Raw genomic sequence first — 57,671 nt, forward strand, 5'->3', positions numbered from 1 at the left:
CGCCCAGCAGGCGCAGCAGCCCGCGAGCGACACGGTGCAGGAGACCCCGAGCGACTGGGCCGGATCCCTGCTGTCCTCGATCGCGGCGGGGGAAGTGGAGCGGCCCCGGCGCCCGCACCGAGGTGCTGGGCTCCGGGGCCGCTCCGGCGTGCCGAGACTACGCGGAGAAGCGCGGGAAGGCGGAGCGACCCGCGTAGGTCGCCGCACCTCCCAGGATCTCCTCGATGCGCAGCAGCTGGTTGTACTTCGCGACGCGGTCCGAGCGGGCCGGGGCGCCGGTCTTGATCTGGCCGCCGTCCACCGCGACCGCGAGGTCGGCGATGGTGGTGTCCTCGGTCTCGCCGGAGCGGTGCGAGAGGATCGCGGTCATGCCGTTGCGCTGGGCCAGGGCCACGGCGTCGAGCGTCTCGGTGAGCGTGCCGATCTGGTTCACCTTGACCAGGATCGAGTTGCCGGCCTTCTCGGCGATGCCGCGGGCGAGGCGCACCGGGTTGGTGACGTACAGGTCGTCTCCGACGAGCTGCACCTTGTCGCCGATGGCCGCGGTCAGGTGGGTCCAGCCGGCCCAGTCGTCCTCGTCCAGCGGGTCCTCGATCGAGACCAGCGGGTAGTTGGCGACGAGGTCGGCGTAGTAGGAGGAGAGCTCCTCGGCCGAGAGCTTCTTGCCCTCGAACGTGTAGGCGCCGTCCTCGTAGAACTCCGAGGAGGCGACGTCGAGCGCGAGCCCGATGTCCTTGCCGGGGGTGAAGCCGGCGGCCTCGACGGCCTTGAGGATGAAGTCGAGCGCCTCGCGGTTGGTGGGCAGGTCGGGGGCGAAGCCGCCCTCGTCACCGAGGCCGGTGGCGAAGCCGGCCTTTTTCAGCTGCGCCTTGAGCGCGTGGTAGATCTCGACGCCCCAGCGCAGGCCCTCGGAGAAGGACTCGGCGCCCAGCGGGACGGCCATGAACTCCTGGATGTCGACGCCGGTGTCGGCGTGCGCGCCTCCGTTGATGATGTTCATCAGCGGCACGGGCAGGGTGTGCGCGTTCGGGCCGCCGACGTAGCGGAACAGGTCGAGGTCCGACGACTGCGCGGCGGCCTTGGCCACGGCGAGGCTGACGCCGAGGATCGCGTTCGCGCCCAGGCGGGACTTGTTCTCGGTGCCGTCGAGCTCGATCAGCTCGGCGTCGACGAGGCGCTGGTCGGTGGCGTCGAAGCCCTCGATGGCCGGGCCGATCTCGTCGATGACGGCGTCGACGGCCTTCTGCACGCCCTTGCCGAGGTAGCGGTCGGAGTCGCCGTCGCGGAGCTCGTACGCCTCGAACGCGCCGGTGGAGGCGCCGGACGGGACGGCCGCTCGCGAGGACGCGCCGTCCTCGAGCAGGACCTCGACCTCGACCGTGGGGTTGCCACGGGAGTCCAGAATTTCTCGGGCGACGACTGCCTCGATAAGGGCCACAACTATCTCCTCTTGACGGGTGGGCTCCCGGAGACGGGAGCGGTCGGGAAGGAGTCTACTGACCGCCTCCGAAGCGCAGGAGACCGCGGCCGGTCGTAGACTCCCAGGGCCCGATCGCCGGACGGCCCGGGCGCACCCGCCGACCCGGAGGTTCCCCGTGACCACGACCGCCGCCGACCACGTCGACCGTCTCACCGCCGTCGTCCCGGACTTCCCGAGCCCGGGCATCCTGTTCCGCGACCTCACGCCGGTCTTTGGCGACGGCGAGGCCCTGCGGGCGGTGGCCGACGCGCTGATCGAGCCCTACCGCGGACGGATCGACGCGATCGCGGGCGTGGAGGCGCGCGGCTTCCTGCTCGCCGCGGCGGCCGCCTACTCGGCCGGTCTCGGCGTCGTGACCATCCGCAAGCCCGGCAAGCTGCCGCGGGCCGTGCTGCGCGAGCAGGCGACCCTCGAGTACGGAGAGACGATGCTGGAGGTGCACGAGGACGCGGCGCCCCACGGCGCGCGCCTGCTGCTGGTCGACGACGTGCTGGCGACCGGGGGCACGCTCGACGCGAGCCGCCGCCTGATCGAGCGCGCCGGGTGGAGCCTCGAGGGGATCGCGGTGGTCATGGAGCTCGACGGGCTCGGCGGCCGCGAGGTGCTGGCCGGCCACCGCGTCGACGCGATCGTCACCGTCTGACCGGGCCCCGTCGCTCCGCTCCCCCTGCCCTCCCCCTTCCCGCGAGACGCCACCCGGGTATGCGACCCACCGGGCGAGCCGCACTCGAGTGGCGTCCCGCGGAAGGGGGAAAGCGACGGGGTCAGGTGAGGGAGAGGGACATCCGGGAGAGGACGAAGGTCTCGAGCACCTGCACGAGCATGTAGAGCACGAGCGAGACGCCGGTCACGAGCACGACCGCCGACCAGACGTCCGCGAACCGGGCCTGGGCGGACCAGGCGTTGATCGCCCCGCCGATGCCCGCGCCGGTGGAGAGCCACTCGGCGAGCAGCGCGCCCGTGATCGCTCCGGGCACCGAGATGCGGATCGCGGCGAAGAGCGAGGGCAGCGAGCCGGGGATGGCCACCTTGCGGATCGCGGTGAGAGTGCTGCCGCCGTAGACCGCGACCACGTCGAGCATCTGCGGGGAGGCGTTGTTGAGGCCGAAGGCGATCGTCACCAGCGCGGGGAACAGGACGACGATCCCGCCGATGACCGCGACCGAGGCGATCGAGCCGGTCCCGAAGACCAGGATGATCAGCGGTGCCATCGCGATCAGCGGCACCGAGCGCAGCAGCATCGCGAACGGCATCAGCGCGTGCTCGATGCCCTTCGACAGGCGGAACAGGATCGCGCCGAGGATCGCCACGACCAGGCCGGCCGCGAAGCCGATCAGCGCGTCGCCCATGGTCACGGCGAAGAGCCCGCCCAGCTCGGCGCGGTGCTCCGCGGCCTTCGCGTCGGTCACCAGGTGCTGCCAGACGTCCCACGGGCCCTTGACCACGTAGGGCGAGACCCCGCTGAAGAGGACGACGCCGATCCAGATCGCCAGCACGATCACGATCGTCGACAGGGCGACGAGCAGGCTCTTGCGCAGGCTCTTGAGGGTCGCGCCGAGGGCGGCCGTGCGCAGCTGGCGCCGCAGCTCGTCGACCGCGAGGATCGATGTGGCCGTGGACTGCTCCGTGCGGTCGGGAACGGTGGTCGTCATGGTCATGCCCGCTTTCCGGAGGACCAGGGCGCGATGAGGCGGCCGATCAGTCCGACGATGCCGTAGCCGAGGAGCGCGACGCCCGCGCAGAGGAGGAAGAGCGCCCAGACGCGGGGCGAGTTCAGGGAGACCTGCGCCGCGACCAGGATCGGGCCCACGCCCGTCTCGATCTTGCCGAAGTACTCGCCGAGGATCGCGCCGAGGAAGGCCGCGGGCACCGCGATCTGCAGCGCCGACAGGATGTTGGGCAGCGCCGCGATCAGACGCACCTTGCGCAGCTGGGTGAACCGCGAGCCCCCGTAGACCGTGACGACGTCGAGCGCCGCCTTGTCGGCCGCCTTCAGCCCGAGCAGGCTGCCGACGACCGTGGTGAAGAACACCGAGAGGCCGGCCAGGAAGATCGCCGTCGCGCTCGCCTTCCCGGGAGCGTCCGCACCGCCGAGGATCAGCAGCACGATCGCTCCGATGGCGACGATCGGCACGCAGTAGGTGATGACCGCGAGCTGCGAGACGACCCCCTCCAGCCAGGGCAGGACCAGCACGAGCGCCGAGAGCACGAGCGCGAGGAGGTTGCCCCAGAAGTAGCCGACGGCCGCCTCGCCGATCGTGACGGAGAAGTTGCGCCAGTAGAAGCCGGCGCCGTCCTCCATCGCGGTCTGCACGACCTGCACGGGAGTGGGGACGGGCGCGTAGGTCGCGGCGCCGGTGGGCGCGGTGACGAGCGCCACGATCCACCAGACGGCGACGATCGCGGCGACGCCGATCAGCCCGGTGAGCCACGGAGGCAGGGACAGGGCGCGGCGCGGGGCCGCGGGGAGCGTGGTGGCCACGGTGCCTCCTAGACGCGGTCGTCCGCGGCCGCGCCGCCGTCGCCGAACAGCAGCTCGGAGGCCTGGTCGACGTAGGCGTGGAACTCGGGGGTGCGCTGCATCTCGGGGGTGCGCGGGCGGGGGAGGTCGATGTCGATGATCTCCTTCACCCGTCCCGGGCGCGGGCTCATCACCGCGACGCGGTCCGAGAGGAAGATCGCCTCCGAGATGCCGTGCGTGACGAGGAGCGTCGTGGCGGGCTTCTCGGTCCAGATCCGCAGCAGCTCGAGGTTGAGCTTCTGCCGCGTCATGTCGTCGAGGGCGCCGAACGGCTCGTCGAGCAGCAGGACCTCGGGCTTGAGGATCAGGCACCGCGCGATCGACACGCGCTGGCGCATGCCGCCCGAGAGCTGGGCCGGCTTGGCCTTCTCGAAGCCGCGGAGGCCGACGAGGTCGATCAGCTCGTCGATGTAGGACTGGTCGACGCTCTTGCCCGCGATCTCGAACGGCAGGCGGATGTTCGCCATGACGCTGCGCCACGGCAGGAGCGCGTGGTCCTGGAAGGCGATGCCGAGCTTGTTGTCGCGGCGCAGCTCCTGGGGAGTGCGGCCGTCGACCCGGATGGAGCCGGACGTCGGCTCCTCCAGTCCCGCGAGGATGCGCAGGATGGTCGACTTGCCGCACCCCGACGGACCGAGCAGGGCGAGGAAGCTGCCCTGGTCGGTGTGGAGATCGGTGTCCTGCAGCGCCGCGACGCTGCGCGAGCCCATCCGGAACGTCTTCGACAGGCCGTGGATCTGGATGCCGGTGCCGCCGGCACCCTGGTCGCGCAGGGTGCCGGCGTCGGTCGTGTCGGTCACGAGTGGTGCCCTTCGTGGATCAGGATCAGGCCGCGTACTTCATCAGCTCGGGGTTCTCCTCGTAGACCTCGTCGAGGAGGGTCAGATCGAAGAGGTCCTCGGCCGTGACGTCGATCCCGGCGCCCGCGAGGGACGCGATGGTCTCGGACTGCAGCGTCTCGGAGATGGTGAAGAGGCCGTTCGAGACCGTCTCGTCCGAGACGACCAGTTCCTCGGCCTGGATGGTGGCGCCCTTCTTGGAGGACTCCTCGTTGAGGCCGAGGTCCTTGCCGTAGTTCTCGACGGCGAGCATCGCGCCCGCCTCCGGGTCGTTGACCGCGTCGGTCCAGCCCTTGATCTCGGCGACGAGGAACGCCTTCAGAGCGTCGCGCTTCTCGGCGATCGCCTGCTCCGACACTGAGAAGGTCTCGGCGACGAAGGGGAGGCCGTTGTCGGCGAAGGGCAGGTTGACGACCTCGTAGCCCTCGGCCGCGACCGTGATGGCCTCGTTCGTCAGGTAGGCGATGAAGCCGTCGACGGTGCCGTTGACGAGGACGGAGGGGTCGTACTCGACGGGGACGACCGTGAGGTCGGACTCGGAGAGGCCGTTCGCGGCGAGCAGCGCCTGGAACAGGGAGGTGTTCGAGGCCTGGACGCCGATCTTCTTCCCGGCGAGGTCGGCCGGAGTGGCGATGTTCCCGGCGGTCTTGATCGAGAGGACCGTGAAGGGGTTCTTCTGGTAGGTCGCGCCGATGATCTTGAGCGGGGCCTCCTGCTGGGCGATCGCGGTGCCGATCGAGACGGCGTCGCTGAGCGCGACGTCCGCGCTGCCCGAGAGGAGCTCGGCCACGCCCGTCGAGGGGCCGGGGGTGAGCGTCACTCCTGCCAGGCCGGCCTCGGTGAAGTAGCCCTTCGAGTCGGCGAAGAACTCGCCCGCGAACTCCTCGTTCTTGATCCAGGAGAGCTGGACCTTGAGGGTGCCGAGGTCGCCGCCGTCCGCGGCGGACGCGCCGGAGGAGTCGGAGGCGCAGGAGGCGAGGACGTAGACGCCGCCGATCGCGAGGCCGGCGACACCCGCCAGGCGGAGGAGGCTGCGGCGGTCGAAGGCCGGGAGGGAGCGGAGGGGCGACAGGGTCAAGGGGACTCCTCGGGTGGGGATCGTCAGGGCTGCTGCGGTGCGGTGCGCGGGGTCGCGACGGGGTGCCCGTGCAGGCGCGCCAAGCCGCGCCGATCGGGTGCCTCGACGCTATCCGGGGGAGATTTCTCGGGTGTGTCCGCAGATTTCGCGGGTATTAAGGCTCTCACGGATCCGACAAGGATCCGACCAGATCGACATGATCCCCTAACGGATCGGCTGAGACCCTGTTCAGCCCCGATGGGACGGCCCCGGCCCCTCCCGCGGGCGCGGCTCAGCGCAGGCAGCCGGCGACGCTCACCCGGCGCCGCCGGCGCGGCTCAGCCGAGGTCCTTGAAGGAGAGGTCGGCGGCGGAGGCGGCATCGCGCGGGACGAGAGCGAAGCGGGTGAAGCCCGCGGCGGCCGCGCGGTCCAGCAGCGGGGTGAGGTTCTTCGCCCGGCGCTCGAGGCGCACGCGCGAGCCCTGGGCGATCAGCTCCTGCTTGAGCGCGAGCAGCAGCTCGGGCGCCGCGTCGCGCTCGTGGACGAGGACGACGGCGTCGGGGCGCTCGACGACGGCACCGCCGATCAGCTCGACGATCCGCTCGAAGCCGATCGAGAAGCCGCAGGCCGGCACGTCCTGACCGAGGAAGCGGCCGATCATCCCGTCGTACCGCCCGCCTCCGCCGACCGAGGAGCCCGAGGACGGGTGCGCGATCTCGAAGATCGTGCCGGTGTAGTAGCCCATGCCCCGCACGAGCGTCGGGTCGAAGCGGAGCGAGACGCCGGCGGGCAGCGAGCGCAGCGACCGGGCCAGGGTCTCGAGCGCGAGCACCGCCTCCGGGTCGATGCCCTCGGGCAGCACGTCGAGGATCGCGGACTGCTCGAGCGCCACTCCCCCGGCGGCGACCGCCTGCTCGATCCGCGCGAGGTAGCCCCCGAGGACCGCGGCCGCGTCCGGCCCGTCGGCCTCGAGCTCGGCGACGACTCCGGTGGCGCCGATCTTGTCGAGCTTGTCGATCGAGATCAGCGCCGGGCCGAAGCGCTCGGGGGCGAAGCCGCAGTGCTCGAGGATGCCGGTGAGGATGCGGCGGTCGTTGATCCGGATGGTGCACTCCTCGAGGCCCAGCGCGTCGAGCGCCGCCGCGGTCGCCGTGATGAGCTCGACCTCGGCCAGCTGCCCGGGCTCGCCGATGATGTCGATGTCGCACTGCACGAACTGGCGGTACCGCCCCTTCTGCGGGCGCTCGGCGCGCCACACCGGCGCGATCTGCACCGACCGGAAGACGGCCGGCAGCTCGGCGCGGTGCGAGGCGTAGAAGCGGGCGAGCGGCACCGTGAGGTCGAAGCGCAGGCCGAGGTCGGCGAGGGCGGACGCGTCGTCGACCGCCGCCAGGTCGTCGCGGGTGAGCCCGCGGCGCAGGACGCTGAAGGCGAGCTTCTCGTTGTCGCCGCCGAGCCCGGAGTGGAGGCGGTCGAAGTCCTCGACCACGGGCGTCTCGATCTCGTCGAACCCGTGGGAGGCGTACACGCGGCGGATGACGCCGAGCGCGTGCTCGCGCTTCGCCTTGTCGGCGGGGAGGAAGTCGCGCATGCCGCGGGGCGGGGTGATCGGGGAGGCCATGACGGCGATTCTCCCAGATCGGCCGGGGCGGGCCGGCGGACGCCTCAGTCCGCGCGCCGCTCCTGCTCCACCGCGCGGATCTCGTCCTGCAGGTCGCGCGTCGCCGTGCGGAGCGCGCGCTCGGCGTCGAGCCCCTGGGCGCGGGCGGAGGCGACGATGGCCAGCAGCAGCGGGCCGAGGTCCTCCTCCGACTCGATGGGCAGAGGGCCCTGGCCGGCGTCCACGACGCCCAGCGAGGTCGCCTTGCCGATCACCTTGTCGGCGAGCGCGAGGGCGGGCATGCCCTGCGGGATCCCGTCGAGCACGCTGGTGCGGTGCGGCTTCTCGGTGCGCTTGAGCTCGTCCCACACCGCGATGACGTCGTCGGCCGTCTCGGCCGTGGCGTCGCCGAAGACGTGCGGGTGGCGGCCGATCATCTTGGCGTTCATGTGCGCCGCGACGTCCTCGATGGTGAAGGGCTCGGCGCTCTCGGCCGCCAGGTCGGCGTGGAAGAGCACCTGGTAGAGGACGTCGCCGAGCTCCTCGATCAGGTCGGCCCGGTCCCCCGCCTCGATGGCGTCGACGAGCTCGTGCGACTCCTCGATCAGGTAGCGCACGAGCGACTCGTGGGTCTGCTCGGCGTCCCACGGGCAGCCGCCCGGGGCGCGGAGGACGTGGACGGTGCGGATGAGCTCGTCGAGCCGGGGATGCGCGGTCACCCCGCCATCCTCGCATCCGGTCCGGCCGCCGCCGCGGACATCCGGGCGGCGCGGGCGCCCGGGAGCCTCAGGTCCGCGCGAGACGCCGCCGCGCGACGAGGAGGCAGCCGCCGGCGACGAGCGGCACCGCGGCGAGGAGCCCGGGTGACGCCGCGACGGACACCGCGGTCGAGGCGCTGACGAGTGCACCCGCCAGGTTCCAGAGGACCACCGCGACTCCCGCGCCGTCCCCGATCGGGAGCGGCACCGGGCTGAGCAGCTGCGGCGGCAGCGGACCCCGGGTCGCGTCCATCGCCCGCGCGGCGACGGCGGCGACGGCGGTCGCGGCGGCCACCGGCACCGCCGCGCCCGGGAGCAGCAGCGAGGCGGCGAGGGCGCCGAGCACCGCGACTCCGACCGCGAGCACCAGAGGGAGCACGGCGTGCAGGAGGAGCAGCTCGAACGGACCGGGGGCGAGGAGCGCCGGCTGCCCCGCTGTCGCGGCGGCGTGGCGGAAGCCGTCGCTCCAGACGCCGGCGCCGAGGTAGGCGAGCACGCCCGCCGCGGCGGCCGGGAGTGCGAGGAGGGAGGACGGCACGACCGCGGCGAGCACGGCGGCGGCACCGGCAACGGCCAGGGCGACGACCGCGACCGCTGAGCGGCCGGGAGTGCGCAGCGCGCCGATCGCGTCGCGCACCGGCACCGCGAGGGCGAACGGGGAGAGGCGGACCGCTCGGAGCCCCCGCCCGATCGCCGGGAGGGCGCGGTACCCGTCGAGCGACTCGGCGAGGTCGCCCGTCGCTCCGAGCCGGGTGGTCGCCGACCACTGCCGGGCCTGGGCGAGGAGGCGAGGCCCGCGCGCGGCGTCGAGCAGCCGGGGCGCCGCGGCCAGGAGGACCGCGGCCGACGCGAGCAGCACGGTCGCGGCGCGCACCTCCTCCGCTCCGCTCACGGCTGAGGCGAGGAGGCCGCCCGGCGTGGGCGCACCGGGCAGGAGGGCCCCGAGGACCGCGAGGGAGGCGAGGAGGCCCGCCGCGAGCGCGGGGAGGCGCGAGGGGAGGCACTGACCGGCGAGCCAGGCGACGGCGAGGAGGCCGGCGAACGCGGCGCCGCCGGCGACGGCCGCGAGGAGCGGCGCGGAGGCGGCGAGGGCGAGGAGCGACGCGACGGCGGAGCAGCACGCCACGAGACCGGCCGACGCCCGGACCACGGGTCGGCGGAGCACCGACCAGCGGCGCAGATCGGTCGCGAGCAGCACGGCCGTGGTGTGCGGCTCGCCCACCGCGGGTCCGCGCACCCGGCCCAGGAGCACGGCGGCGGGCAGGGCGAGACCCGCGGCGAGGGCGATCAGCGGCTCCGGCACGGCTCCCGCCTCGGCAGCGAGGAGCGCGAGGGCCCGGGCGACGGGGAGGACGACGACGAGGACGGTCATCGCGGCGAGGTAGCCCGCGTAGGTGCGCGGACTCGGCGGAGCCGCGGCGCGGTGCCGGTGCAGAGCCCGCACCTCGGCGACGCGAGCCCTCTCCGCGCGCGTCACGCCCGCTCCAGCTCGACGACCCGCGCGCCCAGACCCTGGATCAGCACAGGGCTGTGGGTCGCGACGACGAGTGCCCGGGACGCGGCTGCGCGCCGCAGGACTTCCGCCACCAGCGGCACCCGCTCGACGTCGAGCCGCTGCTCCGGCTCGTCGAGCAGCAGCACCGCGGAGGGACGGGCCAGCACGAGCGCGAGGGAGAACAGCTGCGTCTGCCCGGAGGAGAGCTCGTGCGGGAAGCGGCGGGCGAGCGGAGCGAGCGCGAGCGCGTCGAGACCAGCTGCGGCCTCGCGGCGGGCGTCGGCGACCGGCGCCCCCCACGAGACGGCCACCATCGCGAGGTGCTCCTCGAGGGTCAGATCCCGCTCGAAGGGCGGGGTGCCGATCAGGGCGGCGACGGCGCGGCGGTGGGCGGCGGAGCGCTCCTCCGGGGCGCGCCCGGCCACCGCCACGACTCCCTCGCTCGGAGCGGTGAGGCCGGCGATCACCCGCAGGAGCGTGGTCTTGCCGGTGCCGTTGCGGCCCGTCACCGCGACGCCCTCCCCCGCCTCCACCTCGAGCGAGCACGGGGCGAGCAGCTCGACCCCCGAGGCGCGCACCGCGACCCCGCGGACGGCGACCAGCGGGCCGGCGAGCGGCTCCGGCTCACGGGGACGTCGGGCGGCGAGGAGCGGCATGCCCTCCATCCTGCCAGCGGGCCCTCCCGCAGCGGCGACGGCCGCCGGAGCGGAGCGGCGCTCCACCGGGGAGCGCCGCCCCGAGGACCTCAGACGGTGACCGGCTCCGGGAACAGCGAGTCCAGGAGCGACGCCACCCACTGGATGAGCGCCCGGTCGCCGAGCGGGACGCCGTCGAGCACGGGCATCGGCACGACGACCGCGTCGGCCTGCTGCAGGTACTTCGCGGTCGGGTACATCCGGCGCAGGCGCACCTGGATCGAGTCGGGCAGGTGAGCGGGAGCCACGCGGACGTTCGAGCCCATCGCGACCACGTCGCTGAGGCCCGCTTTCTGCGCGCGCATCCGCAGCCTCGACACCAGGATGAGGTTCTCGACCGCCTCGGGCAGCTCACCGTAGCGGTCGGTCAGCTCCTCGACCACGAGGTCGATGCTCCCCTCCTTCGCCGTCGGCGACGACGCGGCCGACAGCTTCTGGTACGCCTCCAGGCGCAGCCGCTCGCTGTCGACGTACTCCTCCGGGATGCGCGCGTCGACGGGCAGCTCGAGCCGCAGCTCCGTCTGCCCCTCGGCGACCTCGCCGCGGAAGGTGTCGACGGCCTCGCCGATCATCCGCAGGTAGAGGTCGAATCCCACGCCCTGGATGTGCCCGGACTGCTCGCCGCCGAGGAGGTTGCCCGCACCGCGGATCTCGAGGTCCTTCAGCGCGATCTGCATGCCGCCGCCGAGGTCCGAGTTGGCGGCCAGGGTCTGCAGCCGGTCGTGCGCGGTCTCGCTCAGCGGCTTCGTCTCGTCGTAGAGGAGGTAGGCGTAGGCGCGCTCGCGGCCGCGGCCGACCCGCCCGCGCAGCTGGTGCAGCTGCGAGAGACCGTACTTGTCGGCGCGGTCGACGATCAGCGTGTTGGCGTTCGGGATGTCGAGGCCGGTCTCGACGATCGTCGTCGACACCAGGACGTCGAACTTGCGCTCCCAGAAGTCGACGATGATCCGCTCGAGCTGCGACTCGCTGAGCTTGCCGTGCGCGACCGCGATCCGCGCCTCGGGCACCAGCTCGGCGAGCTGCGAGGCGACGCGGTTGATCGTCGAGACGCGGTTGTGCACGAAGAACACCTGGCCCTCGCGCAGGAGCTCCCGGCGGATCGCGGCCGACACCTGCTTCTCGGAGTAAGGGCCGACGAAGGTGAGGATCGGGTGGCGCTCCTCCGGCGGGGTCGCGAGGGTCGACATCTCGCGGATGCCGGTCACCGCCATCTCGAGCGTCCGCGGGATGGGCGTGGCGCTCATCGAGAGGATGTCGACGTTCTTCTTCAGCGCCTTGAGCTTGTCCTTGTGCTCGACGCCGAAGCGCTGCTCCTCGTCGATCACGAGCAGGCCGAGGTCCTTGAAGACGATGTTGTCGCTGAGGAGCCGGTGGGTCGCGATGACCATGTCGACGGTGCCGTCGGCCAGGCCCTCGATCGTCTCCTTCGACTCCTTCGCGCTCTGGAACCGGCTGAGCGCCCGCAGGTGGACGGGGAAGCCGGCGAAGCGCTCCTGGAACGTCTCGAGGTGCTGGCGGACGAGCAGCGTGGTCGGCACGAGCATCGCGACCTGCTTCCCGTCCTGGATCGCCTTGAACGCGGCGCGCACGGCGACCTCGGTCTTGCCGAAGCCGACGTCGCCCGAGAGCAGGCGGTCCATCGGGATCGGCCGCTCCATGTCGGCCTTGACCTCGTCGATGACGGTGAGCTGGTCGGGGGTCTCGGCGAACGGGAACGCCTCCTCCAGCTCGCGCTGCCAGGGGGTGTCCGGCGGGAACGCGTGCCCGCGGGAGGCCATCCGGGCGGAGTAGAGCTTCACGAGCTCGACCGCGATGTCGCGGACCGCGCGGCGGGCCTTGCTCTTGGCCTGCGCCCAGTCGCTCCCGCCCATCTTGCTCAGCGCCGGAGCCTCGCCGCCGACGTAGCGGGAGAGCAGGTCGAGCTGGTCCGTGGGGACGAGCAGCTTGTCGCCCGGGAAGCCGCGCTTGCTGGGGGCGTACTCGAGCACCAGGTACTCGCGGCGGGTCTTGATCGCGTTGCGGCCCCCGCTGGAGACCTCGCGCTGAGAGAGCTCCACGAACCGGCCGATGCCGTGGGTGGCGTGCACCACGAAGTCGCCGGGCGTGAGCTGCAGCGGGTCGACGACGTTCTTGCGGCGCGAGGCGAGCTTCTTCACCGCTCGGGAGTCGTAGCCGACGGTGCGGCCGTAGAACTCCGTGTCGGTGAGCAGGGCGAGCTTCGCCTCCTCCACCTCGAAGCCGTGATCGACGGAGGCCTGCACCACGTAGGCGAGGCCCGTCTCGAGCCCGGCGGGGAGGTCGGCGACGATGCGGGCGGCGACCTCGTGCTCGGCGAGGACCTGGTCGGTGCGCTCGACCGTGCCGGTGCCGGGCGCGGTCAGGACCACGGTCCAGCCGTCGGCCAGGCGCGCGCGGACGTGGGCGAGGGCGCCCTCGACGCTCGCTCCGAAGCCGGGGACCGGCTCGCCCTCGACCCGGACGGCGAGGATCTCGTCGATCCCGAGCTCCTCCGGCAGCACCTCGGCCTCGCCCGCGGCGGGGCCCTGGCGGAACGTGCTCATCGTCCACCACGGGTGGTCGGGAGCGTCGGCGCCCGGGGCGCTGAGCTTCACGGAGTCGCGGAGCGCGCCGAGCGAGATGAACTCGCCCGAGGCGAGGTCGATGGGGGCCTCGGCGCCGGCGGTCGCCGCGCTCCAGGCCGCCTGCAGGAACTCGCGGTTCGTCTCGGCGAGGCTGATCGCCCGCGTCGCCACGCGCTCGGGGGCGAGGACCGCGACGGCCGCACCCTCGGGGAGGTAGTGCGAGATCGGGACCAGCCGCTCCAGCAGCGCGGGGGCGAGCGACTCCATCCCCTCGACCGGGATGCCCTCGGCGATCTTGGCGAGCATCGCCGACAGGCTCGGGAACTCGTGCAGCATCTCGCGGGCCCGCTGCCGCACCGCGGGCACCAGCAGCAGCTCGCGGCTCGGCGGGAGGACCACCGAGTCGGCCTCGCCCGGGAGCGAGCGCTGATCGGCCACGGAGAAGCCGCGGATGGAGTCGACCTCGTCGCCGAAGAAGTCCACTCGGCTCGGATGCTCGGCCACCGCCGGGAAGACGTCGAGGATGCCGCCGCGCACGGCGAACTCGCCGCGGCGCGTGACCATGTCGACCCGGGCGTAGGCCAGGTCGACCAGCTCGGAGGAGATGCGGCCGAGGTCGTAACCGCGGGCGCCCTTCACGAGTCGGATCGGCTCGATGTCGGCGAGGTTGTCGGCGACCGGCTGCAGCGCCGCGCGCACGGAGGCGACCACCACGAGGGGCCGCTCGCCCGACCACTGCTTCATCCGCCGCAGCGCGTCCAGGCGCCGCCCCACGATCTCGGCGCTCGGGCTGAGGCGCTCGTGCGGCAGCGTCTCCCAGGCCGGGAACTCGACGACGTCCGCGTCCGGCAGCATGCAGCCGAGGGAGGCGCGCACGTTCTCGGAGTCGCGGCCCGTGGCCGTGACCACCAGCGCCGCCTGCGGGCGTCCCGCCTCCGCGCGCCTCTCGATCAGGCCCGCGAGCAGGGGGACCCGGAGGCCGTCGGCCACCGAGAAGTCGGCGTCCCGCACCGCGTACGCGAGAGCATCGTCGAACGTGGAGGCGCGCGACAGCGCCGAGATGATCTCGTTGAGGGGCACGGATCCAGTTTACGGCCGCCCCGCGGGCCGACCGCCGAGGGAAACCCGAACCGTCGAGGAAGCCCGGAGCTGCAGTCTCCCTCGCCGTCCGGGGTCCCCTCGGTGGAGGGCGGGTCAGGCGCTGGTGTGGAACTTCAGCTGGGCGGCGGAGAGGCCGGAGTCGGCGATGAGCTCGACGGCGTCGGCGGCGTCCGAGACCAGGATCGGGAGCGCCTCGCGCTCCGGGCCGGCGAAGTCCTTCAGCACGAAGTCGGCTGCCTGCTGGCGGCCCGGCGGGCGGCCGATGCCGACCCGCACGCGCAGGAACTCGGCTCCTCCGGTCGCCGCGAGGATGTCGCGGATGCCGTTGTGCCCTCCGTGACCGCCGCCCTGCTTGAGGCGCAGGGTGTCGAAGGGGATGTCGAGCTCGTCGTGCACGACGATCAGGTGCGCCGGGTCGACCGAGTAGAAGTCGAGCAGCTGCGCCGTCGGCCCGCCGGAGAGGTTCATGAAGCTGTTGGGCTTGCCCAGCACGAGCTTCGGTCCGCCCGGGCGGAGGAAGCCCTCGGCGACCACGGCGTTGGCGCGGTTGTGCCGGCGGAACGAGCCGCCGATCCGCGTCGCGAGCTCGTCGAGCACCATCTGGCCGACGTTGTGCCGGTTGCGCGCGTACTGCGCGCCCGGGTTGCCCAGTCCGACGACCAGCCAGGTGTCACCCATGTCGTTCCTCTTCCTCGGGGGCGGCGGGGGGGGTCCCCGCCGGACGCGGAACGGGCCCGCCGCGGCTGCGAGCGGGCCCGTTCCCGGGGTGGTGCGGACTACTCCGCGGTCTCGGCGACGACGTCGCCCGAGGCCGGGGTCTCGTCGTCCTCGCCCAGGTCCTGCTCGACCTCGGCGGTGACGTTGACGATGAGCACCTCGGCGTCGGTGACCAGCGTGGCGCCCTCGGGGAGCGTGACGTCGGCGGCGGTGATCTGCGTGCCGGCCTCGAGGCCCTCGACGGAGACGACGATGTTCTGCGGGATGCGCGTGGCGTCGACCTCGAGCGAGAGGGTGTTCGACTCGATCGAGACGAGGGTGCCGGGAGCGGCGTCGCCCTCGACGTGCACGGGGATGTCCACCTCGACCTTCTCGCCCTTGTTGATGACGACGAGGTCGATGTGCTCGATGATCTGGCGCACCGGGTCGCGCTGGATGTCCTTCACCAGCGTGGTCTGCGCGGCGCCCTCGATGTCGAGCTCGAGGATCGCGTTCGCCTTGCGGGTGAGCAGGAGCACCTGGTGGCCCGGGAGGGTGAGGTGCTGGGGCTCGGTGCCGTGGCCGTAGAGGACCGCGGGGATCTTGTCCTGCGCGCGGATCTTGCGGGCGGCGCCCTTGCCGAACGAGGTGCGGACCTCGACGACGACCTTGTTGGTCAGTTCAGCCATGATGTTCTCCTTGGGCGGCGCGCACGCCACCGGATCGGGTCGTGGCCTGCGGCCACGGACGGTTTGTCGACTCGAACGCATGTCAGCGTGAGGAGAAGTCCGTGGCGCCCCGTGGGGGCCTCGCCTGCTTCCACCGCGTCGATCACGGATGCACGTGCATCCCTCGCCGAAGTTCAGCTGCCGATCCTACCCGGCATCGCGGCCGCCCGCCAGCAGGCGGTCGCGCCGCCGGACTCGGAGCCGGACGTCCAGGCGGACCGCCTACCGTGCGGGTATGACGAGCGACGACTTCGGCTCCTACGTCGAGAAGAACGGCTTCCACCGCGACACGAACTACATCCCGACGCGGATCACCGCCGACGGTCGCGACGGGTACCCGGTGGAGACGGGACGCTACCGCCTCGTGGTCTCCCGCGCCTGCCCGTGGGCGAACCGCGCCGTGATCGTGCGGCGCCTGCTCGGGCTCGAGGACGCCCTCTCGATGGGCATCTGCGGGCCGACGCACGACAAGCGCAGCTGGACCTTCGACCTCGACCCGGGCGGGGTCGACCCGGTGCTGGGCATCCCCCGCCTCCAGGACGCGTTCCTCGCCCGCTTCCCCGACTACCCGCGCGGGATCACCGTCCCGGCCCTCGTGGACATCCCGAGCGGCCAGGTCGTCACCAACGACTACCCGGTGATGACGCTCGACTTCTCCACCGAGTGGACCGCGTTCCACCGCGACGGCGCCCCCGACCTCTACCCCGAGGAGCACCGCGAGGAGATCGACGAGATCGCCGAGCTGGTCTTCCACGACGTGAACAACGGCGTCTACAAGTGCGGCTTCGCCGGGTCGCAGCGCTCCTACGATCGGGCCTACGACCGCCTCTGGGCGCGGCTGGACTGGCTGGAGGAGCGGCTGAGCACCCGCCGCTACCTGGTCGGCGACACCATCACCGAGGCGGACGTGCGGCTCTTCACGACGCTCGCCCGCTTCGACGCCGTCTACTACAGCCACTTCAAGGCCAACCGGAACCTGCTGTCGGCGATGCCCGCGCTCTGGGGCTACGCCCGCGACCTCTTCGCCACTCCGGGGTTCGGCGACACGATCGACTTCACCCACATCAAGTCGCACTACTACGAGGTGCAGCGGGACATCAATCCGACCGGCGTCGTCCCCAAGGGCCCGGACCTCTCCGGCTGGCTCGTCCCCTCGCGCCGCGAGGAGCTCGGCGGCCGCCCGTTCGGCGACGGCACTCCCCCGCCGCCGCCGATCCCGTCGGAGCGCGTCCCCCTCGGCCACGGCGCCTGACCGGCTCCGGTCGCGGTCGTCGCGGCGCGCGCAAGACCGTGCGCGCGCCGCACGACCGATGTGCAGCCGGGAGACGGCTCGGACCCGGGCTCCCCGGAGCGACCCGGGGCTAGCCTGGGCTCGCCCCTGAACGCGAACGTCGAGGAGAACCGTGTCTGACAAGCCCACCGCCACAGCCAACATCGGAGTCGTCGGTCTGGCGGTGATGGGCTCGAACCTCGCCCGCAACCTCGCCAGCCGCGAGGGCAACACGGTCGCGGTGTTCAACCGCTCCTACGGCCGCACCGAGACCCTCATCACGGAGCACCCGGAGGCGGGCTTCGTCGCCTCCGAGACCATCGAGGACTTCGCCGCCTCGCTCGCCACCCCGCGCACCGCGATCATCATGGTCCAGGCCGGCCGCGGCACCGACGCCGTGATCGAGCAGCTGACGAAGGTCTTCGAGCCCGGCGACATCATCGTCGACGGCGGCAACGCGCTCTTCACCGACACCATCCGCCGCGAGAAGGCCGTCCGCGAGACCGGCATCCACTTCGTCGGCACCGGCATCTCCGGCGGCGAGGAGGGCGCGCTCAAGGGCCCGTCGATCATGCCCGGCGGCTCGGTCGAGTCCTACAGGACCCTCGGCCCGATCCTCTCGTCGATCGCCGCGGTCGCCGAGGGCGAGCCCTGCGTCACCCACATCGGCACGGACGGCGCCGGCCACTTCGTCAAGATGATCCACAACGGCATCGAGTACGCCGACATGCAGCTCATCGCCGAGGCGTACGACCTGCTCCGCACCGTCGGCGGACACGAGCCCGCCGCCATCGCCGAGGTCTTCGACGCCTGGAACAAGGGCGACCTCGAGTCGTACCTCATCGAGATCACCGCCGAGGTGCTCCGCCAGGTCGACGCCGACACCGGCAATCCCTTCATCGACGTCGTCCTCGACCAGGCCGGCTCGAAGGGCACCGGCGTCTGGACCGTGCAGAACGCGCTCGACCTCGGCGTCCCCGTCGGCGGCATCGCCGAGGCCGTCTTCGCCCGTGCCGTGTCCTCCCACCCCGAGCAGCGCGAGGCCGTGCAGGCCCGCGTCACCTCGCGCCCGACCCCGGTCGAGAAGTACGAGGGCTTCGAGGACGACGTGCGCGCCGCGCTCTACGCCTCCAAGGTCGTCGCCTACTCGCAGGGCTTCGACGCGATCATCGCCGGGGCCGAGAAGTACGGCTGGGAGATCGACAAGGGAGCGGTCGCCAAGATCTGGCGCGCGGGCTGCATCATCCGCGCCCAGTTCCTCAACCGCATCGTCGACGCCTACGACGAGAACGCCGGCATCACGACCCTCCTCGAGGACCCGTACTTCGCCGAGGCCGTCGCCAACGGCGAGGCCGCCTGGCGCCGCATCGTCTCGACCGCCGCGCTCTCGGGCGTGCCGATCCCCGGCTTCGGCGCCGCGCTGTCGTACTACGACTCGCTCGCCTCCAAGCGCCTCCCGGCCGCTCTCGTGCAGGGCCAGCGCGACTTCTTCGGAGCGCACACCTACAAGCGCGTCGACAAGGAGGGCACCTTCCACACGCTGTGGTCGGGCGACCGCACCGAGGTCGAGCAGGACCCCTCCACGCACTGACCCGCGTCGCACGGGAAGGCGCCCCCGCCTGCAGGATCCTCGGATCCTCGGGCGGGGGCGCCTTCCGCGTTGGGGAGGGAGCTCCCCCGTCGTCAGCGGAGCCGGGCGGTGGCGTCCGGCTCCCCGAGCGGCCGCTCGACGCCCGGGCCGGCTGACCCCTCAGGTCCGGAACGCCCGCGCGATCAGGAGCGCCGCCAGGAGCACCGCTGCGGCGGCCGCCGTGGCCGCCGGGAGGGCGAGCAGGAGCAGCAGCGAGACCGCGGCCGACGCGAGGGCGGGCCCGCTCGCCCCGGCCGCTCCGTGGTCGAGGCGCCGCACGATGGTCGCCACCAGCAGGGCGGCCACGGCGAAGGCGAGCAGCGCGTCGGCGTCGAGGATCACGACCGCGAGCACGGCGACCAGGCAGAGGACGAGCTGGGCCGCCGCCGGCACGCCGGTCCTGCGGTTCCTGGTGGCGAGCACCGCCGGGATCTCCCCCGCGCCGGCGAGACGGACGAGGGCGCGCGCGTCCCTCCTCCCGAGGTCGAGGAGCGCGAGCAGGACCGCGATCACCGCGGCGGCCCCGACGAGCCCGGACGCGGGCGTGCCCCGGGTGACAGCGCTCAGGGGGGTCTCCGAGGACGCGAGGACCTCGGGACCGGCCGCCAGGAGCAGACCGGTACCGAGCGCGGCGGCGGCCGCCGTGGCGATCCCGATGCGCAGCAGGGCGGGGTGGAGAGCCGTCACCGCGCCGGAGCGGGAGGTCGGCAGGAGGATCAGGAGCAGGGCCGCGGCGGTGCCGGCTCCCAGCGGCCCTCCGTCGCGCAGCGGGTCGAGCGGCGCGGGGTCCGGAGGGGACGCCAGCACGATCACGGCGGCGGCGGCCAGCAGGACGACGACCGCGCCGACGAGGAGCAGGACCGGGCGAGCGGGGAGGCGCCCGCCGCGCAGGCCGAAGAGCGCGACGGCCACGAGCAGCAGGACGGCCAGGGGCCGGGCCGCTCCCCCGAGGACCGACTGGGCCGCGGTCAGGGCCAGCGCGGCCGAGGCGAAGGCGCGCCCGACGATCCCGAGCCACTCGGAGGAGGGGCCGTCGTGGACGGTGCGCCCGGCATCGGCGACGGCGCTCAGGGCCGCGGCGGCCGCAGCGACAGCGAGCCCGAGGAGCAGCCACCAGCCCGCCGCGGCGGCGGCCGGCGACCAGACCAGGAAGACCGCCGCCAGGGCGAGGGTCGCATCCGAACGCTGGGGCACGGCCTCACCCTAGGCGGTGGAGCCGGGGCGGGACCCGGGGGCGCGGTGCAGGACGCACCCGGGGCGCGGGGTCCTACGCGTCGCCGTCGAACATCGACGTCACGGAGCCGTCGTCGAAGACCTCGTGGATGGCGCGGGCCAGCAGCGGAGCGATGGGCAGGATCGTCAGGCGGTCCCACGTCTTCTCCGCCGGCAGCGGCAGGGTGTCGGTGACGACGACCGAGTCGATGAATTCCGAGCTCAGGAGCTCGACCGCCGGGTCCGAGAAGACGGCGTGGGTGGCCGCGACGACCACGCCGATCGCGCCCGCCTTCTTCAGCGCCTCGGCCGCCTTCGCGATGGTGCGCCCGGTGTCGATGAGGTCGTCGACGAGGAGGCAGACGCGGCCCTTCACCTCGCCGACGATCTCGTGGACGGAGACCTGGTTGGCGACCTTCGGGTCGCGGCGCTTGTGGATGATCGCCAGCGGGACGCCGAGCTTGTCGCTCCAGATGTCGGCGACGCGGACGCGGCCCATGTCGGGCGAGACGATGGTGAGGGTCGAGGGGTCGAGCTTCTCGCGGAAGTGCTCGAGCAGCACCGGCATCGCGAAGAGGTGGTCGACGGGGCCGTCGAAGAAGCCCTGGATCTGCGCCGCGTGCAGGTCGACCGACATGATCCGGTCGGCTCCCGCCGCCTTGAAGAGGTCGGCGACGAGGCGGGCCGAGATCGGCTCGCGGCCGCGGCCCTTCTTGTCCTGGCGCGCGTAGGGGTAGAAGGGGGCGACCACGGTGATCCGCTTGGCGGAGGCGCGCTTGAGCGCGTCGACCATGATCAGCTGCTCCATCAGCCACTCGTTGATCGGGGACGTGTGCGACTGGAGGACGAACACGTCGCCTCCGCGGACCGACTCGCCGTAGCGGACGTAGAGCTCGCCGTTGGCGAAGGTGCGCCCCTCGGTCGTGACGAGCTCGGTCCCGAGCTCGGCGGCGACCGCCTCCGCCAGTGCCGGATGCGCCCTCCCCGAGACGAGGACCAGGCTCTTCTTGTTGCTGGCGGTGATGCCGGTCACTGTGCTCCGCTTCCTCCGGTGGGCGCCTGGTCGGATCCGGTGGGATCCGACGCCAGGGCCGCCTCGGCGGCGTCGGCCGCTGCGGTGCCCGGACGGTGGGTCTGCACCCACCCGGCCATGTTGCGCTGCGGAGCGACGGTGATCCCGAGGGCTCCGGCGGGGATGTCCTTGCGGATGACCGTGCCGGCGCCCGTGTACGCTCCGTCACCGATTCTAACGGGGGCGACGAAGACGTTGTGCGACCCCGCACGCACGTGCGAGCCCACCACGGAGGACGCCTTGCTCACCCCGTCGTAGTTGGCGAAGATCGAGCCGGCGCCGATGTTCGACTCCTCGCCGATGACCGCGTCGCCGACGTAGGAGAGGTGCGGGACCTTCGATCCCTCGCCGATGACGGCGTTCTTGGTCTCGACGTAGGTGCCGATCTTGCCGCGGGCGCCGAGCACGGTGCCGGGGCGGAGGAACGAGAACGGGCCGACCTGGGCCTTCGCGCCGATGACGGCGAGCGTCGCGTCGGAGCGCTTCACGACCGCGTCCTCGCCGACCTCGCAGGAGTCGAGCGTGGTGTCCGGGCCGATGACCGCACCGGTGGCGATGACGGTCGGGCCCTTGATCTGCGTGCCCGGGAGGATCTCGACGTCCGGGGCGAGGACCGCGTCCACGTCGATCCAGGTCGTCGCCGGGTCCTGGATCGTGACACCTTGGAGCTGCCAGCGGCGCACGATGCGCGCGTTGAGCTCGAGCGCCGCGTCGGCGAGCTGGGCGCGGTCGTTGATCCCGGCCACGAGCCAGCGGTCCTGCACGGGGACGGCCTCGATCGCGCGGCCGGCGGCCTTGAGCGCGGCGGCGGCGTCGGTGAGGTACTTCTCCCGCTGGGCGTTCTCGGTGCCGATCGCGCCGATGACCGAGCGGAGCGCGGCGGCGTCGAAGGCGTAGACGCCGGCGTTGATCTCGGTGAGGTCGAGCTCGTCGGGGCTGGCGTCCTTCTGCTCCACGATGGAGGCGAAGGCTCCGTCGGCGCCGCGGACGATCCGGCCGAAGCCGGTCGGGTCCTCGAGCACGCAGGAGAGCATGGTGAGCGCGTTCGCCGCGGCGAGGTGCTCGTCGAGCAGGCGGCGGAGGGTCGGCGCGTCCAGCAGCGGGACGTCGGCGCTCAGCACGACGACCGTGCCGGCGAAGGACTCCGGGAGCGCCGCGAGGCCCTGCTCGACCGCGCGGCCGGTGCCGGGCGTCTCGTCCTGGTCCACCACCAGCGCGGAGGGCGTGTGCTCGAGGACGGCCTCGGCGACCCGGTCGCGCTCGTGGCGCACCACGGTGACGACGTGCGCCGCGTCGAGCGAGGCGGCCGTGTCGAGCACGTGCCCGAGCAGCGGCCTCCCGGCGAGGCGGTGCAGGACCTTCGGGGTGCGGGACTTCATGCGGGTGCCCTGGCCTGCCGCCAGGATCACGACGGCGAGCGTGCTGTCTGCCATGTTCTTCGCGTTCTCCTCCGTGAGCGCACCGTCCTGGTGCCGCTCCGCCACCAGGATTCGAACCTGGACCGGACAGCTCCAAAGGCTGCCGTGCTGCCGTTACACCATGGCGGACCGCGCGATCGCGCGCCGTCCATCCTGCCATCCCCGCGCCCCCGGCCCCGCCTCGGGCGCGGGCGGCCGCCGCTCGGGCGGACGACGGCGGCCCGGGAGGTCCCCGCCTCCCGGCGTCCCCCGAGCCGCCCAGCCGCCACAATGGACGGGTGAGTGCGAATGACGAGGTCGACGGGATCGTCGACGCCTGGGTCCGGGAGCGGCCCGATCTCGACTTCACGCCGCTCCAGGTCTTCTCGCGGATGCGCCGGCTGGCCAAGCAGCTCGAGCGCGCGCGCGGCAGCGCCTTCGGCCGGTCGGAGCTCGAGACGTGGGAGTTCGACGTGCTCTCGGCCCTGCGGCGCGCGGGCGCGCCCTACCGGATGAGCCCCAAGCAGCTCCTCCAGGCGACCATGGTCACCAGCGGCACCATGACCAACCGCATCGACCGGCTGGTCGAGCGCGACCTGGTCGAGCGCCTCGACGACCCGAACGACGGGCGCGGCGTGCTGGTGCAGATGACGCCGTCGGGGCTCGCCCGGGTCGACGCGGCGATCACCCGCCTGGTCGACGCGGAGCAGGAGCTGCTCGGCGCGCTCACCCACGCCCAGCAGGAGCGGCTGGCGCAGCTCCTCCGCAAGCTCTCCCTCGACTTCGGCTGAGCCGGTCGGCCCGGGCCCGCTACAGCGTCCCGCCCACGCGGTACGGGACAGCTGCCGGAGCGGCGGAGGAGACCGGCGTCAGCCCTCGAGCTGCTCCGAGAGCTCCAGCCAGCGCATCTCGAGCTCTGCCGCCTCGTCCTCGTAGGCGCGGAGCGAGGCGTTGAGCGCCAGGATCCCGTCGTAGTCGTCCTGGTCGTGCGTCGCCATCTTCTCGTGCACGGTCTTCGTCAGCTGCGTGAGCTTGTGCAGGCGCCGGTCGATCGCCGACACCTCCTTCTCGGCGGTGCGGCGCTCGGCCCCCGCGAGTCCGCTCGACGCCGGCGCGCCGGAGGAGGAGCCCGACGAGGCCGCCGCGGGCGCGCCCTTCTCGAGCGCGCGGCGCAGGTCGAGGTACTGCTCGACGCCGCCGGGCAGGTGGCGGAACGCGCCGTCCATCACGGCGTACTGCTGGTCGGTGACGCGCTCGAGCAGGTACCGGTCGTGCGAGACGACGAGCAGGGTGCCCGGCCAGGAGTCGAGCAGGTCCTCGATCGCGGCGAGCATGTCGGTGTCGAGGTCGTTGGTCGGCTCGTCGAGGATCAGCACGTTGGGCTCGCTGAGCAGGATGAGCAGGAGCTGGAGCCTCCGGCGCTGACCGCCCGAGAGGTCCTTCACGGGCGTCGAGAGCTGCGCGCTCGAGAAGCCGAGCCGCTCGAGCAGCTGGCCCGGGGTCATCTCCTTGCCGCCGATGGAGTAGCTGGTGCGCTGCTCCGCGATGATCTCGCGGACGGGCCGGTGCTGGACACCGGTCAGCTCGCGCAGCTGCTGGTCGAGGATCGCGACGCGCACGGTGGTGCCGCGCTTCACCCGGCCGCTCGTCGGCTCCACGCTGCCCGCGACCAGGCCGAGGAGGGTCGACTTGCCGGCGCCGTTCACGCCCAGGATGCCGGTGCGCTCGCCGGGCGCGATCCGCCACTCGATGCGGTTGAGGACGGTCCGCTCGCCGTAGCGGACGGTGACGTCGAGCAGGTCGACGACGTCCTTGCCCAGGCGCGAGACGGCGAGCTGCGAGAGCGAGACCGAGTCGCGCACCGGGGGCTCGTCCTCGATCAGCTGGTTCGCGGCGTCGATCCGGAACTTGGGCTTGGCCGTGCGGGCGGGGGCGCCGCGCCGGAGCCAGGCGAGCTCCTTCTTCATCAGGTTCTGGCGCTTGGCCTCCATGGTCGACGCCATCCGGTCGCGCTCGACGCGCTGCAGGATGTACGCCGCGTACCCGCCCTCGAACGGCTCGACGAGGCGATCGTGCACCTCCCAGGTGGCGGTGCAGATCTCGTCGAGGAACCACCGGTCGTGGGTGACGACCGCGAGCCCGCCCGACGACGCCGCCCAGCGGCGCTTGAGGTGCTCGGCGAGCCAGGCGATGCCCTCGACGTCGAGGTGGTTGGTGGGCTCGTCGAGGAAGACGACGTCCCAGTCGCCGACGAGCAGCTTCGCGAGGGCGACCCGGCGCCGCTGGCCGCCCGAGAGGGAGCCGACCACTCCGTCCCAGGGGACGTCGCGCAGCAGGCCCGCGATCACGTCTCGGGTGCGCGCGTCGCCCGCCCACTCGTGCTCCTGGAGCCCGCCGACGACGGCCTGGGCGACGGTGAGGTCCTCGTCGACCGTGTCGGCCTGGTCGAGCATCCCGAGCGTGACGCCGCGGCGGTGCGTGACGCGGCCGCTGTCCGGCTCGATGCGCTGCGCGAGCAGGCGCAGGAGGGTCGACTTGCCGTCGCCGTTGCGTCCGACGATCCCGATGCGGTCGCCCTCCTCGATCCCCAGGGAGACGTCGTCGAAGATCACGCGTGTGGGGTACTCGAGTCGCAGCGCCTCGGCGCCCAGCAGATGTGCCATAGGGATCCAGCCTAGGCGGTGCCGCCTGAGCGGTCCGCCGCGGGTCGATCACAGTGCGGCCGGGTCGCGGCCCCCGGACCTCAGCCCGCGGGTGCCGGCTCCGAGACGGACACCGAGCGGCGGTGCTGTCCCGTGGCGCCGTCGGGGGCGGGCGGGCGCTCGACCGTGGTCTGCACCGTGCCGTCCGCGTCGGTGGCGCGCACGGTCACGACGTGGTCGCCGACCGTCGCGTCCCACTCGAGCACCCACTGGATCCACGTGTCCGCGGTGACCTTCTCGGCGAGGCGCGCCTCCTGCCAGGCGCCGCCGTCGATCTGCACCTCCACCTTCGCGATGCCGGTGTGCGGCGCCCAGGCGACTCCCGCCACGGCGACCGTCCCCGCCTCGACGGGCTGGCCCTGGCGCGGCACATCGATCCGCGACTCGATCTTGATCGGACCGCGCTCGGTCCACCCGCGCGTCGACCAGTACGCCAGGTCCTCCGCGAAGGTCGTGACCTTCAGCTCGACGACCCACTTCGTCGCCGAGACGTAGCCGTACAGGCCGGGGACGACCATCCGGACGGGGAAGCCGTGCTCGACCGGGAGCGGCTCGCCGTTCATCCCGACGGCGAGCAGGCTCGCTCGGTCCTCGTCCTGCAGCACGTCGAGCGGGCTGGAGGCGGTGAAGCCGTCGATGCTCCGCGAGAGCACCATGTCGGCGCCGGCGGTCGGCCGGGCGCGGGCCAGCAGCTCGCGGATCGGGTAGCCCAGCCAGAGGGCGGTGCCGATCAGGTCGCCGCCGACCTCGTTGGACACGCAGGACAGGGTGACCAGATGCTCCTCGAGCGGCAGTGCCAGCAGCTCGTCCCAGGTGATCTCGATCTCCTCCTCCACCATGCCGGTGATCTTCAGCGACCAGTCGGCGGGCTCGACCGACGGCACCGAGAGCGCGGTGTCGATCCGGTAGAACGAGGAGTTGGGAGTGACGTAGGAGCTGATGCCGTCGATGTCGTCGAGCACGGCGCCCGCCGGGACGGGCGCGGCGGCCGAGGCGGGAGCCGGCAGGGACACGGCCTCGCGCACGGCCGTAACGGCGGCGGAGGCGGACGTGAGGAAGCGGGCGCCGATGCCGGCGGCGACCGCGGCGACTCCGGCGATCCCGACCAGGCGGAGGAACGACCGGCGGTCCGGGGAGTCGCTCTCGCGCTCCTCCTGCCAGCCGCGGAGGCGGACGGAGGCCGAGCGGAGCACCGCGGCACCGGCCACCATGCCCACGACGCTCGGCGCCGCGTCGATCCCGGACGCGCCCTCGCGGCTGACGGCGGCGAGCGCACCGGCGCCCGCGACGACGGCCAGCAGCAGCACGCCGAACGGCGGGCGGCGGTACTCGAGGACTCCCGCGCCGACGGCCAGCAGCGCGATCGCGAGGCCGATCGAGACCAGCAGCACGAGCTTGTCGCCGGTGCCGAAGAGCGCGATGACCGTGTCCTTCACGCCCGGGGGCACGATGTCGATGACGAAGCCGCCGACCGCGACCAGCGGACTGCCGCCCGCTCCGGTGAAGACCGCGACGACCTCGGCGGCCGCGAGGGCGACGACGGCGGCCACGATCCCGGAGAGGATCGCGAAGAGGGTGGCTCGGCGGGACATGAGCGGCACTCTAAGCCACGAGGTCGGAACTTCTCTGCGGACCGTCTGTGGAGGGCGCCGGGCGCGAGGCTCGCGGGCCCCGCTCCGGAGGCACCGCCTCCGCGACTAGGTCGACAGCAGGCGAGCCCCGTGGACCGGGCCGGACACCCGCACGGCGCTCAGCCGCGCGGAGCTCAGCTCGCGCTGCAGGTCGGCCGCCGCATCGGCGTCCGGAGCGAGGAACGCGACGGTCGGGCCGGACCCCGAGACGAGGCCGCCGAGCGCTCCGCGGCCCTCGCCGAGCTCGAGGATGCGGGCGAGCCCGGGCTGCAGGTGCAGCGCCGGCGCCTGCAGGTCGTTGTGCATCGCGTCGGCGAGCATGGCGGCGTCGCCGGCGCGGAGGGCCTGCAGCACGTTGGGATCGATGGTGGGGGTCGCCGAGATCGGGCGGAAGTCGTGCAGGTGGCGCTCGCGGTGCCGGTCGAGCTCGCTGTAGACCTCGGGGGTCGACAGGCCCTCCTCCGAGAGGACCAGCACCCACTCGAAGCGGCCCTTGGCGAGCGCCGGGCTCAGCTCGTCGCCGCGGCCGACCCCGATCGCGGTGCCGCCGGTGAAGGAGAAGGGGACGTCGGCGCCGAGGCTCGCGGCGATGCCGAGCAGCTGCTCCCTCGTGCAGGCCGTGCCCCAGAGCGCGTCGCAGGCGAGCAGGGTCGCGGCTGCGTCGGCCGAGCCGCCGCCCATGCCGCCGGCGATGGGGACGTTCTTCTCGATCTCGAGGTGCACGCCGCCGCGGTAGCCGGTCGCCCGGGCGAGCGCCCGAGCCGCCTTGATCGCGAGGTTGGAGCCGTCGACGGCCAGGCGGGAGGTGTCGATCGAGCCCGAGAAGGAGACCGAGAAGTCGGCCGCCTCCTCCGCGAACACGTCCTCGTAGAGGGAGAGCGACTGGAACGCGGTGGCCAGCTCGTGGTACCCGTCGTCGCGCACGGCGCCGACCTTGAGGAACACGTTGATCTTGCCGGGCGCCCGCGCGTGGACCCGGTTCGACGTCGCGCGGTGGGCCATGCATCCACGCTACAGGGTGGCGGAGGCGCCCTCGTCCGCACCCGGGGCGGGCTCCCCGTCGCCGTCCGCGTCGTCCCCGTCGGTCTCCGCCAGCGACCCGTCGGGCACCGCCGCGCCGCGCACGGGGACCCGCGCCGGATCGAGCTCGCGGCCCAGGCGGACGAAGGCGGCGACGTCCAGCTCCTCGCCGCGCGCGGTCTGCGGGACGCCGGCCCGCTCGAGCGCGACGATCGCCGCGGCGCTGTCGCCGAAGAGGGTCGCGAGCGACTGGCGGAGCATCTTCCTCCGCTGCGCGAACGCCGCGTCGACGACCGCGAAGACGGCGCGGCGCAGGGTCTCGTCGCCCGGCTCCTCGCCGCGGTCGAACGCGACGAGCACGCTGTCGACGTTCGGCACCGGCCAGAAGATCTGACGCGAGACCGCGCCGCCCGTCGTCCAGGAGCCGAACCACGCCGCCTTGACGCTCGGGCCGCCGTAGACCTTGGAGCCGGGACCGGCGGCGAGCCGGTGCCCGACCTCGGACTGCACCATCACCACTCCGGACCGGATGCTGGCGAAGTGCTCGAGGAAGTGCAGGAGCACCGGCACCGAGATGTTGTACGGGAGGTTGGCGACGAGCCGGACCGGATCCCCCGGCAGGTCGTGCACCTTCATCGCGTCGGCGTGCACGACCGCGAGATCGGCGCCCGGCGCCATCAGCTCGACGGTGCGCGGCAGCTGCTCGGCGAGGCGCCCGTCGATCTCGACGGCCACGACCTGCGCGCCCGCCTCGAGCAGGCCGAGGGTCAGCGATCCGAGGCCGGGGCCGATCTCGACGACGGTCTCCCCCGGGCGCACCCGAGCGAGCTTGACGATGCGGCGGACCGTGTTGGCGTCGTGCACGAAGTTCTGGCCGAGCTTCTTGGTCGGCGTGACGTCGAGGAGGCCGGCGAGGTCGCGGATCTCGGCCGGGCCCAGCAGGCGCGGGATCGCGGCGGCCGTCGGCTCGGCGGCGTGGCGGCCGCTCATGCGAGGGGTCCGACCGGCTCCGTCGGCTCGGAGCCGACCTCGCCGCCCCACTCGCCGTACACGGCCTCCGTGTTCGAGGCGATCGTCGCGGCCAGGTGGCCGACGTCGGTCTCGAGGGTCGCGGCCATCGAGCGCAGGGTGTGCGGGAGGAGGTAGGGCGCGTTCGGGCGGCCGCGGAAGGGCGACGGAGTGAGGTACGGCGCGTCGGTCTCGACCAGGATGAGGTGCCGAGGAGTCGCGACGAGCGCCTCCCGCAGCGGCTCGGCGTTCTTGAACGTCACGGTGCCGGCGAAGGAGAGGTACCAGCCCTCGTCCGTGCACATCCGCGCCATCTCGGCATCGCCGGAGAAGCAGTGGAAGACGGTGCGCTCGGGGGCGCCGACGCGGCGCAGGGTCTCGATGACCTCGCGGTGCGCGTCGCGGTCGTGGATCTGCAGCGCGAGGTCGTGCTCCTTCGCGATGCGGATGTGCTCCTCGAAGGAGCGGAACTGCGCGGCGCGGCCGCTCTCGCCGGTGCGGAAGAAGTCGAGCCCGGTCTCGCCGATGGCGCGCACCCGCGGCTGCTCCGCCAGCTCGGCGATCACGGCGAGGGCGGCGTCGAGCTCGCCGCGCTGCTCCAGCTCGGGCGCCTCGTTGGGGTGGATCGCGACGGCGGCCAGCATGCGCGGCTCGCTCGCCGCCTGCTCGGCCGACCAGCGGCTCGTCTCGACGTCCGTGCCGACCTGGACGACGCCGCGGACGCCGACGGTGGAGGCCCGGTCGAGCTGCTCGCGGTGGTCGAGCGGCTCGAGGCCGTCGGCGATCTCGAGGTGCGTGTGGTTGTCGTAGACGGGGACGACGAGCGCCTCGGGCAGCGGCGGGTACGTCAGGTCGCGGCCGGACGAGGCCTCGCGGGAGCGGACGTGCTGGCTGTCGGTCATGCGCTCCAGGCTACCGGGAGGGCTCGCGCGGGCCGGAGTCCCGGGTGGACGAGGGCCGAGAGGCGGCCGCTGAGGCGCCCTGAGCGGATCGGGTCAGCACCCGATCGGATCGGGACAGCCCGCCTCCCGCGCCGCCGGGAGGCTGGAGCCATGACAGACACCGAGCTCCTCGCCCACTCCGCACCCGGCTCCCTCGCCGGGCGCCATGCCCTCGTCACCGGATCCTCGAGCGGGATCGGCGCAGCCATCGCCCGCCGGCTCGCCGGGGCCGGCGCTCACGTCCTCGTGCACGGACGCGACCCCGAGCGGGTCGGGTCCGTCGTCCGCGGCATCCGCGCCGACGGGGGCACCGCCTCCGCGCTCGTCGCCGACCTCGCGGGCACGCCGGAGGAGACCCGCGCCGTCGCCGGGCGGGCGCTGACCCTCCTCGACGGGCGGATCGACGTCCTCGTCAACAACGCCGGAGTGTTCCCGGTGGGGCCGACCGCCGACCTCAGCGACGCCGATGTCGAGTCCCTCCTCACCACGAACATCCGCGTGCCGCACCAGCTCGTCGCGGCGATCGCCCCGGCCATGGCCGAGCGCGGGAGCGGAGTGGTCGTCAACATCACCTCGTGGATGGGACGGGTGGGAACGCCCGGGACCGCGCTCTACCCCGCGACCAAGGCGGCGCTGGAGCACCTCACGCGGGCGTGGGCGGCCGAGTACGGCCCGAGCGGCGTGCGCGTGGTCGCCGTCGCGCCCGGCGCGACTCTCACGCCCGGCAACGAGCACGCCGCGGCGATCCTGGAGCAGATGACCGCGTCCGCCCCCGCCGGCCGGCCCGGACGTCCGGACGAGATCGCCCTGGCCGTGCGCTGGCTCGTCTCGGACGAGGCCTCGTACGTCCACGGCACGACGCTCGACGTCGACGGAGGCATCGTCGGCGCCCGCGTCTGACGCCGCGGCACGCGCCGCTCGGAGTCCCCGCGACAGCGCCCGCCGCTCAGTGGATCTGGACGAGCGGCCCGGGGTGGAGCGCGGCGTCGGCCGCGGGGGTCGTCTCGTAGGCGCGGCGGTAGTCGCGCCCGAAGTGCGACGCGCTCGCGTAGCCGACCGCGGCCGCGGCCTGCGCGGCGGTGTCGCCCCGGACCAGGAGCAGCCTCCTGGCCTCCCCGAGGCGGAGCCGCCGCAGGTAGCCCAGCGGCGACATCCCGGTCAGCTCGCGGAAGCGGCGGGTGAGTGTGGGCACGCTGGTGCCCGCCTCCGCGGCGAGCGCGCCGAGGGTCCATCCGCGCGACAGCGACGCGCTCATCGCCTCGACCGCGCGGGAGACGGCCTCCGAGCGGACGGTGCTGGACGCGGCCAGCAGCCGGGGCGCCTGGTCCGTCTGCAGCAGCCGCAGCACGAGCTCGCGCGTGATCGCGTGGGCGAGCACCGGGATGTCGGCGGGGGCGTCGAGCAGACGGAAGAGTCGGCGCAGCGAGTCGGCCATCTCCTCCGTGACCGTGCCGATCCGCGGGGCGGGAGCCCGCGGGGCCGTCCGGGGGGCGAGCGCCGCGATCTCGGCCACCACGAGCGGGTCGAGACGCCAGTTGGCCGACAGGAAGTCGCCGCGGTCGCCGGTCTCCACGACGGCCGCGACCACCGGCAGATCGACGGGGGTGATCAGGAAGCGGCCGGCGCCCCACCGCTCGTCGGAGTCGCCGACCACCGAGCGCTTCCGGCCGGCCAGCACCAGGCTGAGGGTCGGCGGGAACCGGGTGTAGACGAGCTCGGTCGGAGCGGTCACCCGGTGCAGGCGCAGGGCGAGCGCGGCGGCGCGCTCGGGGTGCCCGACGTGGCGCCGGGTGAGCTCGGCCGCCTGCTCGAGAGCGTCGAGCACCTCGCGCGTCATCAGCGCCCCGCCGTCCACGGAGCGGAGGGCCGCTCGCACCCGGCCCCCCGCGTTCGGATCACGGCCGTCGGGCACTCCCCTGCGGATCCTCCGCCGGCGAGTCCGCACCGCTCGGCTGCTCGGTCCACGGGTCGAGGCGCGGCCGTCAGGACGCGGGAGCCTCGATGCGCGGGAAGAGCGCGGCGAGCGTGCCGACGGTGGTGCCGACGGGGAGGACTCCCCACCGGCCCGCCTCGCGGATCGGCTGCGCGGTGAGGGCGCCCAGCGACTCCGTCACGCCGAGCGCCTCCCAGAGGGACGCCGTCGCGCGCGGCACGACCGGCGAGAGCAGCACGGCCAGGGCGCGGAGCCCCTCCGTCGCGGTGTAGAGCACCGTGCCGAGGCGCTCGCGCTCCTCGCGCTTGGCGAGTGCCCACGGCTCCTGCTCGGTGATGTAGCCGTTGAGCTCCTCGACGATGCTCCACACGGCGGTGATCGCGTCGTGGATCGCGAGCGCGTCGATCGACCGGTCGGCCGACGCGGCGGCCTCGGCGACGATGCGCTGCACGCGCTCCTCCGCCTCGGTCGGCTCCCCCGGCGCGGGCACGACGCCGTCGTAGTAGCGGTGCAGCATCGCGACGACCCGCGAGGCGAGGTTGCCGAAGCCGTTCGCGAGCTCGGACTGGTAGCGCGCAGACAGGTCCTCCCACGAGAACGAGCCGTCCTGGCCGAAGGTGATGGCCCGGAGGAAGTAGTAGCGGAAGGCGTCGGAGCCGAAGGTGTCGGTGATCTGCTCGGGCGCGATGCCGGTGAGCTTCGACTTCGACATCTTCTCGCCGCCGACCAGCAGCCAGCCGTGGCCGAACACCTGCCGGGGGACCTCGAGTCCCGCGGCCATGAGCATGGCGGGCCAGATCACCGCGTGGAAGCGCAGGATGTCCTTGCCGACGATGTGGGTCGCGGGCCAGCGGCGCTCGAACTCCGCCTCGTCCTGGCCGTAGCCGACCGCGGTGATGTAGTTGAGCAGCGCGTCGAACCAGACGTAGACCACGTGCGAGTCGTCCCACGGGACCTTCACGCCCCAGTCGAAGCTGGAGCGGGAGATCGACAGGTCGGCCAGGCCCTGGCGGACGAAGCTCACGACCTCGTTGCGCGCCGACTCGGGCTGGACGAAGTCGGGACGCTCCTCGTAGAGCGCGAGCAGCCGCTCGGTGTACTCGCTCATCTTGAAGAAGTAGTTCTTCTCCTTCAGCAGCTCGACCGGCTTCGAGTGGATCTTGCAGACGTACTGGCCGGCGTAGTCGCCGGTGCCCTCCTCGAGGTCGGACAGCTGCTTGTACTCCTCGCAGCCCACGCAGTAGTAGCCCTCGTACTCGCCGGTGTAGATCGCGTCCTCGTCGTACAGCTTCTGCAGGAACTTCTGGACGTTGACCTCGTGCCGCGCGTCCGTGGTGCGGATGAAGTCGTCGTTGGCGATGTCGATGGTCTCGAGCAGCGGCTGCCAGGCGGTCCTCACGAGGCGGTCGGCCCACTCCTGGGGGGTCGTGCCGTTGGCGGTGGCGGTGCGGAGGATCTTCTGTCCGTGCTCGTCGGTGCCGGTCAGCAGCCAGGTGTCGTCGCCCGCCTGGCGGTGCCAGCGGGTGAGCACGTCGGCGGCGACCTCGGTGTACGCGTGCCCGATGTGCGGGACGTCGTTCACGTAGAAGATCGGGGTCGTGAGGTAGAAGGAGGCGCCGTCGGACATGGCGACCATCCTATTCACCGCGCGGCACCGCTCCCGGCGTGTGACGGACGCTGTGGACGACCGGCCGCGATCGCCGCCGGGGAGGGAGCCTCAGCCGCGGCGGGAGGCGAGCGCCGCCTCGTAGAGCGCGCGGCGGGAGAGCCCGGTGATCTCGGCGACCTCGGCCGACGCCTCCTTGAGCCGCGATCCGGCCTCGACGCGGGCCAGCACGTCGGCCAGCGCGTCCTCGAGCGACGCCTCCCGCGCGGGGGCTCCCTCGACGACCAGGCAGATCTCGCCGCGCAGGCCGTCGGCGGCCCACTCGGCCAGCTCGGCCGCCGTGCCGCGCCGGACCTCCTCGAACATCTTGGTGAGCTCGCGGCAGACGACGACGCGCCGCTCCGGGCCCATCGCCTCGACCAGGTCGGCGAGCGCGTCGCCGATCCGGTGCGGGGACTCGAAGAAGACCATGGTGCGCCGCTCGTCGACGAGCGCCCGGAAGGTCGAGACCCGCTCGCCGTGCCGGCGGGGCAGGAACCCCTCGAAGCTGAAGCGGTCCGTCGGGAGCCCGGACACGGCGAGCGCCATGAGCACCGCCGAGGGACCGGGCAGCGCGGTGACCGCGACTCCCGCCGCCACCGCCGCCTCGACCAGGTGGTAGCCCGGGTCCGAGACCGTGGGCATGCCAGCATCGCTCAGCACGAGCAGGTCCTCCTCGCGGGCCAGCTCCACCAGCTCGGCGGCGCGCTCGCGCTCGTTGTGGTCGTGCAGGGCGTAGAGGGCGGGCCGGTTCTCGACGCCCAGGGCGCGCATCAGCTGGATGGTCACGCGCGTGTCCTCGGCGGCGACGTGGCGGGCGGAGCCCAGCGCCTCCACGAGCCGGCGGGAGGCGTCGCCGAGGTTTCCGATGGGAGTGCCGGCGAGGATGATCATGCCGCCAGTCTCCCAGGCCGGGTCCGGGGCCTCCCGCCGCGGATCGCCGCCGTCCCGGGAGGAGGCGCCCCGTTAGCATGGCCGGGTGACGGACCGACCGCAGCGCGACTTCGACGACCTGCTCCTGGACGCGGCGGGATCGGCGCGCTCGGTCCCGGTGGAGCCCGCCGAGGCGTCCGCACCGCGCGAGCGCACCCCGCTCCCGGACGTGCCGCGCGGCTCCCGGTTCGACGACCTGCACACCCGGCTCGTCGCCTCCCCCGCGCGCCGCCGGCTGTACGAGCTCGGACTGCCGCTGCTGGTGGTCGCACTGGCCGCGGTACTGCGGCTGTGGAACCTCGGCCACCCGCGCTCGCTCGTGTTCGACGAGACCTTCTACGTGAAGGACGCCTGGACCCTCTGGAACCTCGGGTTCGAGGGCGCCTGGCCCGAGAACCCGGACCCCGGCTTCGCGGCCGGCGACGTGGACACCTTCACGGGGGCGCCGTCCTTCGTGGTGCATCCGCCGCTGGGCAAGTGGATCATCGGGCTCGGGATGGGCGTGTTCGGCGCGGACGACAGCGTCGGCTGGCGCGTCGCGACCGCCGTCGTGGGGATCCTCGCCGTCGCGCTGGTGATCGTGATCGGCCGCCTCCTGTTCCGCTCCACCCTCCTCTCCTCCTTCGCGGGGCTGATGCTCGCGCTCGACGGCCACGCGATCGTGATGTCGCGGGTGTCGCTCCTGGACGGGATCCTGATGTTCGTCGCGCTCTGCGGGGTCGCGGCGGTGCTGCTGGACCGGCGCTGGGCCGACCTGCAGCTGGCGCGGAAGGTGGCGGCGGGAGCGCTGCCGAGCTGGGGGCCGGTCCTGTGGTGGCGGCCCTGGCTGCTCGCGGCCGGCGTGCTCTTCGGCCTGGCCGCGGGCGTGAAGTGGACGGGCGTCTACTTCCTCGCGGCGTACGGCGTGTACGCGGTGGTCGTCGACGCGCTGATGCGGCGCCGCGCGGGCGTGCCGTTCTGGGGCAGCGGCGCGATCCTCAAGCAGGGTCCGGTCACCTTCCTCCTGGTCGTGCCGATCGCCCTGATCGCCTACCTCGTCACCTGGACGGGCTGGCTGCGCACCTCCGGCGGATGGGCCCGGCAGTGGGCGTCGGAGGCCCCCGGCAACGCCTGGACCGGGGCTCTGGCGTGGGTGCCGGACTGGGCGCAGAGCCTCTGGCACTACCACGTGCAGATGTACGACTACTCGATCAACCTGCGGGCCTCGCACCCCTACGAGGCGAACCCGCTCACCTGGCTGCTCATGCTCCGACCGACCAGCATGTACTTCGTCGACCAGGCGACGGGCGTCGACGGCTGCACCGCAGCACGCTGCGACGAGGCGATCACCTCGGTCGCCAATCCGCTCATCTGGTACGCCGGGGTCCTGGCGCTGGTGTACCTCCTCTACCGGCTCGCGCGGTACCGGGAGTGGCGCGCCGGCTTCGTGCTGATGGGGATCGTCGCGGGCTACCTGCCGTGGCTCCTCTACCTCGACCGCACGGTGTTCCAGTTCTACTGCGTCGTCTTCGAGCCCTACATGATGCTGGCACTGGCGCTGACGGCCGGGATCGTGATCGGGAGTCCGGGCGACGAGCGGAGGCGGCGCACCCGGGGCGTCCTCGTGGTGCTCGTCTTCGCGGTGGCGGCGGCCGCGCTGACGGCCTACTTCCTGCCGCTCTGGATCGGCGCGCAGACGTCCTTCCCCTTCTGGCAGGCCCACATGTGGCTGCCCTCGTGGGTATGATCCGGCGGCTGGGCCCGGGAGTCGCGGCCTGCGCCGTCGCGGCGGTGATCGCGGCCCTGCTGCACGCGACGGTGCCGGCAGTGCCGATGCTGACCGCGGCGGTCGCGCTCGGGATCCTCGTGGCGCAGCTGCCCGCGGCGCGCCCCCTGCTGAGCGGGGCGCTGGCGCCGGGCCTGAAGTTCTCGTCCCGCTCGCTGATGCGCGCCGGCATCGTCCTGCTCGGGCTGAAGCTCTCTCTGATCGACATCGCTGCGCTGGGCTGGGGCGCGATCCTGGTCGTCGTCGGGATCGTCCTGGCCACCTTCGGCCTGACCTGGGCGCTGGGCCGGGCGCTCCGGCTGCCCGGGCAGGAGCCGCTGCTGCTCGCGGCGGGCTTCTCGATCTGCGGGGCCTCGGCGATCGGCGCGATGGCCGGAGCGACCCGGGCGAAGGAGCAGGAGCAGGCGACGCCGGTCGCGCTGGTGACGCTCTGCGGCACGCTCGCGATCGCAGTGCTCCCCGCACTGCAGCAGCCGCTCGGGCTCTCCGACGTGCAGTTCGGGCACTGGGTCGGCGCCTCGGTCCACGACGTGGGCCAGGTCGTGGCGACGGCCCAGGTGGCGGGAGCGTCGGCGCTGGCCGTCGCGGTCGTGGTGAAGCTCACCCGAGTGGTCATGCTGGCGCCGATGGTCGCGGTGGCGGCGGCGGTCACGAGGCGCCGAGGCGGGACCGGCGGGACGCGCCCGGCGATCGTGCCGCTGTTCGTGGTCGGGTTCCTCGCCGCGGTGCTGCTGCGCACGCTCCTCCCCCTGCCGGAGGGACTGCTCGCCGCCGCCGACACCGCGCAGACCTGGCTCCTCGCCGCGGCCCTCTTCGCGCTCGGCAGCGCCGTCCGGGTGCGCGCGCTCGTGACGACGGGGTGGCGTGCTCTCCTCGTCGCCCTGGTGTCGTGGGCGGCGATCGCGGCGATGGGACTGGCCGCGGTGCAGCTGGCGCTCTGATCGGCGCTCCGATCCGCTCGACCGCTCTGTCGCGCACGGTCGCTCTGCACTGCGGGGCCGCTCTGTTACGCGATGCGTCGCTCCGGCACGGCTGTGTCGGCGGCTCCCGCTAGCGTCGATCGCATGGCAGATCGTGAGTACGGCTTCAAGACGCGTGCGATCCACGCGGGCAACATCCCCGACGCGGTGACGGGCGCCCGCGCTCTGCCGATCTACCAGACCAGCGCCTTCGTCTTCGACGACACCTCTGACGCCGCGGCCCGCTTCGCGCTGCAGAAGTACGGCAACGTCTACTCGCGCCTGTCGAACCCCACGGTCGCCTCCTTCGAGGAGCGCGTCGCGAGCCTCGAGGGCGGCCTCGGCGCCGTCGCCACGGCCTCCGGGCTCTCGGCGCAGTTCATCACCTTCGCGGCGCTCGTCGGCGCGGGCGACCACGTGGTGTCCTCCGCCAACCTCTACGGCGGATCGATCACCCAGCTCGACGTCACGCTCCGCCGTTTCGGAGTGGACACCACCTTCGTCCGCTCGAGCGACCCGGCCGACTACGCGGCGGCGATCACCGAGAAGACCAAGGTGCTCTACGCCGAGACGATCGCGAACCCCTCCGGCGAGATCGCCGACATCGAGGGCCTCGCCGCGGTCGCGCACGCCGCCGGCATCCCGCTGATCATCGACTCCACGGTCGCCACGCCCTACCTCGTCCGCCCGATCGAGTGGGGCGCCGACATCGTCATCCACTCGGCCACCAAGTTCCTCGGCGGACACGGCACCACGCTCGGCGGCGTCGTCGTCGAGTCGGGGCGCTTCCACTACTCCCCCGAGAAGTTCCCGCTGCTGCACGACCCGGTCGCCTCCTACGGAGACCTGTCGTGGGACGGCAACTTCGGGGAGTACGGCTTCCTCACGCGCCTGCGCGCGGAGCAGCTGCGCGACATCGGGCCGGTCCTCGCTCCGCACTCCGCGTTCCTGCTCGCCCAGGGCGTCGAGACGCTGCCGTACCGGATCCAGGCGCACGTCGACAACGCACGCCGCGTCGCCGAGTGGCTCGACGCCGACCCCCGCATCGAGGCGGTCTACTGGGCCGGGCTGCCCGCGCACCCGCACCACGACCGCGCGCAGAAGTACCTGCCGAAGGGACCGGGCTCGGTCTTCAGCTTCGTGGTCAAGGGCGGCCGCGCCGTCGGCCAGACCTTCATCGAATCGGTCGACCTCGCCAGCCACCTCGCCAACATCGGCGACGCCAAGACGCTGGTGATCCACCCCGCCTCGACCACCCACGCCCAGCTCACCGAGGACCAGCTCCTCCACGCGGGCGTCCTCCCCGGACTCGTCCGCCTCTCCGTCGGCATCGAGGACGCGGACGACATCATCTACGATCTCGACCAGGCGCTCGCCCGCGCGGTCGAGGAGCACGGCACCCCCGACGCTCCGACCGAGCTCCCCGAGGACACGACCACCACCCTGCACACCCCGGCCGTGGAGGTCTGAGCATGAGCACCACCGACACCGCCGACACGGTCGTCCAGCTGTCCAACGGGCTGAGCTGCTCGGTCCCGGCGAACTCGCCGCTGGCGAAGATGCTCCGCTCGCAGCGCACCTGGGTGGGCCCCGACGCCCGCAGGCGACTCGACATCCTCCGCCGCGCGAAGACCGTGGCGATCGTCGGCGCCTCGCCGAACCCGGCCCGCTCCTCCTACTTCGTCGCCACCTACCTGCAGCAGTCGAGCGACTACGAGCTCTACTTCGTGAACCCGAACGCCACCGAGATCCTGGGGCAGCCGGTCTACCGCAGTCTCGCCGAGCTCCCGGTCGTGCCCGACATCGTCGACGTGTTCCGCAAGGCGAGCGACATCCCCGCCGTGATCGACGACGTCCTCGCCGTCGGCGCGCCCACGGTCTGGGTGCAGCTGGGGATCTGGAACCAGGAGGCGGCCGAGTACGGCGAGTCGAAGGGCCTGACCGTCGTGATGGACCGCTGCATCAAGGTCGAGCACGCCCGCTTCCACGGCGGCCTGCACCTGCTCGGCTTCGACACCGGCCAGATCTCGGCGCGCAAGACGCTGCGCTGACCCGCCGCAGACCCTCGTCGACGCCGGATCTCCGTGGCTCCTCGACGCGGGCGCGGCTCGGGCGGCGCACTCCGCCGGCCCCGGCGTAGTCTCGGTGGATGAGCGCCTACGTCTCCGTCCTCGACCTGTTCAGCGTGGGGATCGGCCCGTCCAGCTCGCACACCGTCGGGCCGATGCGCGCCGCCCTCGCCCTCGCCGAGCGGATCCGCGACGCCGGGCTCCTCGGCCGTGTGAGCCGGGTGGGCTGCACCCTCTACGGCTCGCTCGGCTCCACCGGGATCGGCCACGGCACCCCCGACGCGGTGGTCGCCGGTCTCGCCGGCCTGGACCCCGAGACGTGCGACCCGGCGCTGGTGCGCGGGGCATGGGAGCGCCTCGACGCGGGGGGGGACGATCCTCCTGGCCGGCGAGCAGCGCCTCGCGATGACGCGCGACGACGTCGTCTTCGAGCCGCGCACGAGGCTGCCGGAGCACCCGAACGCCCTCACCTTCAGCGTCTGGGTCGGCGACGACCCGCTGCCGGTGTGGGAGGAGACCTACTACTCGATCGGCGGCGGCTTCATCCGGCGCGCGGGCGAGCGCGCCGAGCTGGCTGCGCTGGCCCCGCACCCCTACCCCTTCGTCTCCGGGCTCGACCTGCTGGCGATCTGCGACCGGACCCGCTCCGGCATCGCCGAGATGGCCGCCGCGAACGAGCGCGCTCTGCACCCCGGGGTCGACATCGACGCCCGTCTCGACGCGATCTGGGACGCCATGGCCGCCTGCGTCGAGCACGGCCTGTCGACCGACGGCGTGCTGCCGGGCGGCCTGGGCGTCCGCCGCCGCGCCTCGGTGCTGCGCGAGCGCCTCGAGGCCTTCGAGGAGGACCCTCTCGACCGCGCCCGCGCGACCTCGGTGGAGTGGCTCCACGCCTTCGCCCTCGCGGTGAACGAGGAGAACGCCGCAGGCGGGCGCGTCGTGACGGCTCCGACGAACGGAGCGGCGGGCATCATCCCCGCCGTCGGGCACTACTACCTCCGCTTCGTCCCGGGCGCCGACCGCGCGGGGCTGCGCCGCTTCCTCCTCACCGCCACCGCGATCGGCTCGCTCTGCAAGACGAACGCCTCGATCTCCGGTGCGGAGGCGGGCTGCCAGGGCGAGGTCGGCTCGGCCTGCGCGATGGCCGCCGGAGCGCTCTGCGCGGTGCTCGGCGGCAGTCCGCGCCAGGTCGAGAACGCGGCCGAGATCGCGATGGAGCACCACCTCGGACTGACCTGCGACCCGGTCGGCGGGCTCGTGCAGATCCCCTGCATCGAGCGGAACGCGATCGCCTCCTCCACCGCCGTGAGCGCGGCCCGCCTCGCGCTGCACGGCGACGGCGACCACCGCGTCTCGCTCGACGCGGTCATCGAGACGATGCGCCAGACCGGCATCGACATGTCGTCGAAGTACAAGGAGACGAGCGAGGGCGGCCTCGCGGTCAACGTCATCGAGTGCTGAGCGCCCGGCGGCGTCCGTGACCGTGCGTGACGCACGGGGGCGCGCCTGTCGGCGGTCGCGCCTACCGTGGGGCGGGTGAGCACCTCCTCCGCCCCGTACCTCGCCCGGCCGATCGTCTCGACCCAGTGGCTCGCCGACCAGCTCGGCCGCGAGCACCTCGTCGTCGTCGACGCCAGCGTGCTGCTCGTGCCCGGCTTCGACGGGCGGCCCGGCTACCTCAGCGGCGACGAGCAGTACCTCCTCGAGGGGCATGTCCCCGGCGCCGTGTTCGGCGACCTGCTCGAGCAGCTGTCGGATCCGGCGGCTCCCCTGCCCTTCACCCGGCTCGACCCGGAGCGCTTCGCCGCCGCGACCGCCGCGCTCGGCATCGACGACGACTCGGTGGTCGTCGTGTACGACTCCGCGGTCGGCCAGTGGGCCTCGCGCCTGTGGTGGCTGCTGCGCTCGGCCGGGCACGACGCCGTCGCGGTGCTCGACGGCGGGCTCCCGGCCTGGCGGCGGGAGGAGCGCCCGATCGAGACGGGGCATGTCGAGCCCGCCGTGAGCGGTGGCATCAGCGTGCGCGAGGAGCGGCCGCTCTGGATCGACAAGGCCGGCGTCGAGAGCGTCGTGCGCGGCGAGGCTCCCGGGGCGCTGGTCTGCGCGGTCCCGCCGAAGGAGTTCACCGGGGAGGAGGGGCGCCGACCCCGCCTCGGACACCTGCCGGGCTCGCGGAGCGTCCCCGCCGGGAGGCTCGTCGACCGCGCCGACAACACGCTCCTGCCGCCGGAGCGGCTGCGGTCGCTGTTCGGAGACGCTCTCCAGGCCGAGCGGATCGTCCTCTACTGCGGGGGCGGGATCGCCGCGACGGCCGATGCACTCGCACTGGCGGTGCTCGGAGTCCACACGGCGGTCGTCTACGACGGCTCGCTCAACGAGTGGGCCGCCGACCCCGCGGCGCCACTGGTGGTCACGGCCGCGTGAGCAGCTCCTCCGGGAGGCGGGTCGTCGGAAGGGCGCAGACGAAGGCCTCGCAGGAGTAGGCGGTCGGCAGCCCCTCCCGCGAGATCCGCCCCTCGAACAGCTCGAAGCCCGCGTCCGCCCAGTCCCGGGCGCCCTCGTCGGACACGCCGACCAGCACGCCGATCCCGGCGGACCGCGCGCCCTGCACCGCCTCCGCCGCGCCGGGGCCCACGACGACCAGCTGCCGCACCGGGCGAGCCAGCCGCGAAGCGAGCCCGAGCACGGCGCCGAAGCCCATCGGCTGCCGGACCGCGCCCGGAGCGATCGAGGCGACGACCGCCTCGGCCGCCTCCCGGTAGCGCTGCGATCCGGTGAGCAGGTACAGCTCGTGCGCCGCGTCCGCCGTCGCCGACAGGCCGGAGGGGTAGGCGCCCTCGGAGGGATCGGCCGCGAGCAGGAGTCCCCGCGCGGTCAGAGCCGGGTCCCCTCCCCCGGGCAGCGCGAACGGCAGCGGGCCGTCGGCCGCGTCGAGCGCGCCGTCGATCAGGGTGCGCGCCGCGACCGCGTAGCGCGGGCGGCCCTCCGCCAGGGCGAGCTCGAGGAGCCCGCCGGCCAGCATCCCGAGGTCCTCCAGCGCCGGGCGGGCCGCGGAGACGGCACCGTCGAGGGAGGCGCGCACCGCGACGCGGCCGTCGACGAGGTGCCGCTGCAGCACCGCGTCCGCCGCGCGCCGGGCGGCGTCGATCCACTCCTCCCGTCCGAGCACGCGTCCGGCGCGGGCGAGCGCGCGGATCGCCAGGCCGTTCCAGCCGGTGACGACCTTCTCGTCGAGAGCGGGAGGCGCGAGGCGGGACCGGTCCTCGGCGAGGTAGTAGCCGCCCTCCGAGCGCTGACCGTCGACGATGCTCTCCGAGTCCTGCGCCGACGCGAAGCCGCCGCCCGGCCTCTCGAGAGTGGTCAGGAGGAACGCGGCGACGCCCTCCGCGATCCCGGTCAGATCCTCCACCCGGGCGCCGTCGTGCCCGAGCAGGACGGCAGCGACGTCGAGCAGCTGCGCGTTGTCGTACAGCATCCGCTCGTAGTGCGGATCGCTCCAGTCGGCCTGCGTCGCGTAGCGGAAGAAGCCCCCGTCGCGGTCGCGGAGAGGGGACGCGGCCAGCGCGAGCAGCGTGCGCTCGGCGAGCGCCGCTCCCGAGGGCCGCGAGGCCAGGAACCCGAGCACAGGGGCGACCGGGAACTTCGGGGCGCCGCCGAAGCCGCCGTGCACCCGGTCCTCCTCGTCCGCGAGTGCGCGGACGGCGCCGTCGAGCTCGGCGTCGCCGGGCAGTGCGGCATCGGCGGGCAGCGCCGCGGTCGCCTCGCGCAGGGCCGCGGCGAGGCCGCCCGCCGTCGCCTGCACCTCGTCGCGCCGCAGCCGCCACGCCTCCGAGACCGCGTCGAGGACGTCGGAGAAGGCGGGCACGCCGCCGACGGCGCGCGGCGGGAAGTAGGTGCCGGCGAAGAAGGTCTCGCCGGCGGGGGTGGCGAAGGCCGTCAGCGGCCAGCCGAGCTGCCGGGTGAACGCGCTCGCGGCCGTCAGGTAGGCCGTGTCGACGTCCGGGTGCTCCTCGCGGTCGACCTTCACCGCGACGAAGTCCGCGTTCAGCCGCGCGGCGAGCACCGGATCCGAGAACGACTCCCGCGCCATCACGTGGCACCAGTGGCAGGTGGAGTAGCCGATGGACACCATCACCGGGACGTCGCGGCGCACCGCCTCGGCGAACGCCTCCTCGCCCCAGGGGAACCAGTCGACCGGATTGTCCGCGTGCGAGCGGAGGTAGGGGCTGACACTGGAGCGCAGACGATCGGCCATGCGCTCCACGCTAGACGCGGGCGGAGCCTGCGGTGAGGGGGTTGCCGCGGGTCGGAGGGTCAGGAGGTCCGCGGAGCGCCGACGTCCGCGGGTCTCCCCCGCCGTAGGGCCACCCGACCGCTCAGCGCTCGAAGAACCAGCCCGACGGCCGCTCCGTGCCGCGCACGACCGTGCCGCTTCCGCCGCTCCCGCCGCGACGGCCCACCGCCAGGTAGGCGAGGCTGCCGATGAACGGCGCGATCACGATGAACGCCACCCAGGAGACCTTCGCGACCTTCGAGAGCCTCGGGTTCGACAGCACGTCCCGGATCGCGAAGAGCAGCAGCACGATGTTCAGCACGACCAGCAGGGACTGCGGATTCATCGGGGTGCTCCACGGGATCGTGCGCCGCGGTCGACCGGCGCCGGAGCGCCCGACCGGGCAGGGTGGCCCGCGATGATTCACGAGACAGGGCATTGTCGCACGCGGCGTAGGATGGAGGGCTCATGTCAGACGTGCTCAGCATCCGCTACCCGCCCGAACTCCCCGTGTCGGCGCGGCGCGAGGACATCGCCGCCGCGATCCGCGACCACCAGGTGGTCATCGTCGCCGGCGCGACCGGATCGGGCAAGACGACCCAGCTGCCGAAGATCTGCCTGGAGCTCGGCCGCGAGAGCATCGCGCACACGCAGCCCCGGCGCATCGCCGCGCGCACCATCGCCGAGCGCATCGCGGAGGAGCTCGACGACGAGGTCGGCGGGCTGGTCGGCTACCAGGTCCGGTTCACCGACAAGGCGTCCGCCTCGACGCGGATCAAGCTGATGACCGACGGCATCCTGCTCAATGAGATGAACCACGACCGGATGCTCAGCCGGTACGACACGATCATCATCGACGAGGCGCACGAGCGCAGCCTCAACATCGACTTCCTCCTGGGCTACCTGCACCGCCTGCTGCCGCAGCGCCCCGACCTGAAGGTGATCATCACCTCGGCGACGATCGACCCGCAGAGCTTCGCGGCCCACTTCGCCGACGCCGCCGGCGAGCCCGCGCCGATCATCGAGGTCTCCGGCCGCACCTACCCGGTCGAGATCCGCTACCGCCCGCTGGTCGCCGAGGAGCCGGAGGAGGACGACGACACCGACGTCCCCGACGCGACGAGCGGCAGCCGCGACCTGATGACCGGCATCGCCGACGCCCTGGCCGAGCTGGCGCGCGAGGATCCGGGCGACGTCCTGGTGTTCCTCTCGGGCGAGAACGAGATCCGCGACGCCGAGGACGCCATCCGGGGCCGGAATCTGCCGGGCACCGAGGTGCTCCCCCTCTACGGGCGCCTGTCGGCGGCCGATCAGCACCGCGTCTTCGAGAAGGGGCGCACCCCCGGCGTCCGCCGTCGTGTCGTGCTCGCGACCAACGTGGCGGAGACGAGTCTCACCGTCCCCGGGATCCGCTACGTGATCGACGGCGGCACGGCCCGCATCTCGCGCTACAGCGCGCGCTCGAAGGTGCAGCGGCTGCCGATCGAGGCGGTGTCGCAGGCCTCCGCGAACCAGCGCTCCGGCCGCTCGGGCCGCACCAGCGCGGGCATCGCGATCCGCCTCTACTCCGAGGAGGACTACCTCCGCCGCCCCGAGTACACCGATCCCGAGATCCTGCGCACGGGCCTGGCCGCGGTCATCCTGCAGATGATCTCGCTCGGACTGGGCGACATCGCCTCGTTCCCATTCCTCACTCCGCCCGACTCCCGCGGCATCAAGGACGGCCTCGACCTGCTCACGGAGCTCGGCGCCCTCCGCGTCCCCGGCTCCCCCTCCGCCGCCTCCGCCGCGCCGCGAGACGCCGCTCCGGTGCGCGGCACGCCGCCGAGCGCGCACTCGAGCGGCGTCCCGCGCAAGGGGGCGGAGGCCGCGCCGCAGCTCACGCGCATCGGGCGCGACCTCGCGCGGCTCCCCATCGATCCGCGCTTCGGCCGGATGGTGATCGAGTCGCGCCGCCACGGCGTCAGCCGCGAGGTGATGGCGATCGTCGCGGGCCTCACGATCCAGGACGTCCGCGAGCGCCCTCTCGAGCGCCGCGCGCAGGCCGACCAGCAGCACGCGCGCTTCGTCGATCCCACCAGCGACTTCCTCACCCTGCTGAACCTCTGGAACTACGTGGAGGAGAAGCAGGAGGAGCTCTCCTCGAGCGCCTTCCGGCGCCTGTGCAAGGCCGAGTACCTCAACTACCTGCGCGTGCGCGAGTGGCAGGACGTGTTCCGCCAGCTGCGCCAGCTCGCGCGCCCCCTCAAGCTCGAGCTGGGCGAGCCGAAGGTCGACCCCGACGGGATCCACCGGAGCCTCCTGGCCGGCCTGCTCTCGCACCTGGGCATCAAGGACACCACCTCGCAGCAGGCGCAGCGCGCGGCGAAGAGCCGCGAGCGCCAGAACGTGCAGTACATCGGCGCCCGCAACGCGAAGTTCTCGATCTTCCCCGGCAGCGCCCTGGCCAAGAAGCTCCCCGACGCGGTGATGAGCGCCGAGCTGGTCGAGACCAGCCGCCTCTTCGCCCGCTCGAACGCCGCGATCGATCCGGCCTGGGCCGAGGCGATCGCGGGCGACCTCGTCAAGCGGCAGTTCAGCGAGCCGCACTGGGAGAAGTCGCAGGGCGCGGCCGTCGCCTACGAGAAGGTCACGCTCTACGGCGTGCCGATCATCGCCCGCCGCCGCGTCCAGTTCTCGCGGATCGACGCCTCGTACGCACGCGAGCTGTTCATCCGGCACGCCCTCGTCGAGGGCGAGTGGGAGTCGCGCCACGCCTTCGACCGCAAGAACCGGGCCCTGCGGGCCGAGCTCGAGCGGCTGGAGGAGCGCACGCGCCGCCGCGACCTGCTCGTCGACGACGAGGCCGTGTTCGATTTCTACGACCGCCGACTCCCCCGCGACATCACCTCGGTGCGCTCGTTCGACTCCTGGTGGCGGACGACCCAGCACGACGAGCCCGACCTGCTGACGATGACGCAGGAGACGCTCCTCCCCGAGGACGCGGAGCAGATCGACGAGACCGCGTTCCCCACGCAGTGGCGCCAGGCCGACCAGCGCTTCCGCCTCTCGTACCGGTTCGAGCCGGGGACGGAGGAGGACGGAGTGACGGTGCACGTGCCGCTCGCCCTCCTGCCCCGCGTGACGCCCCTCGGCTTCGACTGGCTGGTGCCGGGGCTCCGGGCCGAGCTGGTCACCGCGATGATAAAGGCGCTGCCCAAGCACCTGCGCCGGAACGTGGTGCCCGCGAACGACTGGGCGCGCAAGCTCACCGCGTCCCTGCCGCACGACGTGCCGAACCCGCCGACGGAGTCGTTCGCGGCGACCCTGGCCGGAGCGATCCGCCGCGAGGCCGGCGTGGTGGTGCAGCCCGAGGACTTCGACCTCGAGCGCATCCCCTCGCACCTGCGGGTCACCTTCGCCGTCGCCGACGAGCGGGGGCGCACGGTCGCCGCCGGCAAGGAGCTCGCCCCGCTGGCCGAGCGCCTGCGCGGCCGGGTCCGCGACGAGGTCGCCCGCGTGGTCGAGGCCCGGGTCCCCGACGCGCTCGAGCGCCGGGGCCTGAGGACCTGGGACATGCCGGAGCTGCCCCGCGTCACCGACACCCGGCAGGGCGGGAACACCATCCGCGCCTACCCCGCCCTGATCGACGACGGCGACTCGGTCTCGATCCGCCTGCTCGCCACGGCCGAGGACCAGGCGCGCGAGCACCCGCGAGGCGTCCGCCGCCTCCTCCTGCTCGCGACGCCGAGCCCCGTCGCCTACGTGCAGCAGCACCTCACCTCGAACGAGAAGCTCGTGCTCGCGCAGAGCCCGTACCAGAACACGACCGCGCTCTTCACCGACTGCCTGCTCGCCTGCGTCGACGCGGTCCTCTGGCGGATGAAGCCCGACGGGATGCTCTTCCTCCGCGCCGAGTTCGACGCCGTGCGCGACCGGGTCTCGGCGAGCGTCATGGACGCGATGTTCGAGACCGTGAAGACGGTCACGACGATCCTCACCACCGCCCGGGGCGTCGAGAAGGCGCTCAAGGCCTCGACGAGCATGGCGCTCCTACCCGCCCTCACGGATGCGCGGGAGCAGCTCTCCGGCCTGGTCTACCCGGGCTTCGTCTCGGCGACCGGAGTGGAGCGGCTGCGGCACCTCCCGCGCTACCTCGGCGGGATCACCGAGCGCTTCGGAAAGATCGCCGAGAACGTCGGGCGCGACCGCGTCTGGCTGAACGAGGTGCAGGCGGCCCAGGAGCTCTACCGCTCGGCAGGCGGCGTCGTGCCGCTGCCCGCGCACGCCCCGGAGCGGATCGCGCGCGCCCGCTGGATGATCGAGGAGCTGCGGGTGAGCTTCTTCGCGCAGTCGCTCGGCACCGCCGAGAGCGTGTCGCTGCAGCGGATCCGCAAGGTGCTGGCCGGCTGACGCGCCCCTCCGCCGAGGGAACCGCGACCCGTCGAGGGACCCTCGGGCAGCGGTCTCCCTCGACGAACCGCAGCCCCCTCCGGAGCGCTAGTGTCGTCCGGTGGGCAGCTACACCGATCTCCTGAAGACCCCCGGGGTGGGGCGCATCATCCTCGCGCAGCTGACCGCGCGCTTCCCGTTCGGGATGCTCTCGCTGGCGTTCCTCCTGCACGTGGAGCGGGTGCACCACTCCTACGCCGCCGCCGGCCTGGTGCTCGGCTCGATGTCGATCGGGCAGGCCATCGCCGGGCCGCTGACCAGCCGCCTGATGGGGCGGCTCGGGATGCGCCGCGTGCTGACGATCACCCTCGTGGTCTGCGCGGGCGCGATCATCGCGATGGCCGTGCTCCCGCTCGAGGTGTGGCAGTTCGTCGTGATCGGGTTCGTCGCCGGCCTGAGCATGCCGCCGGTGCAGCCGGCCGTGCGGACCATCTACCCCAAGATGGTCACCAGCTCGCAGCTGACCCCGCTCTTCTCGCTCGACGCCTCCGCGCAGGAGATCATCTGGGTGCTCGGCCCGGTGCTGGCGACGCTCGTGTCGATCCAGGTGTCGACGGTCGCGGGCATCCTGACCGCCGCCGCGTTCCTGATCGGCGGCGGGATCTGGTTCATCGCCTCGCCCGAGGTGGGCCGCGTCCGCATCCCGCGCTCGAAGCGCCGCCTCGGCGTGGTGCTCACGAAGCCCCCGGTGCTGCTGGCCACGGTCGTCGGCTTCCTCCTGATCGGCGCCTGCTCGGCGGTCGAGGCGGGCGTGGTCGCGGTGTTCGGCGAGGGCGGAGTCGAGTCGGGTGTCGTGCTCGCCGTGTTCGCGGCGGGCTCCCTGGTCGGCGGCCTCGCCCTCGGCCACATCCCGATCAGCCGGTGGGCGACCGCGCGGCGGATGCTGATCGTGACGGTCGGCATGGGCCTGGCGGCGGTCTCGACCGACTTCTGGTGGCTGTGCGTCACGCTGTTCCTCGCCGGCATCGGCATCGCCCCCGCTCTCGCGGCGCTGTTCGCGATCACCGCCTCGAGCGTGCGCTTCTCGGACACGGCGGAGGCCTACGGCTGGGTCGGCACCGGTCAGCTGATCGGCGCGGCGCTGGGCTCCGCGATCGCCGGCGTGCAGATCGACCAGGCCGGGCCGACCGCCGCCATCGTCGTCGCCGCCGCCTTCGCCCTGGTCGGCTTCCTGGTGCCCCTGCTCGGCCGCCGGTACCACCCGGATCTCCGCGGGCGCGACGCCAGCCCGCTGCCCGACACCGAGCCGGTCACGCTGCCCTCCTAGGCCGCCACCCCGGTTGTCCGGCGCCTGTCGGACACCCTAGGGTGAAGGCCCACGACGACGAGGGGACGGCATGGGACTGCGGGAGGACGCGGAGGAGCTGGTGCGCGAGCACCGGCGCGCCGCCGCCCGGACCGACCTCCTCGACCCCTGGTCCGATCCGGAGACCCCGGAGTGGTGCACCGAGCTCGCCGCCGCGCTCTGGCAGGGGTCCTTCCGCCCGAGTCCCGTCTACTTCCGCCGCGAGGAGTCCTCGCACGCCTGGCGCGGCCCGCACTCGACCCGCCTGCACCACCTCGGCTACGGGTGGCAGCTCACCGCGCACCGCGAGCAGCACGGGGTCGTCGCCTCCGAGACGGCGGTGGTCCTCGAGACGGGCTCCCTCTGGCGCGGACTCGGCATCGGCCGGCGCCCCGTGCGCGCGCTCCGAGGCCGACTCGGCGTCGAGGGCCTGCAGGCGGGCCACGACGTGCACTTCGCCGTGCGCGGCATCGACGAGCGCAGCGACGCGGAGCGCGCCGAGCGGCGCCTCCTCTTCGGGGTGGCCGGTCTCGCGGCGCTGATCGAGGACGACGTGCACGTGGGACCGCACGGCGAGCTCGACTGGAGCGTCTGAGGCGCATGCCAGCATGGGAGGCATGAGCGTCCCCCTGATTCCCCTCAACGACGGCCGCGCGATCCCCCAGCTCGGGCTCGGCGTCTACAAGATCGGCGACGAGGAGGCGGCCCGCACGGTCGCCGTCGCCCTGGAGGCCGGCTACCGGCACGTCGACACCGCCACCCTCTACGGCAACGAGCGCGGAGTCGGCGAGGGGATCCGCGCGAGCGGCCTCCCCCGCGAGCAGGTCTTCGTGACGACCAAGGTGTGGAACGACGACCACGGCTTCGACGAGACGCTCGCCGCCTTCGACCGGAGCCTCGAGCTGCTCGGCACCGACTACGTCGACCTCTACCTCGTGCACTGGCCGATTCCTTCGCGCGACCGCTACGTCGACACCTACCGTGCCCTCGAGCGCCTGCAGAGCGAGGGGCGGGCCCGCTCGATCGGCGTCTCGAACTTCGCCGAGGAGCACGTGCAGCGCCTGCTCGACGAGACGGGAGTGGTGCCCGCGATCAACCAGGTCGAGCTGCACCCGCGGCTGCCCCAGGAGGAGCTGCGCGCCTTCGACGCCGCCCACGGGATCGTCACCGAGGCGTGGTCGCCGCTGGCCCGCGGGCGCCTCCTCGACGAGCCGGCCCTGGCCCGCGTCGCCGCGAAGCACGGCGTCTCGCCGGCGCAGGCGGTGCTGCGCTGGCACGTGCAGCTCGGCGTCGTCGTGATCCCGAAGTCGGTGACGCCGGAGCGGATCCGCGAGAACCTGGACGTCTTCGGCTTCGCCCTCGACGACGAGGACCTCGCCGCGATCGCCGGGCTCGCGACGGGTGAGCGCACCGGCCGCGACCCGCGCTTCGACTGAGGCTCCGGCGATGACGGCGGGCAGGGTCCTGCTCCTGCACGGCCTGGGCGGCTCGGGCCGCACCTGGTGGCGGCTGAGCCGCGAGCTGACCGCGGCGGGCTGGAGCGTCTCCGCTCCCGACCTGCGCGGACACGGCGACGGGCCGCGCGGCGGCTCCGCCCGCCACGACGCCTACGCCGACGACGCCCTCGCGCGGGGACCGTTCGACCTCGTCGTCGGGCACTCGCTCGGCGGAGCGGTCGCGGTGCGCGCCGCCGCCCGCGACTCCGGCTGGGCGGGGCGCCTGGCGCTGCTGGACCCGGTGCTCCGGCTCGCCCCGGAGCAGCGGGCCGCCGTCCGCGCGGGCGAGCTCGCCGGTCTCGCGGTCTCGGCCGAGGAGCTCGCTGTCGCGCAGCCGCTCTGGGACGAGCGGGACCGGGCCGAGAAGCTCGCCGCGGTGCGGGCCGCCGATCCGGCCGCGGTCGCCGCGACGATCGACGACAACGACCCGTGGGACCTGCTGGCGGACCTGCCGGGCCTCCGCCCGCCGGTCCTCGTGCTGGCCGGCGACCCGCAGGTCGAGACGCTGCTCCCTCCCTCCCTCGCCGCCCTGGTGCTGCGCGCGAATCCGCGCATCCGGTACGCGGTCGTGGCCGGCGCAGGTCACAGCCCCCACCGCGACCGTCCGGAGGAGACGCTCGCGATGCTCCGCGAGTGGGCCGAGAGCCCGGCGACGGCCTGATCCGCTCGCCGACCCGGTCCGTGTTTCGTGCGGATGAAATCTGGCAGGGGGGACTGGGCTGCACCGTTTCCTGTGAATACCCTCGCAGAGGACGCGATGCCCTCCCAGTCTTCGGGAGGTGCGCGTCGAGGCCGCCGACGCGGCGGCCCGTTCTCGAGGAGAGGGAGCCACAGTGGCGCGAACCACCACGAACACCCCGAGCGGCCGCCGACGCCGCTCGCTGATCGGCTCGAGCGCGATGATCGGAGCGGGCGCCCTCGTCGCCGGCTTCGCCTTCGCGCCGACGGCGAGCGCCGTCGAGCCGGTCGACTTCGCCGACACCGTCACGGTCGACGGCATCATGACCCACCTGGAGGCGCTCCAGTCGATCGCGGACGCCAACGGCGGCACCCGCGCGATCGGCACCCCGGGCTACGAGCTGAGCGGCGAGTACGTGGAGAAGGTCCTTGCGGGCGCCGGCTACACGACGCAGCGCCAGGACTTCACCACCGCGACGCAGACGATCGACGCGTTCACGCTGACCACCGGGACCGGCGCCGTCGGCACCCCGATGGAGTTCACTCCGTCGACGCCCGAGGGCGGCGTGACCGGCGAGCTCATCGCCCCCGTCGATCCGCTCGGCTGCACCACGGACGCCTGGACCGGCCTCGACGCCACCGGGAAGATCGCGCTCGTCAGCCGCGGCTCCTGCAGCTTCCTCGAGAAGTCGGTCGCCGCCGGTGCCGCCGGCGCCGCCGCGATCATCATCTACGACAACGCGCCGAGCGACGCCCTCAACGGGACGTTCGGCGGACAGGACGCGGCCGCCGTCCCCGGCGTCGGCGTCACGCAGGCCGAGGGGCAGGCGCTGCTGGCGTCGCTCCCCGCGAGCGTCTCGGTCCTCATCGACCAGACGACGACCGAGGTGGAGACCTTCAACATCGTCACGGAGACCCCGGGCGGCGACCACGACAACGTGGTCATGCTCGGCGCGCACCTCGACAGCGTGCCCGCCGGCCCCGGCATCAACGACAACGGCTCCGGATCCGCGACGCTGCTCGAGACGGCCGTGCAGCTGGCCGCCGCGGGCGACACGACCAACGCGGTCCGCTTCGCCTGGTGGGGCGCCGAGGAGGTGGGCCTGGTCGGCTCCTACACCTACGTCGACTCCCTGACGGAGGAGGACGCCTCGAAGATCGCGACCTACATGAACTTCGACATGGTCGCCTCGCCGAACTACGTGATCTCCGTCTACGACGCGGACCAGTCCACCTACGAGGCCCCCGTGGACGTGCCCGCCGGCTCGATCGCGACCGAGAAGGCGTTCACCGACTACTTCGACTCGATCGACCAGCCCTGGATCGACACCGCGTTCGACGGCCGCAGCGACTACGACGGCTTCATCTCGGTCGGCATCCCGTCCTCGGGCGTCTTCACCGGCGCCGACGACGTCAAGACGGAGGAGGAGGTCGCGCTGTTCGGCGGCACCGCCGGCATCACGCACGACCCGAACTACCACTCCGCCGCCGACGACATCGACAACATCAACCAGGAGGCGCTCGGCATCACGTCGAAGGCCATCGCCTTCGTGACCGCCTCGTTCGCCGCGGACACCTCCGCGATCGACGCCGAGAAGGACCCGACCACGCCGACCCCGACGCCGGAGCCCACCGTGGCCCCGACCGCCGAGCCGACCGTCGTTCCGACCGCGCAGCCGACCGTCGCCCCGACGACCGCGCCCACCACCGCGCCGACGGCCGCTCCCACCCCGAGCAGCACGCCGACCGCCGTGGCGCCGCACCCCGGCGGCCGCCCGCCCCTGGCCTCGACGGGAGCCGACGTCGGCCTGCCGCTGGGCCTCGGCGGACTGCTGATCGCCGGCGGCGTCGGCGGGCTCCTGCTCGCCGCGCTGCGCCGCCGGAGCGCCGAGCGCGGCTAGCCGCCACCGCCCCGGAGCCGTCCGGCCGTCGCTCCGCGACGACCGGGCGGCTCCGTCGTTCCGCCCTGAGGGGACCCCGGACCGTCGAGCTGCGGCGGGTCCCTTCGACGGTCGGGGGCTCCCTCACGTCCGACAGGGCTTCCGGCGGCCGGGGGACACGGTGTTCACTGGGCGCATGCGAGCCATCTGGAAGGGCGCGATCACCTTCGGCCTGGTCAACGTGCCGGTGAAGATCTACAGCGCGACCGAGGACCACGACATCCCGCTGCACCAGGTCCACGACAAGGACGGCGGACGGATCCGGTATCAGCGCAAGTGCGAGATCTGCGGCGAGGTCGTCACCTTCGACCACATCGACAAGGCCTACGACGACGGCGAGCGCACCGTGGTCCTGTCCAAGGACGAGCTCAAGGCGCTGCCGGAGGAGCGCGACCGCGAGATCGACGTCGTGCAGTTCGTGCCCAGCGAGCAGGTCGACCCGATCATGTTCGACCGCGCCTACATCCTGGAGCCCGACTCCTCCTCCCCCAAGGCCTACGTCCTGCTGCGCCGCACCCTCGAGCAGACGGACCGCACCGCGATCGTCGAGTTCGCGCTGCGGCAGAAGACCCGCCTCGCCGCGCTGCGCGTGCGCGGCAAGCTTCTGATGCTGCAGACCCTGCTCTGGGCGGACGAGGTACGGGAGGTCGAGTTCCCGTCGCTGGAGGGCAGCACCCGGATCGCGGCGCGCGAGCTCGAGATGTCGGCGCACCTGGTCGACTCCTACTCCGAGGACTTCGACGCCGCGAAGTTCCACGACGCGTACCAGGAGGAGCTGCGCACGCTGATCGACGCCAAGATCGAGCAGGGCGACGCCCTCGACACCGCCGCGACCTTCGGCGAGGCGCCGGAGGAGGAGGGCGGCGGCGAGGTGCTCGACCTGATGGAGGCGCTCAAGCGCTCGGTCGAGCGCAGCCGCGGGGCGAAGGGGACGCCGGCGGAGGAGGCCCCCGCCGAGAAGAAGGCCGCGAAGAAGGCGCCGAAGGCTCCGGCGACGACCGCCGCGAAGAAGAAGCCCGCGGCGAAGAGAGCCGACCCGGAGAAGGGCGCCGACGCGCCTGCGAAGAAGCGGACCCCGAAGAAGACCGCGGCGGCGGAGAAGGCGGCGTCCTAGCCCCGCCGGATGCGGAGGGTCGGGGTCGGACGGAGCCTCAGGCCCGCTCGGCCGCCCGGTCGGGCTCGTCGGCCGCGTCCAGCTCGTCCACGTCGTCGAGGTCGACCGCGACCGAGCTGACCAGCGCGAGCAGTGCCTCCGCGTAGGCGTTCTCGGCCGCCGCGTCCTCGAAGGTCCGCGCCCGGCCGCCGAGCTCGACCTCGACGGCGAACCGCGTCTCCGGCTCGGCGAGGCGACGGAGGGAGCGGAAGGTCCCGCGGAGGAGCTCGCGCAGCTGGTCCTCCCGCGGCAGCCAGAGCGAGTCCTCCAGGGAGACGGAGTCGAGCGCCCATTCCGTGGTGCCGTTGAAGCCGAGGACGGTCCCGCTCGGGTACTCGTGCGCCTCGATGGTCATGTCGCTGACGGTGAAGACGTCGCCGTCGAAGCCCTCCCGCTCGATGCGGAAGCGGTCACCGGTGCGGGGCGTCCAGCGCACGCCCGCCGTGCGCAGGGCACGGGCCAGCTCGAAGGAGATCATCCGACGAGTGTGGCCCGCGAAGCCGCGAACGCGCCGCGAGCGGCACCCGCGCGCCCCGATGTCGGTGGATGAGTTTACGTTCATGAAACGTCCGGTTCACAGGCCGGGCACCCGCACTGCATAGCGTGACCATGCGTGTCCCTTCCGGGGGTGCGCTGGCCGCGCCGCGCGGCGACGACGCTGCGACCGCTCTTCCGAGCGGCGATCGAGAGGACCACCATGCCCGACTCTCCCACCCCGCCCGACCGCCGCCGGAGGCGCGGGCTCGGCCTGGCGGCCCTGACCGGACTGGCCCTGGCGGCCGCTCCGCTGGTCGCGACCTCCGCCGCGGCCGCGCCCTCGGGCGACGAGCTCGTCATCAGCGAGGTCTTCGCCCGCGGAGGCTCCGCCGGTGCCGCGTTCAGCAACCGCTACGTGGAGCTCTACAACCCCACCGCCGCCGAGATCGCCCTCGGCGGCCTCTCGATCCAGTACCGCTCGGCGACCGGCACCGCGAACCCCACCACGACCGTGCCGCTCACCGGCTCGGTGCCCGCGGGCGGCCACTTCCTGCTCGCCGGTGCCAGCAACGGCACCAACGGCGCGGCCCTGCCGACGCCCGACCAGAGCGCGAACGGCCTCAACATGGCCGCCGCGGGCGGCACCCTCTTCCTCGTCGACGGGACCTCGGCGCTCGTGGCGCCGCCCACCGGCGCCGCCGCCCAGCCGGACGCGGTGATCGACCTCGTCGGCTACGGCACCTCGAACACCTTCGAGTCGTCCGTCGCCACGGTGCCCTCCCTCACCCAGACGATCGCCCGCGCGGACACCGCCACCGGCGACACCGACGTCAACTCGGCCGACTTCGCGCTCGGCGCACCGACCCCTCAGGCCGCGGGCGGAGGATCCGAGCCCGAGCCCACTTCGCCGCCGACGACGACCCCGCCGACCACTCCCCCGACGACCCCTCCGGCCGAGATCCCGGCCGTCTCCATCGCGGAGATCCAGGGCACCGGCGACGCGTCGCCGCTCGTCGGCAGCACCGTCACCACCTCCGGCGTCGTCACCGCGCGCTACCCGTCCGGCGGCTACAACGGCTACGTCATCCAGACCCCCGGCACCGGCGGCGAGAGCTCGCGCACGGCCTCCGACGCCGTCTTCGTCTTCTCCTCCGCCTCCGTCGGGTCGGTCGCGATCGGCGACCACCTGCGCATCACCGGCGAGGTGAGCGAGTACAACGGCCTGACCGAGCTCACCCCGACCTCGGCCGCGACCGTCGTGAAGCTCGACGGCGCCGCCGCAGCGCCGGTCCCGGCCGCTGTCGCGCTCCCCGGCACCGCCGCCGAGCGCGAGGTGCTCGAGAGCATGCTGATCGCTCCGCAGGGCGCCTACACGGTCACCGACACCTTCGACCTGAACAGCTTCGGCTCGGTCGGCCTCGCCGCCGGCACGTCCCCGCTGCTCACGCCGACCGAGGTCGCCCGCCCCGGAACGCCGGAGCTGGCCGCGGTCGTCGCCGACAACGCCGCGCGCGCGATCGTGCTCGACGACGGCGCCTCGATCAACTTCCTCGGCGCCGCGGCGAACAAGGCGATCCCGCTGCCCTACCTCACCCCGGCCGAGCCGATCCGCGTGGGCGCCCCGGCGACCTTCACGACCCCGGTCGTCCTCGACTACCGCAACGGCGGCTGGTCCTTCCAGCCGACGACGCAGCTGACCGTCGAGAACGCCGCGACCGTCCAGCCCGCGACCTTCGCGAACACCCGGACCGCGAAGCCCGAGGCCGTCGGCGGCGACCTCTCGATCGCGTCCTTCAACGTGCTCAACTACTTCTCCACCACCGGCGACTCGATCACCGGCTGCACCTTCTACACCGACCGCGACGGCGACCCCGTCACGGTCAACAGCGGCTGCGACGCCCGCGGAGCGGCGAACGCCGATGACCTCGAGCGCCAGCAGGCCAAGATCGTGACCGCGATCAACACCCTCGGCGCGGGCGTCGTCTCGCTCGAGGAGATCGAGAACTCGGCCAAGTTCGGCAAGCCGCGCGACGAGGCCCTCGCCACCCTGACCGCCGCGCTGAACACGGCGGCCGGCTCCGAGGTCTGGGCCTACGTCCCCTCCCCCGCAGCGCTCCCCGCGCTCGCGGACGAGGACGTCATCCGCACCGCCTTCATCTACAAGAAGGCCGTCATCGAGCCGGTCGGCGAGTCCGTCGTGCTCAACGACACGGTGAACTTCTCGAACGCCCGCAAGCCCCTCGCCCAGGAGTTCCGCCTCCTCGGCGACAGCGCCAGCGAGTTCGTCGCGATCGTGAACCACTTCAAGTCGAAGGGCTCCGGATCCGGCGCCGACGCCGACCAGGGCGACGGCCAGGGCGCCTCGAACGCCTCGCGCGTGAAGCAGGCGACCGCCCTCGTCGCCTTCGCCGACCGCCTCCGCACCGAGAAGGCCACCGAGCTCGTCTACCTGCTGGGCGACTTCAACGCCTACTCGAAGGAGGACCCGGTGAAGGTGATCACCGACGCCGGCTACATCGACCAGGGTGCGAAGGACGGCAAGTACTCGTACTCGTTCGACGGCGCGGTCGGCTCGCTGGACCACGTCTTCGCCTCGCCCGCGGCCGACAGGACGGTCACCGGGGTCGACACCTGGAACATCAACAGCGGCGAGTCCGTGGCACTGGAGTACAGCCGCTACGACTACAACGCGACGATCTTCTACGACACCTCGGCGTACCGCTCCAGCGACCACGACCCGGTCGTCGTCGGCCTCGACCTGCCCGAGACCCGGACGGACCCGGAGCCCGAGCCCGTCACGGTCATCGACGTCGCGACCACCGCCTCCACCAAGCGCCTCGCCGTCGTGCGGACGCTGACGGTGTCGGCGGTGAACAACGGCGACGAGACGGTCTCGATCGAGATCACGACGGCGTACGGCAGCAAGACGAAGAAGACGGTCAAGCCCGGCCAGTCGTTCACGGTGAAGACCGTGACCGTCTTCACGCCCATCAAGGCCGGCACGGCGACCATCGAGGTCACCGCGCCCGACGGCACCGAGCGCGTCTACAAGCAGGCGTACCGCGGCGCCTGATCCCGCGCGACCCCTGACCTCGACGAGCTCCGGCTCCTAGAGTTCGGGGATGCCCGAGGGAGACAGTGTGCACCGTCTCGCCGCCCGCCTCAGGCGGGCGGCGGACGGTCGCACCGTCCTCGAGG

At 73.1% G+C, this 57,671-nt stretch carries 45 protein-coding genes, 1 tRNA gene and 1 pseudogene (1 of these 47 running past the window's edge); 20 read left to right on the forward strand and 27 right to left on the reverse strand.

The annotated features are described in order from the left end of the window. Positions 1–157: 157 nt before the first annotated feature. Positions 158–1,438, reverse strand: a complete 1,281-nt coding sequence (gene eno / locus C5C50_RS03450) for a phosphopyruvate hydratase (protein ID WP_104222361.1) — start codon at positions 1,436–1,438, stop codon at positions 158–160. A 157-nt stretch (positions 1,439–1,595) separates the two neighbouring features. Here eno and C5C50_RS03455 point away from each other — a divergent pair, with 157 nt between their 5' ends. Next, on the forward strand, positions 1,596–2,123 hold the full coding sequence (locus C5C50_RS03455) for an adenine phosphoribosyltransferase (RefSeq protein ID WP_104272835.1): 528 nt from the start codon (positions 1,596–1,598) through the stop codon (positions 2,121–2,123). 121 nt (positions 2,124–2,244) lie between these two features. On the opposite strand, the gene C5C50_RS03460 is transcribed toward C5C50_RS03455, so the two are convergent. The 11 genes from C5C50_RS03460 to C5C50_RS03510 all read right to left on the reverse strand — a co-directional run bounded on the left by C5C50_RS03460 (position 2,245) and on the right by C5C50_RS03510 (position 15,514). Then, positions 2,245–3,138, reverse strand: a complete 894-nt coding sequence (locus C5C50_RS03460) for an ABC transporter permease (protein ID WP_104222359.1) — start codon at positions 3,136–3,138, stop codon at positions 2,245–2,247. Continuing rightward, positions 3,135–3,962 (reverse strand): ABC transporter permease, encoded by an 828-nt coding sequence (locus C5C50_RS03465; protein ID WP_244229606.1) that lies wholly within the window; start codon positions 3,960–3,962, stop codon positions 3,135–3,137. Before C5C50_RS03465 ends, C5C50_RS03460 begins: the two co-directional genes overlap by 4 nt. Positions 3,963–3,970: 8 nt before the next feature. After that, positions 3,971–4,711 carry an ABC transporter ATP-binding protein gene (locus C5C50_RS03470; protein ID WP_104222373.1) on the reverse strand — a complete coding sequence of 247 codons (741 nt, stop codon included), beginning with the start codon at positions 4,709–4,711 and terminating at the stop codon, positions 3,971–3,973. A 115-nt stretch (positions 4,712–4,826) separates the two neighbouring features. Beyond that, entirely contained in the window at positions 4,827–5,918 is a 1,092-nt protein-coding gene (locus tag C5C50_RS03475) for an ABC transporter substrate-binding protein (RefSeq protein WP_258067631.1), read from the reverse strand. A 317-nt stretch (positions 5,919–6,235) separates the two neighbouring features. Further along, complete coding sequence (gene hisS / locus C5C50_RS03480) at positions 6,236–7,519, reverse strand: histidine--tRNA ligase (RefSeq protein ID WP_104272837.1); 1,284 nt, start codon at positions 7,517–7,519, stop codon at positions 6,236–6,238. Between the two features lie 44 nt (positions 7,520–7,563). Beyond that, positions 7,564–8,217, reverse strand: a complete 654-nt coding sequence (locus C5C50_RS03485; RefSeq protein ID WP_104222356.1) for a MazG family protein — start codon at positions 8,215–8,217, stop codon at positions 7,564–7,566. 67 nt (positions 8,218–8,284) lie between these two features. Then, positions 8,285–9,733 (reverse strand): hypothetical protein, encoded by a 1,449-nt coding sequence (locus C5C50_RS03490; RefSeq protein WP_104272838.1) that lies wholly within the window; start codon positions 9,731–9,733, stop codon positions 8,285–8,287. Continuing rightward, positions 9,730–10,407: an ATP-binding cassette domain-containing protein gene (locus C5C50_RS03495; protein ID WP_104272839.1), complete on the reverse strand. Its 678-nt coding sequence runs from the start codon at positions 10,405–10,407 to the stop codon at positions 9,730–9,732. The genes C5C50_RS03490 and C5C50_RS03495 overlap by 4 nt, the downstream gene beginning before the upstream one ends. Before the next feature lie 89 nt (positions 10,408–10,496). Further along, positions 10,497–14,108, reverse strand: a complete 3,612-nt coding sequence (gene mfd, locus C5C50_RS03500; protein WP_104248107.1) for a transcription-repair coupling factor — start codon at positions 14,106–14,108, stop codon at positions 10,497–10,499. A 114-nt stretch (positions 14,109–14,222) separates the two neighbouring features. Further along, positions 14,223–14,807: an aminoacyl-tRNA hydrolase gene (gene pth, locus C5C50_RS03505; protein WP_104233681.1), complete on the reverse strand. Its 585-nt coding sequence runs from the start codon at positions 14,805–14,807 to the stop codon at positions 14,223–14,225. A 98-nt stretch (positions 14,808–14,905) separates the two neighbouring features. Further along, a complete protein-coding gene (locus C5C50_RS03510) occupies positions 14,906–15,514 on the reverse strand; it encodes a 50S ribosomal protein L25/general stress protein Ctc (RefSeq protein ID WP_104238997.1) in 609 nt (202 codons plus the stop codon). A gap of 274 nt (positions 15,515–15,788) precedes the next feature. On the opposite strand from C5C50_RS03510, the gene C5C50_RS03515 reads away from it, so the two are divergent. Both C5C50_RS03515 and gndA read left to right on the forward strand, forming a co-directional pair. Beyond that, on the forward strand, positions 15,789–16,805 hold the full coding sequence (locus tag C5C50_RS03515; RefSeq protein ID WP_104272840.1) for a glutathione S-transferase family protein: 1,017 nt from the start codon (positions 15,789–15,791) through the stop codon (positions 16,803–16,805). A 151-nt stretch (positions 16,806–16,956) separates the two neighbouring features. Next, on the forward strand, positions 16,957–18,414 hold the full coding sequence (gene gndA / locus C5C50_RS03520) for an NADP-dependent phosphogluconate dehydrogenase (protein WP_104233684.1): 1,458 nt from the start codon (positions 16,957–16,959) through the stop codon (positions 18,412–18,414). 159 nt (positions 18,415–18,573) lie between these two features. Here the strand turns inward: gndA and C5C50_RS03525 are convergent, their stop codons facing one another. From C5C50_RS03525 to C5C50_RS03540, 4 genes are all read right to left on the reverse strand, one after another. After that, positions 18,574–19,647, reverse strand: coding sequence for a hypothetical protein (locus tag C5C50_RS03525; protein WP_104272841.1), 1,074 nt, complete (start codon positions 19,645–19,647; stop codon positions 18,574–18,576). Between the two features lie 73 nt (positions 19,648–19,720). Further along, complete coding sequence (locus C5C50_RS03530; RefSeq protein WP_104250639.1) at positions 19,721–20,698, reverse strand: ribose-phosphate diphosphokinase; 978 nt, start codon at positions 20,696–20,698, stop codon at positions 19,721–19,723. Next, positions 20,695–22,170 (reverse strand): bifunctional UDP-N-acetylglucosamine diphosphorylase/glucosamine-1-phosphate N-acetyltransferase GlmU, encoded by a 1,476-nt coding sequence (glmU, locus tag C5C50_RS03535; protein ID WP_104272873.1) that lies wholly within the window; start codon positions 22,168–22,170, stop codon positions 20,695–20,697. The genes C5C50_RS03530 and glmU overlap by 4 nt, the downstream gene beginning before the upstream one ends. Before the next feature lie 42 nt (positions 22,171–22,212). Next, positions 22,213–22,284: transfer RNA gene (locus tag C5C50_RS03540), tRNA-Gln, on the reverse strand. 149 nt (positions 22,285–22,433) lie between these two features. Here C5C50_RS03540 and C5C50_RS03545 point away from each other — a divergent pair. Beyond that, entirely contained in the window at positions 22,434–22,925 is a 492-nt protein-coding gene (locus C5C50_RS03545; protein ID WP_104222340.1) for a MarR family winged helix-turn-helix transcriptional regulator, read from the forward strand. A 78-nt stretch (positions 22,926–23,003) separates the two neighbouring features. Here the strand turns inward: C5C50_RS03545 and C5C50_RS03550 are convergent, their stop codons facing one another. The 5 genes from C5C50_RS03550 to C5C50_RS03570 all read right to left on the reverse strand — a co-directional run bounded on the left by C5C50_RS03550 (position 23,004) and on the right by C5C50_RS03570 (position 29,397). After that, the gene (locus C5C50_RS03550; protein ID WP_104272842.1) at positions 23,004–24,797 is read right to left on the reverse strand and encodes an ABC-F family ATP-binding cassette domain-containing protein; all 1,794 of its coding nucleotides are present in this window, start codon (positions 24,795–24,797) and stop codon (positions 23,004–23,006) included. Between the two features lie 80 nt (positions 24,798–24,877). Then, complete coding sequence (locus C5C50_RS03555; protein WP_104272843.1) at positions 24,878–26,428, reverse strand: molybdopterin-dependent oxidoreductase; 1,551 nt, start codon at positions 26,426–26,428, stop codon at positions 24,878–24,880. A 105-nt stretch (positions 26,429–26,533) separates the two neighbouring features. Beyond that, complete coding sequence (locus C5C50_RS03560; protein WP_104268899.1) at positions 26,534–27,469, reverse strand: 4-(cytidine 5'-diphospho)-2-C-methyl-D-erythritol kinase; 936 nt, start codon at positions 27,467–27,469, stop codon at positions 26,534–26,536. Between the two features lie 9 nt (positions 27,470–27,478). Next, positions 27,479–28,477 (reverse strand): 16S rRNA (adenine(1518)-N(6)/adenine(1519)-N(6))-dimethyltransferase RsmA, encoded by a 999-nt coding sequence (rsmA, locus tag C5C50_RS03565; protein ID WP_181133881.1) that lies wholly within the window; start codon positions 28,475–28,477, stop codon positions 27,479–27,481. Then, positions 28,474–29,397, reverse strand: a complete 924-nt coding sequence (locus C5C50_RS03570; RefSeq protein ID WP_104222332.1) for a TatD family hydrolase — start codon at positions 29,395–29,397, stop codon at positions 28,474–28,476. The genes rsmA and C5C50_RS03570 overlap by 4 nt, the downstream gene beginning before the upstream one ends. Positions 29,398–29,547: 150 nt before the next feature. Here C5C50_RS03570 and C5C50_RS03575 point away from each other — a divergent pair, with 150 nt between their 5' ends. Then, complete coding sequence (locus C5C50_RS03575; RefSeq protein ID WP_104268898.1) at positions 29,548–30,336, forward strand: SDR family NAD(P)-dependent oxidoreductase; 789 nt, start codon at positions 29,548–29,550, stop codon at positions 30,334–30,336. A gap of 46 nt (positions 30,337–30,382) precedes the next feature. On the opposite strand, the gene C5C50_RS03580 is transcribed toward C5C50_RS03575, so the two are convergent. The 3 genes from C5C50_RS03580 to rsmI all read right to left on the reverse strand — a co-directional run bounded on the left by C5C50_RS03580 (position 30,383) and on the right by rsmI (position 33,908). After that, a complete protein-coding gene (locus C5C50_RS03580; protein ID WP_258063283.1) occupies positions 30,383–31,348 on the reverse strand; it encodes an AraC family transcriptional regulator in 966 nt (321 codons plus the stop codon). 70 nt (positions 31,349–31,418) lie between these two features. Further along, the gene (gene metG, locus C5C50_RS03585) at positions 31,419–32,996 is read right to left on the reverse strand and encodes a methionine--tRNA ligase (protein WP_104226924.1); all 1,578 of its coding nucleotides are present in this window, start codon (positions 32,994–32,996) and stop codon (positions 31,419–31,421) included. Positions 32,997–33,086: 90 nt separating this feature from the next. Continuing rightward, positions 33,087–33,908 carry a 16S rRNA (cytidine(1402)-2'-O)-methyltransferase gene (gene rsmI / locus C5C50_RS03590; RefSeq protein ID WP_104226923.1) on the reverse strand — a complete coding sequence of 274 codons (822 nt, stop codon included), beginning with the start codon at positions 33,906–33,908 and terminating at the stop codon, positions 33,087–33,089. Between the two features lie 85 nt (positions 33,909–33,993). Here rsmI and C5C50_RS03595 point away from each other — a divergent pair, with 85 nt between their 5' ends. From C5C50_RS03595 to C5C50_RS03620, 6 genes and pseudogenes are all read left to right on the forward strand, one after another. Then, the gene (locus C5C50_RS03595; protein ID WP_258067634.1) at positions 33,994–35,673 is read left to right on the forward strand and encodes a dolichyl-phosphate-mannose--protein mannosyltransferase; all 1,680 of its coding nucleotides are present in this window, start codon (positions 33,994–33,996) and stop codon (positions 35,671–35,673) included. Continuing rightward, entirely contained in the window at positions 35,670–36,653 is a 984-nt protein-coding gene (locus C5C50_RS03600) for a YeiH family protein (RefSeq protein WP_104226922.1), read from the forward strand. Before C5C50_RS03595 ends, C5C50_RS03600 begins: the two co-directional genes overlap by 4 nt. Positions 36,654–36,776: 123 nt before the next feature. Further along, positions 36,777–38,141 (forward strand): O-acetylhomoserine aminocarboxypropyltransferase/cysteine synthase family protein, encoded by a 1,365-nt coding sequence (locus C5C50_RS03605; protein ID WP_104226921.1) that lies wholly within the window; start codon positions 36,777–36,779, stop codon positions 38,139–38,141. A 2-nt stretch (positions 38,142–38,143) separates the two neighbouring features. Continuing rightward, on the forward strand, positions 38,144–38,722 hold the full coding sequence (locus C5C50_RS03610; RefSeq protein ID WP_104237688.1) for a CoA-binding protein: 579 nt from the start codon (positions 38,144–38,146) through the stop codon (positions 38,720–38,722). A gap of 98 nt (positions 38,723–38,820) precedes the next feature. Beyond that, positions 38,821–40,201, forward strand: a pseudogene (locus C5C50_RS03615) (L-serine ammonia-lyase). A 75-nt stretch (positions 40,202–40,276) separates the two neighbouring features. Continuing rightward, complete coding sequence (locus tag C5C50_RS03620) at positions 40,277–41,164, forward strand: sulfurtransferase (RefSeq protein WP_146081508.1); 888 nt, start codon at positions 40,277–40,279, stop codon at positions 41,162–41,164. Here C5C50_RS03620 and C5C50_RS03625 read toward each other — a convergent pair. Together C5C50_RS03625 and C5C50_RS03630 are read right to left on the reverse strand one after the other, a co-directional pair. Continuing rightward, positions 41,151–42,995, reverse strand: coding sequence for a thioredoxin domain-containing protein (locus C5C50_RS03625; RefSeq protein ID WP_104272844.1), 1,845 nt, complete (start codon positions 42,993–42,995; stop codon positions 41,151–41,153). The genes C5C50_RS03620 and C5C50_RS03625 overlap by 14 nt on opposite strands. A 121-nt stretch (positions 42,996–43,116) precedes the next feature. Next, positions 43,117–43,359: a PLDc N-terminal domain-containing protein gene (locus tag C5C50_RS03630; RefSeq protein ID WP_181133882.1), complete on the reverse strand. Its 243-nt coding sequence runs from the start codon at positions 43,357–43,359 to the stop codon at positions 43,117–43,119. Positions 43,360–43,481: 122 nt separating this feature from the next. On the opposite strand from C5C50_RS03630, the gene hrpA reads away from it, so the two are divergent. From hrpA to C5C50_RS03665, 7 genes are all read left to right on the forward strand, one after another. Continuing rightward, the gene (gene hrpA, locus C5C50_RS03635; protein ID WP_104272846.1) at positions 43,482–47,405 is read left to right on the forward strand and encodes an ATP-dependent RNA helicase HrpA; all 3,924 of its coding nucleotides are present in this window, start codon (positions 43,482–43,484) and stop codon (positions 47,403–47,405) included. Between the two features lie 100 nt (positions 47,406–47,505). Further along, complete coding sequence (locus C5C50_RS03640; protein WP_104222308.1) at positions 47,506–48,711, forward strand: MFS transporter; 1,206 nt, start codon at positions 47,506–47,508, stop codon at positions 48,709–48,711. A 70-nt stretch (positions 48,712–48,781) separates the two neighbouring features. After that, on the forward strand, positions 48,782–49,324 hold the full coding sequence (locus C5C50_RS03645; protein ID WP_104226914.1) for a hypothetical protein: 543 nt from the start codon (positions 48,782–48,784) through the stop codon (positions 49,322–49,324). A gap of 22 nt (positions 49,325–49,346) precedes the next feature. After that, the gene (locus C5C50_RS03650; RefSeq protein ID WP_104222368.1) at positions 49,347–50,165 is read left to right on the forward strand and encodes an aldo/keto reductase; all 819 of its coding nucleotides are present in this window, start codon (positions 49,347–49,349) and stop codon (positions 50,163–50,165) included. A gap of 10 nt (positions 50,166–50,175) precedes the next feature. Then, a complete protein-coding gene (locus C5C50_RS03655) occupies positions 50,176–50,886 on the forward strand; it encodes an alpha/beta fold hydrolase (RefSeq protein WP_104260330.1) in 711 nt (236 codons plus the stop codon). A gap of 172 nt (positions 50,887–51,058) precedes the next feature. Continuing rightward, positions 51,059–52,804: a M28 family peptidase gene (locus C5C50_RS03660; protein ID WP_104272848.1), complete on the forward strand. Its 1,746-nt coding sequence runs from the start codon at positions 51,059–51,061 to the stop codon at positions 52,802–52,804. 175 nt (positions 52,805–52,979) lie between these two features. Continuing rightward, positions 52,980–53,957 (forward strand): Ku protein, encoded by a 978-nt coding sequence (locus C5C50_RS03665; RefSeq protein ID WP_104272849.1) that lies wholly within the window; start codon positions 52,980–52,982, stop codon positions 53,955–53,957. A gap of 37 nt (positions 53,958–53,994) precedes the next feature. Here C5C50_RS03665 and C5C50_RS03670 read toward each other — a convergent pair whose 3' ends face one another. Next, a complete protein-coding gene (locus C5C50_RS03670) occupies positions 53,995–54,474 on the reverse strand; it encodes a pilus assembly protein CpaE (protein WP_244229602.1) in 480 nt (159 codons plus the stop codon). A 135-nt stretch (positions 54,475–54,609) separates the two neighbouring features. Between C5C50_RS03670 and C5C50_RS03675 the strand changes: the two genes are divergently transcribed. After that, complete coding sequence (locus C5C50_RS03675) at positions 54,610–57,546, forward strand: ExeM/NucH family extracellular endonuclease (protein WP_258067635.1); 2,937 nt, start codon at positions 54,610–54,612, stop codon at positions 57,544–57,546. 49 nt (positions 57,547–57,595) lie between these two features. Beyond that, positions 57,596–57,671 carry the 5' portion of a DNA-formamidopyrimidine glycosylase family protein gene (locus C5C50_RS03680; protein WP_104272850.1) on the forward strand. It continues 734 nt past the right edge of the window, so 76 of the gene's 810 nt are visible here — the first part of the coding sequence; its start codon is at positions 57,596–57,598; the stop codon falls past the right edge of the window.

The sequence above is a fragment of the Rathayibacter sp. AY1D9 genome (genome assembly GCF_002932395.1).
In the GTDB taxonomy this organism is placed as follows: domain Bacteria; phylum Actinomycetota; class Actinomycetes; order Actinomycetales; family Microbacteriaceae; genus Rathayibacter.

Bases quoted from the DNA above. Each gene is read 5' to 3' on its own strand.
- C5C50_RS03460 (WP_104222359.1), bottom strand. From the start codon at position 3,138: ATGACCATGACGACCACCGTTCCCGACCGCACGGAGCAGTCCACGGCC.
- C5C50_RS03470 (WP_104222373.1), bottom strand. From the start codon at position 4,711: ATGGGCTCGCGCAGCGTCGCGGCGCTGCAGGACACCGATCTCCACACC.
- hisS (WP_104272837.1), bottom strand. From the start codon at position 7,519: ATGGCCTCCCCGATCACCCCGCCCCGCGGCATGCGCGACTTCCTCCCC.
- C5C50_RS03495 (WP_104272839.1), bottom strand. From the start codon at position 10,407: ATGCCGCTCCTCGCCGCCCGACGTCCCCGTGAGCCGGAGCCGCTCGCC.
- pth (WP_104233681.1), bottom strand. From the start codon at position 14,807: ATGGGTGACACCTGGCTGGTCGTCGGACTGGGCAACCCGGGCGCGCAG.
- C5C50_RS03510 (WP_104238997.1), bottom strand. From the start codon at position 15,514: ATGGCTGAACTGACCAACAAGGTCGTCGTCGAGGTCCGCACCTCGTTC.
- C5C50_RS03515 (WP_104272840.1), top strand. From the start codon at position 15,789: ATGACGAGCGACGACTTCGGCTCCTACGTCGAGAAGAACGGCTTCCAC.
- glmU (WP_104272873.1), bottom strand. From the start codon at position 22,170: ATGGCAGACAGCACGCTCGCCGTCGTGATCCTGGCGGCAGGCCAGGGC.
- C5C50_RS03550 (WP_104272842.1), bottom strand. From the start codon at position 24,797: ATGGCACATCTGCTGGGCGCCGAGGCGCTGCGACTCGAGTACCCCACA.
- C5C50_RS03555 (WP_104272843.1), bottom strand. From the start codon at position 26,428: ATGTCCCGCCGAGCCACCCTCTTCGCGATCCTCTCCGGGATCGTGGCC.
- C5C50_RS03560 (WP_104268899.1), bottom strand. From the start codon at position 27,469: ATGGCCCACCGCGCGACGTCGAACCGGGTCCACGCGCGGGCGCCCGGC.
- rsmA (WP_181133881.1), bottom strand. From the start codon at position 28,477: ATGAGCGGCCGCCACGCCGCCGAGCCGACGGCCGCCGCGATCCCGCGC.
- C5C50_RS03570 (WP_104222332.1), bottom strand. From the start codon at position 29,397: ATGACCGACAGCCAGCACGTCCGCTCCCGCGAGGCCTCGTCCGGCCGC.
- C5C50_RS03575 (WP_104268898.1), top strand. From the start codon at position 29,548: ATGACAGACACCGAGCTCCTCGCCCACTCCGCACCCGGCTCCCTCGCC.
- metG (WP_104226924.1), bottom strand. From the start codon at position 32,996: ATGTCCGACGGCGCCTCCTTCTACCTCACGACCCCGATCTTCTACGTG.
- rsmI (WP_104226923.1), bottom strand. From the start codon at position 33,908: ATGATCATCCTCGCCGGCACTCCCATCGGAAACCTCGGCGACGCCTCC.
- C5C50_RS03600 (WP_104226922.1), top strand. From the start codon at position 35,670: ATGATCCGGCGGCTGGGCCCGGGAGTCGCGGCCTGCGCCGTCGCGGCG.
- C5C50_RS03605 (WP_104226921.1), top strand. From the start codon at position 36,777: ATGGCAGATCGTGAGTACGGCTTCAAGACGCGTGCGATCCACGCGGGC.
- C5C50_RS03610 (WP_104237688.1), top strand. From the start codon at position 38,144: ATGAGCACCACCGACACCGCCGACACGGTCGTCCAGCTGTCCAACGGG.
- C5C50_RS03625 (WP_104272844.1), bottom strand. From the start codon at position 42,995: ATGGCCGATCGTCTGCGCTCCAGTGTCAGCCCCTACCTCCGCTCGCAC.
- C5C50_RS03630 (WP_181133882.1), bottom strand. From the start codon at position 43,359: ATGAATCCGCAGTCCCTGCTGGTCGTGCTGAACATCGTGCTGCTGCTC.
- hrpA (WP_104272846.1), top strand. From the start codon at position 43,482: ATGTCAGACGTGCTCAGCATCCGCTACCCGCCCGAACTCCCCGTGTCG.
- C5C50_RS03645 (WP_104226914.1), top strand. From the start codon at position 48,782: ATGGGACTGCGGGAGGACGCGGAGGAGCTGGTGCGCGAGCACCGGCGC.
- C5C50_RS03650 (WP_104222368.1), top strand. From the start codon at position 49,347: ATGAGCGTCCCCCTGATTCCCCTCAACGACGGCCGCGCGATCCCCCAG.
- C5C50_RS03655 (WP_104260330.1), top strand. From the start codon at position 50,176: ATGACGGCGGGCAGGGTCCTGCTCCTGCACGGCCTGGGCGGCTCGGGC.
- C5C50_RS03665 (WP_104272849.1), top strand. From the start codon at position 52,980: ATGCGAGCCATCTGGAAGGGCGCGATCACCTTCGGCCTGGTCAACGTG.
- C5C50_RS03670 (WP_244229602.1), bottom strand. From the start codon at position 54,474: ATGATCTCCTTCGAGCTGGCCCGTGCCCTGCGCACGGCGGGCGTGCGC.